Below are 57671 nucleotides of genomic sequence, written 5' to 3' on the forward strand. Positions count from 1 at the left end.
CCAACGAGGAGAACTTTACCGTTACGATGACGGTAAAGGTGAAGCCTGAAGGGGCAAAACGTCCGAAGCTGGTAGAACAGAACGTGACTTTTACGTATGATGAAATAAAATACACCAAATACTTAATTAGCTTTAAATAAATTATGGCGAAGAAAGAACCTGCTGTCAGCTTGATTGACACATTTTCGGAGTTTAAAGAACTGAAGAATATCGACCGCACTACGATGGTGAGCGTGTTGGAAGAATCGTTCCGTAGTGTAATAGCGAAGATGTTCGGTACAGACGAGAATTATGATGTAATCGTTAATCCGGATAAAGGAGATTTTGAGATATGGCGCAATCGGGAGGTTGTTGCAGACGAAGATTTTGCCAATCCGAACCGGCAGATTTCGCTGACCGAAGCCCGCAAGATAGATGCTTCGTATGAGGTGGGTGAAGAAGTGACGGATGAAGTGATTTTCGAGAAGTTCGGCCGGCGTGCCATTCTGAACCTTCGCCAGACGTTGGCTTCGAAGATATTGGAACTGGAAAAAGACTCCTTATATAATAAGTATATCGACCGGGTTGGAACCATTATTGCGGCTGAGGTGTATCAGATATGGAAGAAGGAAATCCTGTTGTTGGATGATGAGGGCAACGAACTGTTGCTTCCGAAGGCAGAACAGATTCCGAGTGATTTTTACCGGAAAGGCGAGACCGTGCGTGCGGTAGTGGCGCGTGTGGACAACAAGAACAATAATCCGAAGATTATCTTGAGCCGTACGGCGCCGGAGTTCTTGCAGCGTCTGTTCGAACAGGAAGTTCCTGAAATCAATGACGGTTTGATTACCATCAAGAAGATTGCCCGCATCCCCGGCGAACGCGCCAAGATTGCGGTTGAGTCGTATGATGACCGGATTGACCCTGTAGGCGCTTGTGTGGGAGTGAAGGGTTCGCGCATTCATGGCATTGTGCGTGAATTGCGGAATGAGAATATTGACGTTATTAACTATACATCGAATATCCAGTTGTTCATCCAGCGTGCATTGAGCCCGGCTACGGTTTCTTCGATTGTGATGCACGAAGAAGAAAAACGGGCGGAAGTGTACCTGAAGCCGGAAGAGGTTTCATTGGCTATCGGTAAGGGAGGCATGAATATCAAGTTGGCAAGTATGCTGACCGAATATACGATAGACGTATACCGTGAAGTGGATGAGAATGCGGTAGATGAAGATATTTATCTGGACGAGTTCAAGGATGAAATCGACGGATGGGTAATTGATGCCATCAAAGGCATCGGCATTGAAACGGCAAAAGGCGTGTTGAATGCTCCGCGTGAGATGTTGATTGAGAAAGCCGATTTGGAGGAAAATACGGTAGATGATGTATTGAGAATTTTGAAAGCCGAGTTCGAGGAAAGCGGAAGTGACAGTTGATTGATAGTGGATAACGCCAGAAACGGCATCATCACTATGAATGATTAACTGTTAATTATCAATTATTTTCGGACTCTATTAAAAACAGAAAGATTTATGACGATAAGACTGAACAAAGTAACAAGAAATTTGAATGTAGGGATTGCTACGGTGGTGGACTTTTTGCAAAAGCAAGGATATACTGTTGAAGCCAATCCGAATACGAAAATAACGGAAGAACAATATGCTGCACTTGTGAAAGAGTTTAGCAAAGACAAAGATTTGAAAATAGAGTCCGAAAAAATTTCTCAAGAACGGCAGAATAAGGAACATAACATGGCTTCCGTTTCGATAGAAGGCTTGCAGGCGAGAAAAAAGAAACCGGAAGAGATTGAGACCGTAGTTCCGGCAGATGTCATTCCGCAGCTTAAGCCTGTGGGAAAAATTGATTTGGATAGCTTGAATAAGAAGAAAGTAAAAGCGGCTTCAGCCGGACCGGTAGCGGAGAAGGCTGGAAAAACAGAACCGGAAGCGTTGGTTTCGGAAAACGTGGGAGAGAAAGATAATGTGTCTGCCCATGAAGAGTCTCATGTAGAAAAGCCGCAGGATATAGAACAGATAAATGAAAACCTTGAACGGCCTGAACCGGAACAAAAGGCAGAGGGCGTGAAACCTAATTTAATGGAAGAAAAAAAAGAAACTCCTGAAGTGCAGACGGCTGAAGAAACTACGGATGATGGAATATTTAAGATTCGCCCGACAGAGTTTAAATCGAAGATTAATGTAGTAGGTCAGATTGACTTGGCTATGCTTAACCAGTCTACCCGTCCGAAGAAGAAATCGAAAGAAGAAAGACGGAAAGAACGCGAAGAAAAGGACAAGTTGCGTTTGGAACAACGGAAGCAGATGAAAGACGCTATTATCAAGGAAATCCGGAAAACCGATGAAAAGGCGGAAAAGGGAAATGACGGGGATAATAGTGCGAAGAAAAAACGGAACCGCATCAATAATAAGGAACGTGTGGACATCAATGCTGCCGGAAGCGGTGTTGTCATGAAGAATGAGCGCCCGGGGAAGAATGCGTCCCAAGGTGGAGGCAAGCATAACAAAGACCGTTTTAAGAAATCTGTTGTGAAGCCGGAAGTGAATGATGAGGATGTGGCAAAGCAGGTAAAGGAAACGTTGGCACGTCTGACTAATAAGGGAAAGAACAAGGCGGCCAAGTATCGGAAAGAGAAACGCGAAACGATTCAGAACCGCCAGCTGGAGCAGGAAGAACTGGAACAGGAAGAAAGCAAAGTGCTGAAACTGACCGAGTTCGTTACAGCCAATGAGTTGGCAAGCATGATGAACGTATCGGTTACTCAGGTCATCTCGACTTGTATGAGTGTCGGGATTATGGTTTCTATCAACCAGCGTCTGGATGCTGAAACCATCAATCTGGTTGCAGAAGAATTCGGATTCAAGACAGAATATGTCAGCGCCGAAGTGGCTCAGGCTGTAGAGGAAGAAGCGGATGCGGAAGAAGATTTGCAGCCTCGTGCCCCGATTGTTACGGTGATGGGGCACGTAGACCATGGAAAGACATCGTTGTTGGACTATATCCGTAAGGCAAATGTCATTGCAGGCGAGGCTGGAGGAATTACGCAGCACATCGGAGCTTATAATGTGAAGTTGGAGGACGGCCGTCACATCACGTTCCTGGATACTCCGGGACACGAAGCGTTTACTGCCATGCGTGCCCGTGGTGCGAAAGTAACCGATGTGGTTATTGTCATTGTGGCTGCCGATGATAACGTGATGCCGCAAACGAAAGAAGCACTTAACCATGCGATGGCAGCCGGTGTCCCTATCGTATTTGCCATCAACAAAATAGATAAACCGAATGCCAATCCGGACAAGATTAAGGAGGAATTGGCTCAAATGAACTTCTTGGTAGAAGAATGGGGAGGCAAGTACCAGTCTCAGGATATTTCGGCAAAAAAAGGTACCGGCGTGAAAGAATTGCTGGAAAAGGTACTGTTGGAAGCCGAGATGCTGGATTTGAAAGCCAATCCGAACCGGAAAGCTACGGGATCCATTATTGAATCGTCTTTGGATAAAGGACGTGGTTATGTAGCTACCGTATTGGTATCAAACGGTACGTTGCATGTGGGCGATATTGTGCTTGCCGGTAAATATTACGGTAAGATAAAAGCCATGTTTAACGAACGTAACCAGCGTATGAAAGAGGCTGGCCCTTCGGAACCGGTTTTGATACTGGGATTGAACGGAGCACCAGCAGCGGGTGATACGTTCCATGTATTCGATACAGACCAGGAAGCTCGTGAAATAGCCAATAAGCGTGAACAGCTTCAGCGTGAACAAGGTTTGCGTACGCAAAAGATGCTTACATTGGATGAAGTGGGACGCCGTTTGGCATTGGGTGATTTCCACGAGTTGAATGTCATTGTGAAGGGTGATGTGGACGGTTCCGTTGAAGCCTTGAGCGATTCGTTGATTAAGTTGTCTACCGAACAGATTCAGGTGAATGTCATCCATAAGGGAGTAGGGCAGATTTCTGAGTCGGATGTATCGTTGGCGGCCGCTTCGGATGCCATTATCGTTGGCTTCCAGGTTCGTCCTTCGAGCAATGCCGCTAAGTTGGCAGAGCAAGAAGGTGTGGATATCCGCAAGTATTCGATTATCTATGATGCGATAGAAGAAGTGAAATCGGCAATGGAAGGCATGTTGGCTCCGACCATGAAAGAGCAGGTAACCGCCACCATTGAGGTACGTGAAGTATTCAACATCAGCAAGGTGGGTATGGTAGCCGGTGCGATGGTGAAGACCGGTAAAGTGAAACGTACCGATAAAGCGCGCTTGATTCGCGATGGTATCGTTATCTTTACAGGGGCAATCAATGCGTTGAAGCGCTTCAAGGACGATGTGAAAGAAGTAGGAACCAACTTCGAATGCGGTATCAGCCTGACCAATTGCAACGACTTGAAAGTCGGTGATGTCATCGAGACATTCGAAGAAGTGGAAGTGAAACAAACTTTATAATCAATGAATAATTAGCAATGAACAATGAATAACGAGTGGAAGGAATGCATCTTCGTTATTCATTGTTCATTGTTAGTTATTCATTATTAATTGTTAATTAGAAAGTGTCTCCGCTAGACTGGTTTATAGCAGGTATAATTGCTTTGGGAGTTGCCATAGGTTGTATAAAAGGAGCCATCCGGCAATTGGCTTCCATTGTGGGACTGCTTACAGGTTTGCTGGTAGCACGTGCCTTGTTTGTGGTTGTGGGGGACAGACTGGGTGAAGAGTTAGGTACTTCGGTTACGTTTGCCCGTATATTGGCATTTATTCTAATCGGCGTATTGGTGCCGGTTGTTTTTCTTTTTTTGTCTTCTGCGTTGACCCGTATCGTGAATGGATTGCAGCTGGGATGGGTCAATCGGCTCTTAGGCGCAGGATTGGGAGCTGTCAAGTATATGCTATTAGTGAGCATTGCCATCCATTGTCTGGAATTTATTGATTCTGAAGATAGCTTAATCACCTCAACCAATAAGCAACAATCTTTGTTATATATTCCGGTAAAGGATAGTGCAAGCTATTTTTATCCGGTCATAAAGGACGTTACGAAAAAATTAATCAATTGATATATGCAGTTAGAACCCAATAAATATGTAAAAGAATTAACCCAGGAAAAGTACAAGTACGGATTTACGACGGATGTTCAGACTGATATAATCGAAAAAGGGCTGAACGAAGATGTCGTGCGGTTGATTTCTGCCAAAAAGCAGGAGCCAGACTGGTTGCTTGACTTCCGATTGAAGGCATTCCGGTATTGGCAGACATTGGAAATGCCGACATGGGCGCACTTGACGATTCCTGAAATCGATTATCAGGCTATTTCGTATTATGCTGATCCGACAAAGAAGAAAGACGGTCCGAAAAGCCTGGAGGATGTAGACCCGGAACTATTGAAAACGTTTAATAAGTTGGGCATTCCCTTGGAAGAACAACTTGCCTTGAGTGGTATGGCTGTAGATGCAGTCATGGACTCTGTTTCGGTCAAGACAACATTTAAAGAGACCTTGATGGAGAAGGGCATTATTTTCTGCTCCATGAGCGAGGCTGTGCGTGAACATCCGGATTTGGTGAAGAAATACTTAGGTTCGGTAGTAGGCTATCGCGATAATTTCTTTGCCGCACTTAATTCGGCAGTGTTCAGTGACGGTTCGTTTGTCTATATTCCGAAAGGTGTACGTTGTCCGATGGAACTTTCGACTTATTTCCGTATCAATGCGGCAAATACGGGACAATTCGAGCGTACGCTAATCGTGGCGGATGATGACAGCTATGTGTCTTACTTGGAAGGTTGTACGGCTCCGATGCGTGACGAGAACCAACTTCATGCCGCGATTGTGGAGATTGTGGTAATGAATCGGGCTGAAGTCAAATATTCGACGGTACAGAACTGGTATCCGGGTGATGCTGAAGGTAAAGGAGGCGTGTATAACTTTGTGACCAAGCGGGGCAACTGTAAGGGAAGAGACAGCAAACTGTCGTGGACGCAGGTTGAAACCGGTTCGGCAATTACCTGGAAATATCCCAGTTGCATTTTGAGCGGAGACAACTCGACGGCTGAGTTTTATTCGGTTGCCGTCACAAACAATTTCCAGCAGGCGGATACGGGGACGAAGATGATTCATTTAGGAAAGAATACCCGTTCGACAATTGTAAGCAAGGGCATCAGTGCCGGACGGAGCCAGAATTCATACCGTGGATTGGTGCGTGTGTCAGAGAAGGCGGATAATGCCCGTAACTATAGCCAATGCGACTCTTTGCTGTTGGGAAGCCATTGCGGAGCGCATACATTCCCTTATATGGATATTCACAACGAGACTGCAGTGGTAGAGCATGAGGCGACAACCTCGAAAATATCGGAAGACCAGTTGTTTTATTGTAACCAGCGGGGCATCCCGACCGAAGACGCTGTAGGCTTGATTGTAAACGGTTATGCAAAAGAAGTATTGAATAAACTTCCGATGGAGTTTGCCGTAGAAGCTCAAAAACTGCTTTCGGTTTCGTTGGAGGGAAGCGTAGGATAATGAAGAATTAAGAATGAAGAATGATGAATTAAATATGCAATGAGGAATGGGGGATGAGGAATCTGTTGATTCTTCATTCTTCATTCTTCATTCTTAATTTATAAAGTTTATGTTAGAAATAAAAGATTTACATGCCTCGATTAATGGCAAAGAAATATTGAAGGGAATTAACCTGACGGTAAAGACGGGTGAGGTGCATGCGATTATGGGACCGAACGGTTCGGGAAAGAGTACGCTGAGTAATGTATTGGTAGGACATCCGGCATACGAGGTGACTCGAGGTTCGGTCATTTTCGACGGGAAAGACCTTTTGGCGATGAGTCCGGAAGACCGGAGTCATGAAGGATTGTTCTTATCGTTCCAGTATCCGGTAGAGATTCCGGGAGTGAGTATGGTGAATTTTATGCGTTCGGCTGTAAACGAACAACGTAAATATAAAGGACTTCCGGCACTGACTGCCAGCGAGTTCTTGAAACTGATGCGCCAGAAACGGGAAGTGGTAGAACTGGATAGCAAGCTGGCAAACCGTTCGGTGAACGAAGGATTCTCGGGTGGAGAAAAGAAGCGGAACGAAATCTTCCAGATGGCAATGCTGGAACCGAAGCTGAGTATTTTGGATGAAACGGATTCGGGACTGGATATTGATGCGTTGCGCATTGTAGCGGAAGGGGTGAACAAACTGAAAACCCCGAATACCAGTTGCATCGTCATTACCCATTACCAACGTTTGTTGGATTATATCAAGCCGGATATTGTACATGTATTATATAAAGGCAAGATTGTGAAGACAGCAGGTCCCGAACTGGCATTGGAACTGGAAGAAAAAGGTTATGATTGGATAAAGAAAGAATTGGGAGAGTGAATATGAAGGCAGAACAACAGTATATTGACCTTTTCACACAATGTGAGGCATTGATTTGCCGGCATAGTGCGGAAGGACTGAATGCGCCGAGGGCAAAAGCTTTTGCCGATTTTGAACGGCTGGGTTTTCCTACGCGTAAGCAGGAAAAATACAAATATACGGAGGTTGGGAAGTATTTTGCTCCGGATTTCGGATTGAATCTGAACCGCTTGGAGTTTCCGGTAAATCCGTATGAGGTATTCAAGTGTGATGTGCCCAATATGAGTACTTCCTTGTACTTTGTTATCAATGATTCGTTTGACAAGCATGACCATCCTTCTGCACAATTGCCGGAAGGTGTGCTTTTCGGAAGCCTGAAAGAGCTGGCTGTGCAGCATCCGGATTTGATAAAAAATCATTATGGAAAGCTTGCCGATACATCGAAAGACGGGCTTACGGCGTTCAATACGATGTTTGCTCAAGACGGTGTGTTGATGTATGTCCCCAAGAATGTAGTGATAGAAAAGCCCATTCAGTTGGTGAATATTCTGCGTGCGGATGTTGATACATTGTCGAACCGCCGTTTGCTGATTATTTTGGAAGAGGGTGCTCAAGCTAAGTTGTTGGTGTGTGACCATGCCATGGATAATGTGAATTTTCTTTCTACTCAGGTGACAGAAGTCTTTGTAGGGGAGAATGCTTACTTTGATTTGTATGAGTTGGAAGAAACACATAACAGTACCGTCCGTTTCAGTCAGTTGTTCGTAGAACAGCAGGCAGGAAGCAATGTCTTGTTGAACGGCATGACGCTGCATAACGGGACGACACGAAACACTACCGAAGTGCAGCTTGTGGGACGTGGGGCAGAGATAAGTCTGTGTGGCATGGCGATAGCCGATAAGAATGAACAGATAGATAACCATACGACAATAGACCACAAGGTACCTGACTGTACCAGCAATGAACTCTTTAAATATGTGCTCGATGACCAGGCGGTAGGTGCATTTGCCGGTAAGGTGTTGGTGCGTGAAGGTGCCCAGCATACTTCTTCCCAGCAGACGAACCGGAATATTTGTGCAACCCGTGAGGCCCGGATGTATACCCAGCCCCAGCTGGAAATCTATGCGGATGATGTGAAGTGTTCGCATGGAGCTACGGTAGGGCAGTTGGACGAAAACGCCTTGTTCTATATGCAGCAGCGAGGTATTCCGTTGAAAGAAGCCCGCTTGTTGCTGATGTTTGCTTTTGTCAACGAGGTAATTGATTACATCCGGATGGATGCTTTGAAAGACCGTCTGCACCGTTTGGTAGAAAAACGCTTCCGTGGCGAACTGAACAAGTGCCAAGGGTGTGCGATATGTAAATGAGTTTTTTGAGTTTTTAAGTTTGTAAGTTCTTAAGTTGACGTGATAGGGATTTAAAACTTAAAAACTCAAGGACCCAAGAACTCAAAAACTCAAGAACTTAATATGTACGATATTTCAAAAATCAGAGAAGATTTCCCGATTCTTTCACGAACGGTATATGGGAAGCCTCTTGTATATTTAGACAATGGAGCGACAACTCAAAAGCCACGTTGTGTGGTAGAGTCAATTACCGATGAGTATTATTCGGTAAATGCCAATGTGCATCGGGGGGTTCATTTCCTTTCACAACAAGCTACTAATCTGCACGAAGCTTCGCGCGAGACTGTGAGGAAATTCATCAATGCCCGCAGTACAAGCGAAATCGTTTTTACCCGGGGGACTACGGAGAGCATCAATCTGGTGGCCTCCACTTTTGCGGACAGCCAGATGCAGGCAGGCGATGAAGTGATTGTGTCGGTCATGGAGCATCATAGCAATATTGTTTCGTGGCAATTACAGGCAGCCCGTAAAGGAATTGTATTGAAAGTAATCCCGATGAACGACCGGGGAGAATTGTTGCTGGATGAATACGAGAAGCTTTTTTCTCCACGTACCCGTATCGTGTCGGTAACTCATGTATCCAATGTGTTGGGTACGGTTAATCCGGTAGATAAATTAATAGAGATAGCGCATGCCCACAATGTGCCGGTCTTGATTGACGGGGCGCAAAGCATTCCTCATTTGCCGGTAGATGTACAGAAGTTGGATGCCGATTTTTATGTATTCAGCGGACATAAGGTATACGGACCGACAGGCATCGGTGTATTGTACGGCAAAGAAACGTGGCTTGACAAGCTTCCTCCCTATCAGGGCGGGGGAGAAATGATTAAGAATGTAAGTTTTGAGAAAACAACATTTAATGAACTGCCCTTCAAATTCGAGGCGGGCACACCCGATTATATCGGCAGTACAGCCTTGGCTAAAGCATTGGATTATGTGTCTGCAATCGGTATGGAGAATATTGAGGCATACGAACATGAATTGACTTCCTATGCAATGGAACGCTTGAAAGCAATTCCGGGTATGCGTATCTTCGGCGAAGCAGAGCAAAAAGGAGCGGTTATTTCATTCTTAGTCGGAAACATTCATCATTTTGATATGGGAACCTTGCTCGACCGGTTGGGCATTGCCGTCCGTACCGGACATCATTGTGCCGAGCCGCTGATGCATCGGTTGGGGATAGAAGGTACGGTCCGTGCATCGTTTGCGCTTTACAATACGAAGGAAGAAATAGATACTTTGGTAGCCGGTATTGAACGGGTAGTGAAAATGTTTTGATAAGAGCCTGTTTAAATTTTGCTCAGGTTAATTTTGCGAATTGTTTTCGAGGATGTTTTTCTGATTTTATGAGGAGGATAGCGGGCTATCTGACGAATAAAATCGGGAAAACAGACCGGAAACAAACGCAAAAGAACCTGATAGAATATTACTTTATTGGAAAATTTAAACAGGCTCTAAATGAAGAATGAAGAATGAGGAGTCTTGTTAACGACCTCTTATTCTTCATTCTTTATTTTTTATTTACCAAAGTCTTCATACATCATCAGCAGGTGCGAAGCACTCCAACTGAAGTGTGAAGCTTGAAGCAGTTCGCCATTATGTGTGCCATAATTTTCATGAATCGGCGCATCACCGGTCAGCCCTTGGCAACGGTCGAATACTTGCATTGTATATTTATCTGCTAACTCTTTGTAACCATAATTGCGTAATCCACGAATGGCTTGATACGTCTGGTCAAGCCAGATAGGACCTCTCCAATATCCGTTCGGGTCACATTTGGGATTGTCTGCAGCAGCTGTCGGGAAAGGAATATACGTTGAGAACTTGGTTGTGTCGGTCAACAGCACCAGTGCTTTTTCCATTTGTTCCTTGCTGGCTATCTTTGTCCAAAAGGGTGTATATCCTTCACATGCAGGCTCTGCAATGAAGCTGCCGTCAGCGATGCGTTTGTCACAGAACCATCCTATCTTGTCGTTAAAGAAATAATCAGCAACTTTATCGCTGTAGTCCGGTCCGTCGAAACTGCTTCCGATGAGTCCGGCGAACTTTTTCAGCAATTTGCATTCGTATGCTAAATACGCATTGAGGTCGACGCTTTCCTGATCAAGACTCCATGCATCGCTTCCGTTTTTCAGCATCTTGGCATTGTCGAAACGAATCGCATTGTCCATGCCGCTTTCCCATCCGGCTGCTTCCAGTGTTCCGTCGGTTGAGCCGAATTCACACATGCCGTTACGGTTATGGTCACGTTTTTGATACCACCATTTATAATAAGCGAGCAGCTGCGGATACATTTCTTTTACAAATGCGGTGTCTTGGTTGTAAGTGAAGATTTCGTCCACAGCCCAGCATACCAAGGGTGGTTTGCTGTCGCGTGCATTGTTCTCGGCGGAGTTGGTATAGATACAGTCGATAATCATGCCGTCCGGCTGCTGGTAATCAAACATGGCACGGATGTTATTTTTTGCCAGTTCAGGCGCAAAGCGTGCCAATGCTGCCGAGAAACGCCAGCTGTCCCATGCCCAAAAGCCAATGAAATAAGGTACGGCATGGCTGGGGATAACTCCTTCATGCAGAAGGCCTTCACGATGTGTACGCCAGTTAGAGATGAGGGTGACGGCTGATTTTACAGCTACACGGTCGTATTCATGCTTCATGTCTTTGCGTAAAATCTTTTGCAGGTAAGTTTGCCAGCGGTCGTCGTTCTTTTGCAGCGCCGCTTCGGTATTTTGAAGTAGGGCGATGCTTTTCTGTGTACCTGATGCCAATTCTTCGTTTGTAAAATAGAAAGAGATGGCTACATTGGTTTGGCTGCATTGCGCATCGGTTTGTGCCGTATAATTTTTGCCGTCGCATGTCAAGGTTACTCCCGGCATGAATGTCAGTTGTACGATTTCACCGTTGGGGTGACGTGCCGTAATGGTCTGATCTTCCTGTTCCAACCGGATATTGTTGTTCCAGTCTTTTCCGGTAATGATGAACCCCTTATCGGCATTGCTGGTGATTTGCAGCAGTGCTGTCGAACTGTTTATGAAATTCATACGTTGTTCGATGGTGCCGGTTTCGGAAGAGGAAGCCATGTATACTTCACCCGGAAAATAAGAAGTGGAATCCGGTGAAAGGCCATCTGCCCCGTTTTGGAAGTCAACGCTGACTGCTGATTGTGCAAACCAGATACGGTTGTCGATGCTGAACGGCCCGCAGAATCCGTTTACCCATTTATCTGCTTGTGGAATCATGAATCCCATCCAAGAGCCGGCATCCGTAAAGCATCCGGCACGGCGGACAGTCGAGTCAGGGGTAAGCGTTATGTTTAAGATGTTGCCGAACTCATAACGGAGGTCGGTATGTGCCTCTTGTACCGTCGGGCTACAGGCGGCAAGCCCAGCGGTAAGGCAAGAGAACAATAGGGTTTTGATTGTTGTCGTATTCATGGTGCTTGTGTTTGTTAAAACCATACTTTATGTGCTAATTCAGCAGCATCATCTTTGTTGCCTAACGGCTGAAGGGTGAAGCTGTATGTCCAGTCATGTGGAGTGATGGTATATTCCGGATGTACTTCCGCTCCCCATGTATTGTCTCCGCCTACGCCCATTTGCAGGTGGTCAATGTTCAGCCATACCATGTCTTTCTTTTCAATGCTGCCTCCATGCCGGCGTTCGATGTTGAAGGGACGGTACATGATGTCCTCCATCGGGAAATTCCAAGCGCTTACGTTTAACGGTTCTTCGCCGGTTACCAGCAAGCCTTCGCCTGCGGCATTGCGCAAAGCTACCCAGCGCACGTCACATTTGTTTCCTGTTTCCTGGGCACGTACATAGGGATGGTATTGTTCCCATACGGTTGCGTTGTATAAACCGATTGCTGCTCCGGTTTTTCGGTCGGCATAGTTTTCTTGCGGTCCTCTTCCCAACCACGTCATTTGTTCGTATTCGCCGGGCAAGACCATACGCATGCCTAAGCGGGGCATTTCAGGCAGTTGTTTTTTGCCTGCTGTGAATTGCATGGTTACGCCTACGACTCCATTGGGACGGATGCGGTAAGTTACGGTCAAAGCTGATTCCTGCTCTTTCATGTCATACATTGCAGTTACGGTTGCCAGTTGCTTGTCTGCGCTTTCTTCCAGACGGATGTCTTTTAATGTTGCGTTTTGTCCGGCATGTTTCCATGTCTGGCAGCGTGCTTCTGTACCGTTCGCTACATCATTGTCGGTCAGTCCGCGCCAGAAATTGGCTTGCAGGCCTTCTTTTACCAGATTCTTTCCGTTGTATTCCAATGCAGTCATCTCGCCGCTCTTCGTGCTGAAGCTGATACGGAAGTTGGTGCCGTTCAGTGTCAGAGCTTCCGGCGTGCGTTCGCTTTGCAGCGTACCGTTGACTGTTTCCATTGCAGATGCAACATTGCTGACGGGCAGTTGCCATTGTTCCATAGCGGCTACGTGTCCGGCTGGAATTAACGGAGTGTCTTTGCGCGTAATGGCTTCCAGTTTCAAGAAATATTCCTTATTTCCTGCCGGAAGGGTTTGCATCGGCAGTTCCACTTCACCTTTGCTTCGGGCTGGAATATAGGGGAAGTCCATAGTCCCGCCTTGTACAGCCTTTCCGTCGGCTTCTATCGTCCAACGCAATTGATAATCAGACAAGTCGATGAAGTCGAACCAGTTATCTACTTCAATGCGGTTTGCCGTAAACGCAACCGGTTTGAAATGAACGTATTGGTATACCTTCTTCACTTCCCAGATATGCGGATGCAAGCTGCGGTCGGAAGCGACAAGTCCGTTGGAGCAGAAGTTCGAGTCATTGGGCACGCCTACGAATCCCATATCGCCTCCGTATGCCCAGATGTCATGTCCTTTTTCGTCTTTCTTGGCAAATGTCTGGTCCACCCAGTCCCAGATGAATCCTCCCTGCAGTTGGTCATACTTGTAAATCAAGTCCCAATAGTCTTGCAGGTTTCCGGTACTGTTTCCCATAGAGTGTGCATATTCACAAAGAATCAATGGACGTGCATCCCGTTGGTTCACGTGTTGGCGCAGACGCCAGATACGGGCATACATCGGGCAATAGATATCCGAAACGCTTTCGTAGCCGCCTCCTTCATATTGCACCGGACGGGTCGGGTCGGTCTGTTTCGTCCAATGGTAAATGGTCTCGAAGTTCTTTCCGTAGCCCGATTCATTGCCGAGCGACCAGGTGACGATGGCGGTATAGTTCCGGTCGCGTTGCACCATGCGGCTCATGCGTTGCATGAATGCACCTTCCCAGTCGGGATAGTTGGCAAGCGTTTCGTCTTTGTGGAACATCATGCCGTGGCTTTCCAGATTGGCTTCGTCCACGAGATAAAGTCCGTATTTGTCGCACAGGCTGTACCATTCATACCGGTTCGGATAGTGGCAGTTACGCACCGAATTGATGTTGAACTGCTTCATCAGCCGGATGTCTTCTACCATGCTTGCTACGTCAATGGTACGTCCGGTAAAGCGGTTGTGCTCGTGGCGGTTCACTCCTTTGAACAAGACAGGGACTCCGTTGATGAGCTGTTGTCCGTTTTTCATCTCTACCGTACGGAAACCGAACGGATGGGCGAACGATTCCAGTGTTTTCCCTTGGGTGTCCGAAGCTGTTACGACCAGTGTATAGAGGTTGGGAGTTTCGGCGTTCCAAGGCAAGACATTCGGAAACATTTTTTCAATGGTAAATAAGGTGTCTGTTTCATTGCTGACGGTTTTTGTTTCGGCTATCAGCTGTTTGCCGGCAGCGTCCAGTATCTTCACGTCTACGCGTTGTCCTTGGCGCGGTTCGTTCAAGATGACGTCAAGGTCAAAATCTCCGTCTTTGTAGCCGTTTACCAGTTCGGCGGTCATTCGGAAGTCTTTCACACGGCTTTGCGGACGTGCATACAGGTATACATCCCGTTCGATGCCGCTGTATTTCCAGTAGTCCTGTCCTTCCATGTAGGAGCCGTCGCTGTAACGGAATACCTTTACCGCCAGTTTGTTTTTCCCTTTTTTCAACAGGTTGGTCACGTTGAAGTGTGCCGGCAGGCGGCTGTCTTCGCTGTAACCAGCCAGTTCTCCGTTTACCCAGCAATAGAAAGCCGATTCCACTCCTTCGAAGTCCAGGAAAATGTCCATGCCGTCCCAACCTTCGGGTACGGTGAATTCATGTACGTATGCTCCGACCGGATTGTAATCAGTAGGTACGTATGGAGGATTGGGTGGGAAAGGATAGCGCGTATCGGTATAGATAGGTGCGTCGAAGCCTTGAAGTTCCCAGCTTCCGGGCACTTGGATGTCTTTCCATTTTTTTGTGTTATATCCGGGCTTTTGGAAATCTGCCGGGCAAGCATCGTTGTTTTTCGAGTACAAGAATTTCCATGTGCCGTTCAGCGAGATGCGGCGTTCGGTAGCCGGGTTTACGTTGAAACGTTGTTCGTCGGGCAAAGCCTGTTGTGCGAGTGCTGCTTGTTCGCTGATGAAAGGCAGGAAATGTGCCGTCATCGGTTCACGGTTGATTTCATTGATACGTGCGTCCTGCCAGGGCTGGCTATTGTCAGCCCAAGCAGTAGCACAGATAAATGTAAGAATGAATGCAGTATGTTTCATGGTAATTTTAGTTTTATAAAGAACAAAAGAATGTTACTAAGAACGGTACGCTGAAATCCGTTACAAATCCGTGGAAGATAGACACTACAGCAAACTGCTGCCCTGCACATTGGGTGATGATAGGCAGGGTGGTGTCTGCCGTGGTGGCTCCTCCGGCGGATATGGGAGCCAGGTTGCCAAACCAGCGGACCAATAAGGGTGCGCACAACAGCGTGATAATTTCACGCAGGATATTCGACAGTAAGGCAATGGTGCCCAGTTCCGCTCCCTTGTATTCGGTAATGAAGATGCTTGATAGCGAATAGTAGCCGAAACCGGCTCCTACAGCCATACAGTCGGCTGCGCTCCGGTGCGGAAGCAACAGGCTGACCAATGCGGCTGCCGATACGGTTCCCAGTATCGTCATTATCGGAAGGAATATCAGCCTCGGATTCAAACTCCGGAAGTTTTTCAGTGTCTGAGGGTCGTTGCCGATGCTTAATCCCACGCTGAACATCAGGGCACACAACGTGTAAAAGCTGATGTCGGTCTTTGCGATGTCGAATGGAATGACGTGGAACAGTCCGCACACACATCCCAAGGCAAAAAACCCTACGATAATCAGACTGCCTTTCATGCCCGTCCTCCTTTCCTTTTATATAATAGGTACCACAAAGCCCAAGCGCAGATGCAGCTTCCGAGGATGGCTGCCAGGGTAATGACGAACGCTTCCAATCCGATGGTAGCAAGCCCTTCGATAATCTGGCGGTTGCCTCCTACTTCCACACCCAGCAGGAACAACAATATCCAGATAAGTGCGGTGATGACGTTGTGTATCCAGGTAAAACGGCTTTTGCGCAGCAGGAATCCGATGCACATGCCTCCCAACATGAGTCCGATAACTGTAAACATAATATGGATTAATAGTTATACATAAGGAAAAAATTGTCAGGATGCCCATTAGGAGCAGTCTGTTTATAAATTTGTTGAAGATTATCAGTTCTCCATTCTAATAACGGGCGAAAACTTCTAGTTGACATAAACTCTCTCCCATCAGGAGCTGTAAATGTCACATTGATGCCAAAAATAAAGTTATTTTTGATACCAAATGGTGTACCTGATCCATCTTTACTGCCATATAAATAAATAGCAGGCGGAACTTCTCTTGTATCGTTATTATTTAAATTCTTAAAATGAACTTTAAAGACAGGTGCTATACGTGCATATATATCATTGTAAATATGTTCACCTTGTGCACTATAATTCATACCTCCGCTAATAGAATTTTGATTTTCTTTATCTGTATATGAATCAGAAAATGTTCCAATTAAAGTTTCATAGTCACGTTTTAAATTTGTAATTTTATTAGATAAGTCAGGGTTAATGACTATATGGTAAATAGGAGTAGTGCCTCCATATGTCATAAATGTTGGACTACCAGATGTAAAAACTTCTTTCTTCCTTCCTAATGTGTTAAATTGAATTGTAGGTTGTTCTTCTACTCCCCATACACCTAAATTACCAACTTTATCTTTGTCTATACTAATAGCTATAGGAGAAAATCCTCCACCCACTATAGTTGTAATATCGCCTTTTAGTGTTACACTACCTTGTGTTGCAAATTTTAATTTATATTCTTCACCTTTTTTTTCTGAAGAAAATACTTTCTGTAAGAAATTTGCTCCAAGTTTTATTATGCTTCCAATATCAACGGATTTACTGTCTCTTTCGGAAATAGAAGAAGATAAAGTACGGGTGCTAGGAAAATTTTCCCATGCAACTTTAGATGATTCATCAGACAAATATTTTTCTGCGTCTTTCCCAGTGCCTTTTAAAACTCCGGATTGTTTGTCTGCACCTATAGTTATTATAGATCCTTCTGAACTTGAATTATAATTGCCTGATATTTCAATGTTAGATTCAATAATACCACATGGTTCAATATATAGAGTAGCATCTTCAAAATTTGGGTCGTAAGCTAAATCAACTTCAAAGCAGTTCCATCCTTTAGTAAAAGCTTTAGAAGGATTAATTGTAATATTACTACAATAGATATCTTGTATTTTATCAGATGCATTAATGGCTTTTGCATAGAGTCCTGTAAAAGCTAATAGATTTTGAGGCTTATCTATATGTACATGCCATAATCCTGTCGTCTGATTAAAATTTTCTTCTAAATAATAGAAGACTTTGAGTGTGCCACGATATATATTATAGAAAAAAAGATAGTTAAGTCCTTTTTCTTGGTTATTCATAGAATGTGCAATAAGATTCCACCCATCTTCTTTTTTTATATCCATGCTAAACTCATTTGGAACTGTTTTAGAAGAAATTTCAGGATTCCAAGGTGTATAAGCTGGTTCACCAGAAGGCAGTGTAATCTCTTGTACTGTTTCCCATGATGTGTCCAATTCACTATTAGAACGGCTCTCTGTTTTACTCAATGGATATGTTATTTGATACTCCCTATTGATATTTGATTCTTTTTGTATATCTGTTGTTTCTATTTCATTGTTGCAACTACAAAAGAATAGTAGGGTGCAAAATATTGTAGTTAGTGGTTTCATGCGTAAATATTTTTAATGTTAAATATTGAAAACAGCAGGAGCAATAGTGGCTAGCATTTTATGCGATCCTGCTGTTCATTTGTTGTTTAGTTTTTAATTTACATCATTATTGCTTTGGCTTTCCATTAATGGTATGGGTAAGAATTGGTCTTCACTGATGTTGAAATTACTTCTATCATCAGTTTTCATGGCTTCTTCCAGTTTGCCCCAACGGCGCAAATCATAGAAACGATAGCACTCCATTGAAAACTCTACTAAACGTTCGTGCTCGATTTGTGCTTTTACAGCTTCGTATGAGTTGCCTTCCATGGGTGGTAATTTGCCATGCACGCTTCTGATTTCATTGATTAAGTTAATGGCTTCAGTACGTCCGGCTTCTGTCCCTTGTTCGTTAAGGGCTTCAGCTTTCATCAGCATGACATTGGCATACCGCATTAAGGGTACATTGGTATAGACTGATGATTGGGCAAATTCTTCATACGTAGACGGCATTAGTTTTTTGAAGCAATAAGCCGTTTTAGAGCCGCTGGGGAAACAATCTGCATAGTTGTATTCTCCGAAGATGGAATTATCAGCTGCATAATATGCATCGTCAAATATCATCGAAGCGTAAGCACGGGCATCATATTGCGTATTGTTGTTGGCAATTTTTCCTTCTTTCAAGAATTCATTGTACATCATTGGACTGACTCTGATTTCATCCCAACCTCCCATGGAAGGAGCTGCTACCCAATAGTGCATAACGTGTTTGTGGTAAGCTCCATCGGAAGTAATATTGGTGAATTGCAGTTCAAATATAGATTCTTGGCAGTTCTTGTTCGTTCCATTAAACATGCTTTCAAAATCAGGCTCTAATGCTGCATGTTTTACATTATTGAATGCGGCAATGGCTTGACTTAAATAGGTGTCTTTCTTGTCTGTCTCTTCGTATGCACGAGTTAAGTACGACCAGCCTAAGTAAGCGTATGCTACGTCTTTTGTTACACGTCCTGTTTCAGTTGAAGGACGAGTCTCAGGAAGCAGATTTGCGGCTTTTTCAAGTTCGGTGCAAATGAAGTCCCAGCAATCAATACGCGGACTGATGGCTTTGTGTACTTGTTCTTCACTGGTTAGGTATTCGTCTCGGATAATGATGTCTTCCCAATTCAAAATGAGTTTGAAGTGATAATAAGCTCTTAAGAAAACGGCTTCTCCCATTAAATGGTTATAGTCTTCATCACTCATTTTTTCTCCGGAAGTTTGTACTTTATCGATACCGAAAATCACGTTGTTTGCATAGTTGATACCGTTGTAGTTATTCATCCAGTATTCCTTGGTCGTGGCATTTTCGTTGGTGTATGTATACTCATATAGGTCTTTCATGTCCGGATAGTTGTTGATGTCATCGCCTATAGCTACATCGTCACCACGGAAAGTTTCTACCGGATATTTGTGTTCGGCAAAACCGTAATTAGAAGTACGGTTTTCCAATTGGCCATATACAGCGGAAAGTCCGGCTTCAACGTCTGACTTGTCTCTCCAGTAAATTTCGGTGGAGAAATCAGGCGATTCAACTGTCAGAAAGTCATCGCATCCAGCAAATGCAAATGTCAATGCTAATGATGCCATATATAATATCTTTTTCATCTTGTATGCTGTTTTATAAATGATTAGAATGTTACTTGTAAACCTACTACATAGGAACGTGTGAACGGATAAACGAACGAATCTACACCTGTATTCAAGATGGAAGATGAGAATTCCGGATCGTTGCCTGAATAGTTAGTGATGGTAAACAGGTTCTCTCCGCTTACATACAGACGGCATCTTTCGATGTATAGCTTTTTCATCCAGTCAGTTGGGAAAGTATATCCCAATTGCAGTTGGCGCATACGGACGAAGTTTCCGTTTTCCAAATAACGGGTTGACTCGCGTGTGTTGTTGTTCGGGTCTCCTAATACGGCTCTCGGCATATCTGTATTTGTGTTATCCGGGGTCCATGCATCCAAGGTCGTTGTCAATTGGTTTGCTCCTGCATCCATGCCTTCTGTATAAATGCGGTTGGCATTGTATAGCTTGTGTCCCCAAGCGCTTCCCAATTGGAAAGAAAGGTCGAAGCCTTTATATGAACCGCTGAATGAGAGGTTCGCTTCTACTTTGGGAATACCGGAACCGCTGTAGACTTTATCTTTTGCATCGAGTACGCCGTCACCGTTTATGTCTTTGAAACGGATATCACCGCCTTTTGCATTGGGTTGAATGCCTGCCCATTCTTTATTTCCGTTAGCATCCGTAATCCAAGTACCATGTTCCTTATTATAAGCTTCAGCTTCTGCATCACTTTGGAATAAACCGTCTGTTTGATACAAGAAGAAGGCGCCTACTGGATAGCCTTCCAGTGTTTGGGTGGCAAAGTGTCCGGCATCTTTAAGTGCTGATCCGTATAAAACTTGGTTCGGGTCTGCCTTAATCATTTCGTTGCTGATAGTAGACAGGTTGAATCCGATGTTATAGTCGAATCCGCCAACATTGTTTGCGTAATTTAATTCCAATTCGAATCCGCTATTGCGCATCTTGCCTACATTTACAGTCGGGTTATAAATACCAGCTGAGGGTGGCATAACCTTTTCTATCAAAAGATCGGTAGTCGTATTGTAGTAATAGTTGATTGTACCGGTCAGATGATTGCTGAAAAGACCAAAGTCGAAACCGATGTTTTTTGTATCTGTCGTTTCCCAACGGAGGTCATCATTGACTAAGTATAGGTTTGACATACCCGGCCAAGGCATACCTCCTTGTATGTAACTCATCCATTGCGTGTTGTCTTGTGTCATGGTGGGGGCGTAATAATAGCCTAAAGCATTCTCATTACCTAAGCGTCCCCAGCTTGCACGGAATTTCAAGTTGCTGATGATTGTGTTCTTGGGGAAGAAATCTTCTTCACTGATTCTCCAACCGACTGCTACCGAAGGGAATACACCCCAACGGTTGTTTTTGCCGAATTTAGACGAACCGTCTGCACGTACAGTGGCTTGCAAAAGATAACGGTCGTTAAAAGAGTAATTTAAACGTCCGAAGAAAGATGCACGGTTGTAGTTGTAGAATGTACCGCTACCGCTGAATGTTCCTCCAATACCGGCATTGATAGTAGGATTGTGCGGATCGAAGAATCCAGCAGGTTCATCATTAGAGTTCTTTCCTTCTACACCGACAGAACTTTCATCGTTTCGGTAAGCAATGATAGAGCTACCTACCATGGCTGTAACCGAGTGTTTATCAAAATCTTTCATGAAAGTCAATACATTCTCAAATGTATGAGAATAGAAATAAGAGTTGCTTTCTGAATTTGATGGGAACTTAACCGCTCCTTGAATGTTGGATGTATAGGCTTCTGTATGTGATCTTGTGACTGAATAATAACCGTTGTATTGATAGGTTGTTTTAAATGTCAGCCAAGGTGCTAAATGGATTCCTAAACCTATGTTACCGGTAATATCATAACCATTTGTTTTTTCTTGATTGAAATGTTGGTCTGCCATGATATTATTGTAAGTAGGGAATGTATAAGTTTGGTTTCCTACCGTCATTTGTGTAAGGCCATAGCCCGATGGTTGGTTTTCATCATATACAGGCACCAAAGGAGTGATAGAGTACATCTGTCTCAAAGAATATTGAGGCTGTTGGTTTTGTGTAGCCTTGAAATTCAATGTAGCGTCAAAATCGAAAATGTATTTAGACATATTTACTTTCAGACGGGCATTGTCTTGTACGTATTCATTGCCTAAGAAAATACCTTCTTCATCAGCGTGACCGTATGACAAAGAGTAGCTTGCGTTTTCAGATCCTCCGGTTACATTGACATAATAGTTTTGAGACATAGCGTTGCGCAAAGCTTGGTCTTGCCAGTCTGTGTTATATCCGGTGGGGTTTTTCAGACTTCCGTCAGAATTTTTAATGATGTAATTAGGCAAAGCTTCTCCAGCATTTTCATACATCATATCTGTTACTTTCAACCAACCGTCAGCATCCAACATTTCATTTGTTTTAGCAGCACTATTGAAAGTCAGGTAAGTGTTGAATGTGACTTTTGTTTCTCCTTTCTTACCGTTTTTGGTCGTTACCAAGATTACACCATTGGCAGCCACAGAACCATAGATAGCAGCTGCGGCACCGTCTTTCAAGATTTCCATGGATTCGATATCTTGCGGGTTGATAGCGTTGATGTCGCCCGGATAACCGTCAATGATATAAAGCGGTTCATTATCACCCATTGTCTTGATACCACGGATTTTTACAGAAATGCCTGCGCCTGCGTTACCTCCCGATTTCAATACGCTTACACCGGCAACTTTGCCTTGTAAGGCTTCGGTAGGGCTGGTAGTGGCACGTTTCAGCAATTCATCTGATTTAACCGATGAAATCGCTCCGGTCATGTCGCTCTTCTTCATCGTACCGTAACCGATAACGACTACTTCGTCCAGTATTTCGGTGTCTTCTGCCAAAGTCACATTAAACGAAGTCTGGTTGTTGATTGGAATTTCCTGGGTTTTGAACCCGACATAAGAGATTACCAACGTGCCCGTAGGCGATACATTTAAGGTAAAGTTACCGTCTATGTCTGTAATGACACCGTTGGTTGTTCCTTTTTCCAGTACGCTTGCTCCGATAACGGTCATGCCTGAGCCGTCGAGTACTGTACCTTTCACTTGAATGGTCTGCGCGAATCCCGCTGCCGGGAGCAGTAAAGCCAGCAAGAATATCCATTGCCATGCTTTCAAATGATTCCTTTCTTTCATTGTGTTTTTGGTTTATATTAAGGTTTAAATTGTGCCTTGTGTTTTTTTGTTTGGCTGGACAAATATACAAATCGTGCATGTAAGGAATAATTTTTACTGGCTATAAAGTGTCTACAAATCTGGAATTTGACTGATATTTATATCTACATAATATTTCATAATATGTTGATAATTAACCTATACAAGACTTATTCTGTATCTACAAATCTATATTTCATTTATATTTCGGTCAGGTGAGGAAGATAAAGGTTGCGGCAGAGATTCATTCATATTCAATAATCTCTTATTGGATGTAGAGACGATGTGCACATCGTTTTCGGGACATGCAGGAGCAAAATCCAAGAAACAGTTCCTGGCAACCCCTTTTCCAGGTAATATCATTGCAAGACGCAGCCGGTTGCGGAAGCCGGCGGATATAGGTGCGGCGGCAAGCGCATATAGCTGCATCCGCTGTAAGATTATTAATCTTCAGGCTGCAAGATTATTAATCTTACAAGCGGAAGATTATTAATCTTACACCAGACGAAGCTATCTGCGTTGAAGCAAGAAGATAATAACGGTAACCTTTTAACTAATCTGAGTATGGTTTATACCATGCATGGTTGGGTCATGTGGCATATACAACATACACGAATCTGTATTGTGCAGGATATAAGGGAAGAATCAGATGCTTTGGATGTATTGGATTAAATCGTCTTCTCCGGAAAGCCCTAATGACTTGCGCAGGCGGTAGCGGTTCATGTTGATGGTCTTGGGCGTGTTGCCGGTCAGCATGGCGATTTCTTTGGTCGAAAGGTTTACACGCAGCAGGCTGGCAAGGTGTTTTTCGCCTTGTGTCAGGTTGGGATGCCGTTCCGTCAGGTGTGCCAGAAACTCCTGGCTTTTCTCATCGATGGTTTGCAGAGTCGTGCTGTTGGCTTTGTTTGTAGTCTGGTATTGTTTGATAAACGCGTTTAGTTTCTTCAGGTGGGCAATCAGTTCCGAGTGTTCCATGCGGTAGCTTTGGCGCACTTGTTCCTGGATTTTGTCGAGCAGTTCGTTGCGGCTTTGCAGGAATACGGCAAAGTTCATGGTCTCTTGCTTGTTGGTTTCCAAAGCCTGTTGCGCGTTTTCCAAATCCGCTTTTTGTTGTTGCATTTTCAGTTTGGCTATTTCATGTTCCGATTGTTCGATGCGGTATTGGGCGTTGAGCAATTGCAGCTTTTTCTTACGCTTGTAACGCTGGAATAACAAGGTGCCGATTACGGTAAGCAGGACAATGATGACGAGGAACGTGATGAAGTTTCGCTGGAGCGTGGCTATTTCGTATTCCTGTTGTTTCTGCCTTTCCTTTTGCTGGAGGGCGGACATTTTTTCCTGTGCGATGCGTTGCTCTACCGAGCGCAGCTTGTTGGTGTTCTGTATCTCTTTGCTCAGTTCGGTGAGGGCGGCTTGTTTTTGGTAAGCCATTTGATAGTTCCCGATGGCGTTGTAGGCTTGTGCGGCATATTCGTAATTGTCACACATCAGCCCTTTGGCGCCTACTTCGGATGCAATCCGGTAGGCGGTCTTTAAGGCATCTATCGCTTGGGAGTATTTGCCTGCATATATGTAGAGTTTTCCCAGGTTGTTATAGTTCTCGCTTAGCGACCATTTGGCATTCAGGTTTTTGTTGATGACAATGGCTTCGTTTATCCATTTCAGTTGTTCTTTGATATTCCCTTTGTAGAGGCACAGGTTGTTCAGATTGGCGGCAATGCGTTTCAGGTCGTGCGAAGAACGGTTGAGTTCCAGGGCTTTTTTCAGGAACCGGTCGGCTTGCTGGTATTCATTGATGTAGGTGTGGATGATGCCCCGGTTGTTGTAGCATAAGGCAAGGTTGAGCGAGTCTTGCTCGGTCTGGAACAATGCGATGGCATCGTTGCTCAGGTCGATGGCTTTGCTATAGTCGCCCAGGTTGCAGTATCCCAGGCTCATTAGGTTGTAGATGTTTCCTCTTAGTTTGATTTCTTTGGAAGGAAGCTTAGACTCCGCTTCGTATAATGCCTGAATGCAATTGTCGAAATTCCCTAAAAGTTTCTCGGCTTGGGCATAGACGTAGAGTGCTTGAGCCTGTCCTAATGCGGAATGGATAGAATCCTGCGCGCCTAAAGTGTAGTAGACGGCAAGTTGCGGATTGGTATACAGCTCTTGTTCGGCTTTCTCCAATAACGAAATTTGGCGTTCTTTGCCGGAAGAGGCGGAAAGGGATGCCGGCAATAATAGGAAGATGCCGAATAGGAAGTAAACGTGAATCTGCGTTTTTAAGTATCTATTTAATAAGGTGTCATGTTTCATAGCGGAAGGTATTTTCGCAAAGTTAGTAAATTTAGTTGAAGTTGCCAACTATAGGATGAGCTGATAATCGATAATCCCCACCCACTTGCCGAACTTGAAGCCCGCTTCCTTGAAATGGGACACTTGGGTAAAGCCTAACCGTTCGTGAAAAAGGCAGCTGGCTTGGTTGTCTTCGGTGATGCAGGCGATGAGCGAATGGACTTCGGAGCGTCGGCATTCGTCAATCAGTTGGCGCATCAGTTGTGTTCCGATGCCTTTCCGCTCTTGTCCCGGTGCCAGATAGACCGTTGTTTCCAATGTCCGGCTGTAAGCGTCTTTCTCTTTCCAAGGGTGTGCATAGCAATAACCGGCGATTTTCCCTTCTTCTTCGCATACGAAATACGGATGGCAGGCGGATAGGGTGGCAATCCGTTTACGCATCTCTTCTTCACCGATAGGACGGATGTCGAAAGTGGCAGTACTGTGCGCGATATAATGATTGTAAATGTCCGCTAAAGCGTGGGCGTCTTGAAGTTCAACTTTCCGAATCATTTCTTTTTGGCATTTTGTTGCAAAGATAATTCTTTTTGTTTACTTTTGTTCTGAGAATGAATGAAACTTATGCATACCGTTCGCGACATACTGCTTTTGTTTGTTTTGCTTTCCCTCTTTTCGTGCGGACAGAGGAAGCCTTCCGTTGTGCCTAATCAGGAGATGGCAGAGCGTTTGCTGAAGGAGGCAGACAGCCTGATGCGTGCCGATTCGGCTTTCTGGTATATGCCGGTCGACCGGGAAAATCCGCGTGTATGCCGGCATGACTCGCTTGTCCGGCAAAAGCTGGATGACGCGCTGCTGATGTGCCCTTCGCTAAAGAAAGCTTACCTGAGCAAATACATCTACCTGCTTCGGAGCCGGAAGATGGAAGAATTATTGCCGCTCTTGCGGAAGATGGAAACAAATGTACCCGATTCGATAGCGGCGGATATGTGGCATTTGAAAGCGGCATTGGAAGACCGTGCCGGGTATCGGGATACAGCAAGGCACGACTTCCTGAAAGCTGATACGCTTTATGCACTTGCGTTGAGAAAGACGATGAAAGAGAAAGCCGATACGGTTCAATACGCGATGTTGCGCCTGATGAAGGCATTGAACCTTTCCGTGTTTTATGACGATTTCAATCTGATACGCAATGAAATCAGGCTGTATAACGGGGTGCACCAAACACCTCTTGGCAATGCGGAACTGCTGAGCGCCTTCACCGGCAAGGAGGTGTATTATGATTATTTGTTTGAATGAATGCTTCCAGATAAGTAGCTGCTCATAATAAACTTATATGATTACGCCGGATTGCAAATCCGGCGTGACAAGGTTCTTAATTGTTAATTATTAATTGTTAATTATTAATTATTAATTGTCAATTGTCCGGTTGTCCACTCCCCACATCATTTTTTCGCGCAGGGTATTGAAGAACGTATGGTTGCACCGTTTGACGATGCGCACGAAATAGTCGGCACGAGTGATGCGCAGGCGGGTTCCTTCGCGGCAGGTCTCGCTTCGTCCGTCTACCGAAATCAGGAAGTTATGGTTCCGGCTTTCGATGTCGAGCGTGATTTCCCATTCGTCGCGTATCACGATGGGGCGGATGTTGAGGCTGTGCGGAGCTACGGCGGTGAGGCTGATGGTGCCGCTTTGGGGCACAAGGATAGGCCCTCCTACGCTTAACGAGTAACCTGTAGAGCCGGTGGGAGTGGCTACTATCAACCCGTCTGCCTGATAGGTGCAGAGCAACTCATTGTTAATGTAGGCGCGGATGGTAATCATCGATGAGCTGTCCTGCTTTAAGACCGCTATCTCATTCAGGGCAAACGGATAGCCTTTCAGTACATGATTCTCGGTGGAGAGGTGCAGCACCCGGCGGGGTTCGGCGAGGTATTTCCCTTCGTAGATTTCATCGAAGGCTTCTTCCATCTGGTTGGGGGAGACATCGGCAAGGAATCCCAGCCGTCCGGTATTGATGCCCAAGATGGGAATCTCTTTTTTTCCTACACGGCTTGCCGCACGCAAGAACGTTCCGTCGCCTCCGATGCTAAGCACCATGTCGGCATCGAACGTGTTTCCCTGAAAAACCTTCAAGCCTTTCAGGTTGGCTTCCGTGTGTTGCTTCAGGAAGTCGTAGAAATCGTTGCTGATGCATATCTCGGCTTTTTTGCGGCGCAAGATGTCAAGCAGATGGGTGACGTGCGCCGATTTATGTTCTTGGTATGTATTCCCGAAAAGGGCAAATCTGAGGATTCGTTGCATATCTTGTAGCTTTTTATCAATCTTTATTCGGTAAAGAGAGCAGGTTGTTCGCAAATTCTGCTAACTTTGCATTTTGTTGGACGCAAAGATAATAAAATTAAATACAACCAAGAAAAAACAAACTGGAAAGAGTATGATGAGTATGACATTGCTGGCGGCAGCGCAGACCGTTGCCGATACGTTGGCAGGAGCCAATCCGGTATTGACTCCTGTAGCTTCGGGAGAACCGGAAATGAATTTGTGGGACATGGCGTGCAAGGGCGGATGGATTATGATTGTACTGGCAATTATGTCGGTCATTGCCTTTTATGTATTTTTCGAACGTGCCTTCGCTATCCGTAAGGCAGGAAAAGAGGACCCGTTGTTTATGGACCGCATCCGGGATTATATCAAGACGGGTGAAATCAAATCGGCTATCAACTATTGCCGGATGGTGAATACGCCTTCGGCACGGATGATTGAGAAAGGCATTACCCGCATGGGGCGTCCGGTATCGGATGTGCAGGCGGCTATCGAGAATACCGGAAACATCGAGGTGGCTAAGCTGGAGAACGGTCTGGCGATTATCGCTACGGTATCGAGCGGTGCGCCGATGCTGGGCTTTCTGGGGACGGTGACCGGTATGGTGCGTGCTTTTTGGAACATGGCAAATGCCGGCAATAACATTGACATTACCTTGCTTTCGGGCGGTATCTACGAGGCGATGATTACTACGGTAGGCGGTTTGGTGGTCGGCATTGCGGCGATGTTTGCTTACAACCACTTGGTTTATCGGGTGGATAAGGTGGTGAGCCAGATGGAAGCCCGTACGATGGCATTTATGGACTTGATAAACGAACCCGACGAAAAACGATAAGCGTATGGCGTTGAAAAGAAGACAGAAAATATCGCCCAGCTTCAGCATGTCGTCGATGACCGACCTCATCTTCCTGTTGCTGATATTTTTTATGATTACTTCTACGATGGTCTCGCCCAATGCCATCAAGGTGTTGCTTCCCCAAGGCTCGGAACAGACTTCGGCAAAGCCGATGGTGCGGGTGATTATCGACAAGGATCTGAATTATTACGGTGCGTTCGGAAATGATGACGAGATGCCTTTATCGCTGGATGAGGTGCCTTCGTTTTTGCAGGAATGTGCCGCAAGGGAACCGGAAATGTATGTGGCGCTATATGCCGATGAGTCCATCCCTTACCGGGAAATTGTGCGGGTATTGAACATCGCGAATGAAAACCATTACAAGATGGTGCTCGCTACGCGGAGGCCGGATAAAGAATGAATTAGAGTAAACAAGGTAACAAGTTGACAAGGCAACAAGGTTTGAATAGTTTTACTAAGGTATTTGAAACCCTGTTAACTCGTTAACTTGTCAGCTTAAAAAACAGAATTGTGAAACGAAGCAAGATAATCGGAATAATAGGAACCGTGGTGTTGCATGTGGCAGTGCTCGTGTTCTTGTTCCTGTATGTGCTTGTCCTTCCGGCGAAGCAAGAAGAAGGCGGTGTGCCTGTGATGTTGGGAGACAACGCTACGGGACAAGGCGATGCCGACCCTTATACGTTGACCGAAGTGGATTTGCTTCCTCAGCCTGAAGCATCGGAACCGGACGTGCCTGCGCCTGACGGCGGGGAGGAACAGCCGTTGATTACCCAAGCCGATGAACCGTCTTTGCAGGTGAAGAAGGAAGAACCCCGGAAAGAGCAGAAACGGGAAGAGGCGGTGAAGGAAGAGAAAACGGCGGAACATCCAAAGCCCAGGGAAAAGACCGAAGCCGAGAAACGTGCCGAAGCGGAACGGGCTGCGGCACAAACGGCATCGAGCAAGATAGCCGGAGCTTTCGGCAAAGGGGCTAAAATGGGTAGCACCGGCAAGAGTGAAGGTGAAGGAAATCAAGGCAGCCCCACTGGAAACGGAAGTGAAGGGAAGGCATCGGGCGTGGGAGCATCGGGCGTATTCGACCTGAACGGACGTTCGCTGGGTCCCGGAGGTTTGCCTTTGCCGGTATATAATGTGCAAGATGAAGGGCGTGTGGTTGTTACCATTGTGGTAGACCCGTCGGGCAGGGTAATCAGCACGCAGATAAACAAGCGCACCAATACGGTGAACCCGGCATTGAGACGTGCGGCGGAGGAGGCGGCACGCCGGGCAAGGTTCAACCAAGTGGACGGTGTGAATAACCAGTCTGGGACAATAACGTATTACTTTAAATTAAAATAACTCTATGAAATCGATTTGTATCTTTTTAGCTACGGGCTTTGAAGAAGTGGAAGCCCTGTTCCCGCTTGATATTCTGCGTCGGGGCGGTTTGAGTGTAAAGACTGTATCTGTAACGGGTGAACCGGCTGTAACCGGTGCGCACGGTGTTCCTGTCACGGCAGATTGCCTGATAGAAGACTTGAAGGAAGAAGACATCGAAATGATAGTCTTGCCGGGCGGGCTTCCCGGTGCGACCAATCTGGATGCACATGCCGGGCTGGATGTGCTGGTGCGTAGCTTTGCCGATGCGCAGAAGCCGCTTGCCGCTATCTGTGCGGCTCCGCTGGTATACGGAAGACGCGGCTTGCTGAAAGGCAAGAAGGCTACTTGCTATCCGGGCTTCGATAAATACCTGGAAGGTGCGGAATATACCGGCAATATGGTGGAAGTTGCCGATAACTTTATCTTAGGTAAGGGACCGGCTGCCGCTTCTGCATTTGGTTTTGCTATCCTTGAAAAGTTTGCCGGAGCCGGTAAGGTAGCTGAAGTGAAGAACGGAATGCTTTTCGCCGAGTGAAAAAATATGTAGTGATAGTCGCCGGAGGCAAAGGCTTGCGTATGGGAGGCGATATCCCCAAGCAGTTCCTTCCGGTTAAAGGGAAACCCGTATTGATGCGTACATTGGAAGCTTTCCATGCATACGATGCGGCTATCCGCTTGATTGTCGTGTTGCCGGCAGACCAGCAAGCGTATTGGAAGCAGTTATGCCAGAAGTATGGCTTTACGCTTCCGCACCGGATAGCCGATGGGGGAGAAACCCGTTTCCATTCGGTTAAGAATGGGTTGGCATTGGTGGAAGAAGATGCATTGGTCGGGGTACACGATGGAGTGCGCCCTTTTGTCTCGCCGGATGTGATTGCGGAATGCTACCGGAGCGCGGAAGAGAAAGGGGCGGCAATTCCGGTCGTGGATATCGTGGAAACCGTTCGCCGGATATCGGAAGACGGAGGGAGCGAAACGGTTCCGCGCGACCGGTATAAGTTGGTGCAAACTCCACAGGTATTCCGTGCTTCGCTATTGAAACAAGCATACGCCCAGCCTTATGTACCTGCCTTCACCGATGACGCTTCGGTGGTAGAGGCACTCGGTCATCGGGTGGAATTAGTGAGAGGCAACCGCGAGAACATCAAGTTGACCACTCCGTTTGATTTGAAATTGGCGGAAATGTTGTGTTGAATTAAATTGGAACACAGAGGCACAAAGACACAGAGATTTTAATTACAGAGAAGGAGATAAATTGTAATCTTCACGAATGAAGATAAATAAAATATGAATGTCCTCATTTTACCAAATTGGCTGTAGGGGCGTATCGCATACGCCCGAAAACGTCCACGTGGATAAGTTGGTGCATCCGGGCGTATGCGATACGCCCCTACATTAGCTGTTTGCGGATATTCAATAAATAAAAAACTCTGTGTCTCCGTGTCTCTGTGTTCAATTAATAAAACTATGTCCGATTTATCATTACGTGATATAAAGTATTTACAAGGAGTAGGCCCCCAGCGGGCTGCCGTTTTGGAGAAGGAACTGAACATCCGTTCCTTCAAGGACTTGTTGTATTATTTCCCTTATAAATACGTAGACCGCAGCCGGCTTTATTACATTCATGAGATAGACGGGAATATGCCTTACATCCAGTTGCGCGGGCAGATATTGAGCTTTGAAACCTTTGGCGAGGGAAGGCAACGCCGGCTGGTCGGGCATTTCTCGGACGGTACAGGAGTCGTTGACTTGGTTTGGTTTCAAGGCTTGAAATTTGTTGAGGGCAAATACAAAGCGCACGAACCTTACATTGTTTTCGGTAAGCCGACGGTATTCAACGGACGCATAAACATCGCTCATCCCGATATTGACCCTGCCGATGAACTGGTCCTTTCGAATATGGGGCTTCAGCCGTATTACAATACAACGGAGAAAATGAAGCGGAGCAACCTGAACTCGCATGCGGTTGAGAAGTTGATGAAGAATCTTTTTGCCGCCCTCCAGCGGGAGGTAATCGAAGAGACGCTTAGCCCGCAACTGATAGAACAGCACCGCCTGATGCCGCTTTCCGATGCATTGCATAATATTCATTTTCCTCAAAACCCCGATTTGCTGCGGCGTGCGCAATACCGCCTAAAGTTTGAGGAACTTTTTTACGTGCAGTTGAATATCTTGCGTTACACGCTGGAACGCCGGAACAAGTTCCGCGGACTTGTGTTCGGTACAGTGGGTGAAATCTTCCATACATTTTATGAGCAGAACCTTCCCTTCCAGCTTACCGGAGCGCAGAAGCGGGTCATCAAGGAAATGCGCCGTGACATGAAAAGCGGCAGGCAGATGAACCGTCTGCTTCAAGGCGATGTAGGAAGCGGAAAGACGCTTGTGGCACTGATGACCATGCTCATCGCTTTAGACAACGGCTATCAGGCGTGTATGATGGCACCGACCGAAATCCTTGCCAACCAGCATTATGAGACCATTACCCGTTTCCTTGCCGGGATGCCTGTCCGTGTAGAACTGCTGACAGGAAATGTGAAAGGCAAGAAGCGGGAAACAATCTTGCGCGATTTGGTGACGGGCGAGGTGCAGATACTCATCGGCACGCATGCCGTTATCGAAGATACCGTAAATTTCTCTTCGCTCGGATTGGTGGTGATTGACGAACAGCATCGGTTCGGTGTCGCCCAGCGTGCCAAGCTTTGGAAGAAAAACACGTGTCCGCCTCATGTGTTGGTAATGACTGCCACGCCTATCCCCCGTACGCTTGCCATGACTTTGTATGGTGATTTGGACGTCTCGGTTATCGATGAACTGCCTCCGGGACGCAAGCCGATACAGACGATTCATCAGTTTGACAACCGGCGTGCTCTGTTATACGCTTTTATCCGTAAGCAACTCCAGGAGGGCAGGCAGGCATACATTGTCTATCCCCTGATTCAGGAAAGCGAGAAGATGGACATCAAGAACCTGGAAGACGGATATCTGCACGTGTGCGAAGCTTTTCCCGAATACAAGGTGAGCAAGGTGCACGGCAAGATGAAGGCTGCGGAGAAAGATGCGGAGATGCAGCGTTTTGTCGAGAATGAAACGCAGATACTTGTGGCGACTACGGTCATCGAAGTCGGGGTAAATGTGCCCAATGCTTCGGTCATGGTCATTGAGAATGCCGAACGCTTTGGCTTGTCGCAGCTTCATCAATTAAGAGGAAGGGTAGGGCGTGGCGCCGACCAGTCGTATTGCATCCTTGTGACCGGATATAAGCTGACAGAAGATACCCGCAAGCGCATTCAAATCATGGTAGACACAAACGACGGTTTCGAGATAGCCGAAGCCGACCTGAAGCTCCGCGGTCCCGGAGATTTGGAAGGGACGCAACAGAGCGGTGTGGCATTCGATTTGAAGATTGCCGACATTGCCCGTGACGGACAGCTTCTTCAATACGTCCGTGAAATCGCGGAACATTTGCTTGAGGCAGATCCGCAAGGTACACGTCCCGAGAATGCTGTCGTCTGGCAACAATTAAAGGAGTTGAGGAAGAAAAACGTGAACTGGGCTGTGATTTCGTAAAAGATGTATGACACCCCCAAGGAGTTATAATCGTCTTTACATGATGGCATCCGCAAAATGTACAAATTAATGCCGCGAGAAGTATAGGCCAATAAGAAGCTGTTTTGAATTTATCGTGCGCTGATTTGGGATGAGTTTTTGAGGCATTTTCGCTTCTGTGATGAGGAAGATAGCGGGCTATCTGACGAAGAACAGGAGCGGAAAGGACCAAAAAATCGCCCAAAGCACACACGAAAACGGATACATCAAGCCAAGAAAAACTTTTTGGAGAAATTCAAAACAGCTTCTAAAAAAACGCATGCGCCCGTATGGCTTCATACAAGCGTATGCGTTGTCTGATATGAACGCCCGCATCAGCCGATACGAGCGTTCGTGTTTTTTAATCCAACTTCAATACTGCCAGGAACGCTTTTTGCGGAACCTCTACCGTACCGATTTGCTTCATGCGCTTCTTGCCCCGCTTCTGCTTTTCAAGCAATTTACGCTTACGGCTCACATCGCCTCCATAACATTTTGCCGTTACATCCTTACGCACGGCTTTAATGGTTTCGCGGGCAATAATCTTGGCTCCGATAGCAGCCTGAATCGCAATCTCAAACTGCTGGCGGGGAATCAGTTCTTTCAGCTTTTCGCACATACGGCGTCCCAAATCGTATGCATTGTCTACATGAGTAAGGGTAGAAAGCGCATCCACCGGCTCTCCGTTTAACAGGATATCCAGCTTCACCAATTTCGATGGGCGGAAACCGGCGGTATGATAATCGAAAGAAGCGTATCCTTTTGAAAGGCTCTTCAACTTGTCGTAGAAGTCGATAACGATTTCGCCCAAAGGCATTTTATAATGCAATTCCACCCGATTCCCTGATATATAGTCCTGACGTACCAGTTCTCCCCGCTTCCCAAGGCAAAGCGTCATAATCGGACCGATATAATCAGTCGTAGTAATGATCGATGCATCAATGTAAGGCTCTTCAATATGGTCTATCAGTGTCGGGTCGGGCATGCCGCCGGGATTGTGCACTTCCTGCACGCCTCCCTGCTTGTCGTACACCATATAAGAAACGTTCGGCACGGTGGTGATGACATTCATGTTGAACTCACGGTCCAAACGCTCCTGCACGATTTCCATGTGGAGCAAGCCTAAAAAGCCACACCGGAAACCAAAGCCCAACGCCAAGGATGATTCGGGCTGGAAAGTCAGCGAAGCGTCATTCAACTGAAGCTTTTCCAACGAAGAACGCAAATTCTCATAATCTTCCGCCTCAATGGGATAAACGCCGGCAAAGACCATCGGCTTGACTTCCTCAAACCCTTCGATGGCTTTTTCGCAAGGACGTTCGATATGCGTAATCGTATCGCCGACTTTTACTTCACGCGATGTCTTGATGCCCGAAATGATATAACCTACATCGCCGGTCCGCAATTCTTTGCGGGGCACCAGGTCCATTTTCAATACGCCCACTTCATCCGCGTCGTATTCTTTTCCGGTATTGAAGAACTTCACCTTGTCTCCTGTGCGGATAACGCCGTTTTCTACTTTGAAATAGGCAATAATGCCACGGAACGAATTAAATACCGAATCGAATATCAAAGCCTGAAGCGGTGCATTTTCATCTCCTGTCGGGCAAGGGATACGCTCTACTACAGCCTTCAGAATCTCTTCTACCCCCATGCCGGTTTTCCCTGACGCACGGATAATCTCTTCGCGCTTGCATCCCAGCAGGTCGATAATTTCATCTTCCACTTCGTCAGGCATGGCACTGTCCATGTCGCATTTATTCATTACCGGAATGATTTCCAAGTCGTGCTCCAATGCCATATAAAGATTCGAGATAGTCTGAGCCTGTACGCCCTGTGAGGCATCTACGACCAATAAAGCTCCCTCACATGCAGCGATAGAGCGAGACACTTCATACGAAAAGTCTACATGCCCCGGAGTGTCAATCAGGTTGAGAATATATTTTTCTCCGTTGTACATATATTCCATTTGAATGGCATGGCTCTTAATGGTAATGCCCCGTTCCCGTTCCAAATCCATGTCATCAAGCATCTGCCCTTCCGTAATTTTAATCGTTTGGGTATATTCCAGCAGGCGGTCGGCAAGCGTAGACTTCCCATGGTCGATATGGGCGATGATGCAGAAATTTCGGATATTCTTCATATAGTTTTCTTAATTACAGCGTTTGGGATGCAAAGATAACGAAAAAAGTAAAAGTGACCAAATTTGAAGTTCACCACAGATTACACAGATTAAATCAACTATCACGATGAACCATTCATATCACATTGATAGATTTAATCTGTGTCATCTGTGGTGAGAAAATTAATTTCTCTCTTTCGCCACGATGAGATGCAGCCGCCGGTAAACGTATGAGAAAGCGGGAACCAGGAAAAGGCAGGCGAAAAGCCATGCCATCGGGTCGCCGAAACACACGCCTAAGAAACCGAACATCGGGACTATGATGAGGCTCACCAAGACACGGGCAACCATTTCGGACACTCCAGAGAACATTGCCAATTTGGTATAGCCAGCCCCTTGGATGCTATAGCGAAGCACACTCAGCAATCCAAGCAAGGGAAAGAAAGAGACATTGATGTGAACAAAAAGAGCGGTATCTTTAATAATTTCCGTCTCGCTGGGATCGATAAACAAAAGAGCAATCTTGTCTGCCCATCCCCAAATGATGACATTCACCGCTACGATATAAACCATCATCATGACTACCGCCGACTTGATGCCTTGCCAGATGCGGTCGGGTTTCCCGGCACCGTAATTCTGTCCGCTATACGTAGCCATCGCCATGCCCAAGCTGTCGAGGGCGCACAGGAAAACCATCTTGATGCGCATAGCAGCCGTAAATGCAGCTACACATGCCGTACCCAATGCGTTGTTGGCACTTTGAAGCATGATGCTGCCAATGGCGGTAATGGAGAACTGAAGCCCCATCGGTACGCCAATGGACAAGAGCTGCTTCGCCAGTTCCGGACGGTAACGCCGGTCGGATGCCGTAGTGCGGAGTATCTCAAACTTGCGGTTCATATATATGTAGCACAATACGGCAGAGATGCCTTGCGAAACAACCGTGGCGATGGACGCCCCGGCTACTCCCCATCCCAATACCAAAATGCAGAACAAGTCGAGGAATATATTGAGCACTGTAGAAAGAAGCAAGAACCAGAACGGGGTCTTGCTATCCCCTAATGCCCGGATAATGCTTGACAGAAGATTGTAGAAAAACGTACAGGGTATGCCTATGAACGTGATGAGCAAATACTGGTACGCTCCTTCGAAAATGTTTTCAGGCGTCTGCATGCTTTGCAGGATGAAGGCACAAAGCAAGCTTGTAATGACGGTTATCACGACCGACATGACTCCTGCTATCTTCAGGCTGACCGAAACATAACGGCGCATCGTGACATAATCGCGCGCACCGAACTTCTGTGCTACGGGAATAGCAAAGCCTCCGCAACATCCGTTACAGAATCCCAATATCAGAAACACGACGGAAGTGCTCGCCCCTACTGCCGCCAAGGCGTTAATGCCCAAAAACTTGCCGACAATAGCCGCATCCACCAATGAATAGGTCTGCTGTAATAAGTTTCCTAATAAAAGGGGCAAGGTGAAATTGAATATCAACGGTAAGGAAGCCCCCGAAGTCATCTCTTTTGATTGTGCCATATTACTCCAACTAAAATCGGGCGCAAAATTAGCGGAAAGCGGATTACCGTGTTCTTTTAGAAGGAGAATAATCGGGCTTCCCCTTGAAAATCTTGCGCTAAATCAAGTCTTAGGGACTAAGGACATGCACGTTGTCTTTGTGTATGTTAAAAGACACAAAGCGTTACAATTGTTACAAATGACAAATACAAAAATCGGATTTTAACAAGGAGGTTCCAAAGAGAAAGTTAGAAGCTGTTTTGAATTTCTCCAAAAAGTTTTTCTTGGGTTGATGTATCCGTTTTCGTGTGTGCTTTGGGCGATTTTTTGGTCCTTTTCGCTCCTGTTCTTTGTCAGATAGCCCGCTATCTTCCTCATCACAGAAGCGAAAATGCCTCAAAAACTCATCCCAAATCATCGCACGATAAATTCAAAACAGCTTCTATATATAATATAATTTATTAATAGCACTATTCTCCTTTTCGGCTTTTACTAATTGTCAATTGTCATTTGTAACAATTGTAACGCTTTGGTATCCGATGCCCCTATGAGGATGTGCCGCCTCAAGCGGATCTTCACTTATGTGAGTTTCCCTTCGGATATATATGCGTGTGCCGAAGCAGATAGTTGCGTGTGCCGATGCAGGCATCTGAAGCTTATCATGTCGCTTTGAACAAAGAAAAAGTCGCATTTCGCAGGGTAGATGTCGCTTGAACAGAAATAGATGTCGCTTGCTGTTAACCGTTTTTCGAAACCATTCCATAATTTTGCCTATAAGAATAGGAAAAGGAAAAAATTGCAATTTCAGAGACATTTTTGCACGATAAAAGCAAATAGTGTTTCCATTGAATGAACAGTTTTCAATAGGTATTTGATTCATAATTCCGGGTTTCGGTTTATGCCTTAGGCCGGAATTATTTTGTAGAAACTTAAATTTGAAATCCATGAATATGCAACATCAAAAAGTAACAATGGCCGAAAAGATTGGCTATAGTCTGGGAGATTGCTCCGCCAATCTCGTCTTTCAGATGATGATGATTTACCAGACGAAGTTCTATACCGATATTTTCGGTTTGGAAGGGGCCGTAGCCGGTACGGTCATGCTGGTAGCACGAATTGTCGACGCTTTTGTCGACCCCACGGTAGGAGTGTTGTCCGACCGGACACAAACCCGTTTCGGCAAATACCGCCCATGGGTATTGTGGACAGCCCTGCCGTTTATGGTATTTTATGTATTGGCATTCTACAATCCTGGCATCGAAGACAAAGCTCTGGTAGCCCTTTACGCCACGATTTCCTATACTTTATTAATGGTGATGTATTCTTTCAACAACACCCCTTACTCCTCGTTAGGCGGAGTTATGACAGGCGATGCCAAAGAGCGGGTCAGCATTACGTCCGTCCGCTTCATAGCAGCTACTTTGGCGCAGTTCGTGGTGCAGGGGCTGACATTGCCGTTGGTTAGTAAATTTTCAGAAGGAAGTGACAAAGCGCACGGATGGCTTTATACGATTACGCTGTTTGCCTGCATAGGCTTTCTGTTTCTGCTCATTACCTTCTTTACCTCCCGTGAGCGGATTTCACCGCCCGCCGGACAGAAGATAGACGTGAAGAACGATATCCGTCACGTATTGGGCAGCATTCCCTGGCGTTCCATGTTCATTCTGACCTTGTTCCTTTTCACCACATTGGCCATGTGGGGGAGTGCCATGAATTACTATTTTGAGAATTATGTGGACAATCAAGCCCTGTATGCCTTTCTGGAGAAATTGGGATTGGTAATCCATGAACCGTCAGGAGGTATCGGATATACCTTGTTGAATGCCTTCGGATTAATCGTAAACAGCCCCGACAAAGCTTATGAAGTGGGATTCGGTGTATTTAACATGGTGGGAGCCATCGTGCAATTCATCGGAGTGGCTGTACTGGCCGGATACTTGGCCAACCAGTTCGGCAAGAAAAGAGTGTTTGTGGTCTGCCTGTCCTTAACAGCCCTATTTACAGCCCTGTTTTATTTCCCCGGAACATGCGATGTCGAGTCTATGTTTGTACTGAACATTCTGAAAAGTCTGGCTTATGCTCCTACCGTTCCCTTGCTTTGGGCCATGATGGCCGATGTGGCAGATCATTTCGAATACATATACTACCGACGCGCCACAGGCTTTGTTTTTGCCGGAGTGGTTTTCGCCCTGAAAGCCGGATTAGGTATGGGAGGAGCCGTATTGGGATTCCTCTTGTCAGGCTTCGGCTATGTCTCGGGAGTCTCGGCGGTACAGAGCAGTCAGGCGGTACATGGTATTGTGCTTTCAGCCAGCCTCATCCCTGCCTGTCTTTTCCTGGTAGGCGTAATAGCGTTAACCTTCTACCCGATAACCAAGCAGTATAACGAACGGATGCAGGCAGAACTGGATGCAAGAAGAAAATCCTAATGCCGCTTCCTGCAAATTTACCGAGTTTCAATTAAAAAAATCGTATCTATGAACAGCAAATGTATTTTACTTTTTCTATCCATGATCCTTTGTCTCGCTTGCAAACCGGAAAAGGAAAGCACGGAGTCGTTGAAACATGCGGTGGCCGATGAGTTTCTGATGGGTGTGGCGCTCAATGTCCGCCAATCATCGGGCATGGATGCACGTGCAACCGCTCTTGTAAAACAGCATTTTAATTCCATTGTAGCGGAGAACTGCATGAAATGTGAAGAACTTCAACCGGAAGAAGGAAAATTCCGCTTTGAACAGGCCGATGAGTTTGTCCGCTGGGGGCAAGAGAATGGCATGACAATCATCGGGCATTGCCTGATATGGCACTCGCAACTTCCAGCTTGGTTTTGCGTGGATAGCGAAGGAAAGAATGTATCGCCCGAAGTGCTAAAACAACGGATGAAATCGCATATACAGACCGTTGTGTCACGTTACCGGGGACAAGTTTTCGGTTGGGATGTAGTGAACGAAGCCTTGATGGAAGATGGCACATACCGCCCCAGCAAATTCTACGAGATTTTGGGAGAAGAATTCATCCCGCTTGCCTTTCAGTATGCTCACGAAGCCGATCCCGATGCCGAACTCTACTACAATGACTACAACATGCACACCGAAGGTAAACGAAAAGCAGTAAGCCGGTTGGTCCGCACGTTGAAAGAACGGGGTTTGCGCATAGATGCCGTGGGTATGCAAGGACACATGGGAATGGATTATCCCACCCTGAAAGATATGGAAGCCAGCATGCAGGCATTTGCCGATGAGGGAGTAAAGGTCATGATAACCGAATGGGACATGAGTGCCCTGCCTACGGTGGCACAAACAGCCAATCTGGCAGATACCGTTACCTTCAACCGGACACTCGACCCTTATCCTGAAGGATTACCCGATTCCGTAGCCTGTATGTGGAACGAACGGATGAAACAGTTCTTCGACTTGTTCCGCCGTCGTTCGGACATTGTTTCGCGTGTCTGTGTATGGGGCGTGACCGATGGCGATTCATGGAAAAACGATTTCCCGGTGAAAGGACGGCGTGACTACCCTCTGCTGTTCGACCGCAACTATCAGCCCAAGCCTTTTGTCCAACAACTGATTACAACCGACTCAACTCAATAAAACAGAAAATTATTTATCTTAATTAGCTTATGAAAAAATACATTCTGACCGTATGTTGCCTGCTGGGTGTACTGGCAGGTATACAGGCACAAGACAAACTTTATCCAAACACTTTCGGACTAAACCGGGTAAAGCTGTTGGAAGGGCCTTTCAAACAGGCTTGCGACTTGAACGTAAAGACACTCAAACAATACGACACCGACCGTCTGCTGGCTCCCTATCTCAAAGAAGCCGGACTGCCTTCTAAAGCCGAAGGTTTTTCGAACTGGGAAGGATTGGACGGCCATGTGGGAGGCCATTACCTGTCGGCCCTTGCCATTCATTATGCCGCTACAGGCGATGCCGAATGCCGCCAACGGATGGACTACATGGTAAGCGAACTGAAGCGTTGCCAAGAAGCACACGGCAACGGATACATCGGAGGAGTACCCGACGGAGAACGGCTTTGGAAAGAAATACAGCAAGGCAATGTCGGCTTGATATGGAAATACTGGGTACCCTGGTATAACTTGCACAAGACATACGCCGGGTTACGCGATGCTTGGGCTTACGGAGGCAATGAAGAGGCCCGGCAAATGTTTCTCGACTTATGTGATTGGGGATTGACCGTCATTGCTCCCCTCAGTGACGAACAGATGGAACAAATGCTGGAAAATGAATTCGGCGGTATGGATGAAGTATATGCAGACGCCTACGAAATGACGGGTGATGTGAAATACCTGGATGCAGCCAAACGTTTTTCCCACCACTGGTTATTAGACAGCATGGCGGCAGGCATCGACAATCTGGATAACAAACATGCCAACACGCAGGTTCCCAAAGTAGTAGGGTACCAACGTATTGCAGAACTAAGCGCCCGCTCCGGACACACCGAGGATGCGGCTCTTTATAGAAAGGCGTCCGAATTCTTTTGGCAGACCGTGGTCGAGACCCGTTCGCTGGCATTAGGAGGGAACAGCCGCCGTGAGCATTTCGCCCCGGCTGAAGATTGCCTGAGTTATGTGTACGACCGGGAAGGTCCTGAGTCATGCAACACCAACAACATGCTCAAACTGACCGAAGGGTTATTTCGTCTGAACCCTGAAGCCCGTTATGCCGATTATTACGAACGGGCTGTGCTGAATCATATACTCTCTACCCAACATCCCGAACATGGGGGATATGTCTATTTTACACCGGCACGTCCTGCACACTATCGCGTATATTCAGCCCCCAACAGTGCCATGTGGTGTTGCGTAGGTACCGGTATGGAGAACCACGGGAAGTACGGTGAGCTTATTTATACCCATACGGAAAACGAACTCTACGTGAATCTTTTCATCGCTTCGGAACTGGATTGGGCAGAACGGGGCGTCCGGATTATTCAGGAAACGAAATTCCCAGATGAAGAAAGTGTCCGTCTGACCATTCGTACGGAAAAGCCGATGAAGTTCAAGTTACTGATTCGTCATCCCCATTGGTGTCGGACCGGAGCCATGCAAGCCGTATTGAACGGACAGGACTATGCGGCCGCTTCGGTTTCTTCCTCATACATAGAAATAGAACGCATCTGGAAAGACGGTGACAAGGTTCAGTTGGAACTGCCTATGTCTGTATCTGTAGAAGAACTGCCCAATGTGCCCCAATATATCGCTATCTTGCGTGGTCCGGTATTATTAGGTGCACGAATGGGTACCGAAGGATTGGATGGCTTGGTGGCTGGAGACGACCGTTGGGGACATATCGCCCACGGTCCGTTAGTATCCCTGTTCAACACCCCGGTCCTGGTAGGCAAGCGGGACGAAATCATCGCCAAATTGGAACAGATGCAACCCGTATCCGGCAAACCTCTCTGCTATACGGTACCCGGATTGTTCGAAGAGAAATATGCTTCTTTGGTATTGGAACCTTTTTTCCGTCTGCACGATTGCCGTTATATGATGTACTGGCTTTCCATGACTCCCGAGGAATATGCCGATTACCGTCAGACCGTGGAAGAAACCGAACAACGCAAACTTCTGCTCGACCGACGCACAGTGGATGCAGTAGCTCCCGGCGAGCAACAACCCGAAGCCGACCACTTGATGAAACAGGAAAATTCCTCTACCGGATATTTTGAGAACGAAGCATGGCGCGATGCCCGCGACGGAGGTTATTTTGAATACACACTGAATACGGACGGTTTGAAAGAGCTAACCCTTCTGGTACGCTACTGGGGAAATGAAACAACTGATCCAGCTCGGGCTTTCGACATTCTGGTAGATGGCGAAGTGCTGGTCGAAGAGAATATTTCCGGCCGGTGGAACCGTCAAGAGCACGTAGACGTGGAATACCCGCTTCCGGCAACGATGACAGACGGCAAAGAAACCATTACCGTCACTTTCCGTAGCCGTACCGGTACAGTGGCAGGTGGCATATTTAATGTCCGGATACTTAAAAAATGAATTTATTAATCATCAACATTTTCATTATGAAAAAAGAAGCAAGATATTTAGTTCCTTGGGATTATATGGCAGATCCTGCCGTACATGTATTTAACGGACGTGTTTATATTTATCCTTCCCACGATAGGGAAAGCGGCATTCCGGAGAATGATAACGGCGACCATTTCGACATGAACGATTACCATGTATTCTCCACGGACGATGTGATGCATGGCGAAGTTGTCGACCACGGTGTGGTATTGCGGGTGGCCGACATTCCGTGGGCAGGACGTCAGCTATGGGATTGCGACGTGGTATGCAAAGGAGACAAATACTATATGTACTTTCCGTTGAAAGACCGGAATGACATCTTCCGTATCGGCGTGGCGGTATCCGATCGCCCCGAAGGACCTTTTATTCCTCAGCCCGATCCCATGCGGGGAAGCTATAGCATCGACCCTGCCGTATTGGATGACGGTGACGGATGCTTTTATATGTATTTCGGTGGTTTATGGGGAGGGCAGCTCCAACGCTATCGGGACAATAAGGCTTTGGAAAGTGCCATTCTGCCCGAAGGAAACGAACCGGCATTGACAGCACGTGTAGCCCGACTTTCCGAGGACATGTTACAGTTTGCCGAAGCCCCCCGTCCGGTAGTCATTCTGGATGCAGAAGGCCAGCCGCTACGGGCTGGCGATACCGAACGTCGTTTCTTCGAGGCTTCATGGGTACATAAGTACAAGGGCAAATACTATTTTTCGTATTCTACCGGTGATACCCATCTGTTGTGTTACGCCATTGGCGACAATCCCTATGGTCCCTTCACCTATCAGGGAGTCATCTTGCCTCCTGTAGTGGGCTGGACCACGCATCATGCCATTGTATCCTACCATGGCAAGTGGTATCTATTCCATCACGACTGTGTCCCCTCCGGAGGAAAGACATGGCTTCGCAGCCTGAAAGTCTGTGAATTGGAATATGACGAGGAGGGACGAATCATCACGTGTCAATAACAATAAATTATGAATAGGATGAAACAAATAACGGTTTTCTTATGGATGCTTTTGGCATCTTCTTTTCTCTTGTATGCGCAAACAAATAGCGGAGAAAATCGTATAAACTTGACTACGGTGGACGGGCAGACCGAATGTCAAATCATTTTCTATGCCCCCGACATTGTACGGATATTGAAATATCCGGCATCAATCACAAACCGTCCGGAGAAACAGAGTCTTTCCGTGACACTCCAGCCGGAGGCTACTGAGGTGTTGCGTCACGAAGGAAACAATCTGCTGACCTTGAAAAGTTCGGCTCTTACTTTAACGATAAACAAACGGGACGGTAGCATAGCTTTCACTAATGTACGGGGTAAACGTCTGTTGCGTGAGACATCTTCCCAATTTACCTGCCGGCAAGAAGGAGCAGACCAAGGCAGCTATATAGTACGTCAAGGATTCCGTCTCGATAAGGAAGAGCCTATTTATGGGCTGGGCATCCTGCAAAACGGTAAAATGTCGCAACGGGGTGAAGACCGTGTACTGGTACAAGGCAATGTGGAAGATGCGGTTCCTTTCTTCCAGTCGGTCAAAGGATATGGCCTCTTTTGGGATAACTATTCGCCGACCCGTTTTGCCGACAAACCAGAGGAAACCTTCTTCGAATCCGAAGTGGGTGACTGTATAGACTACTATTTCATGGTAGGCGAACAGGCAGATGATGTCGTTGCAGCCATGCGCCGGCTGACGGGAAGCGTACCGATGCTTCCTCTATGGACATACGGTTTTTGGCAAAGCCGCGAACGATACCGCTCACAAGAAGAACTGTTGGAAGTAGTGCGTCGTCATCGCGAACTGGGTGTACCTTTGGACGGTATTATCCAAGACTGGCAGTATTGGGGCAACAACTACTTATGGAACGCCATGGAATTCATGAATTCTGAATTCAATGAGCCCCAACAGATGGTAGATGAGGTACACCGGCAACATGCCCACCTGATTATCTCCATCTGGTCTTCTTTCGGACCGCAGACCAAACCTTATCGTGACTTGGCAGAAAAAGGATTGCTTTTCAACTTTTCTACCTGGCCGCAAAGCGGCATCAGCGAGCAATGGCCGCCCCGCATGGACTATCCTTCGGGAGTCCGTGTCTATGATGCTTACAGCCCAGTGGCACGCGACATCTACTGGAAGCACCTGACCCGCTTGTACGACTTCGGTCTGGATGGCTGGTGGATGGATTCTACGGAACCCGACCATCTTGACTTCAAACCCGAGGATATGGAAACACCTACTGCGCTCGGTTCTTTCCGCCGGGTGCGTAATGCCTACCCTCTAATGAGTGTAAACGGTGTGTACGACCATCAACGTGCAGTTTCGTCGGATAAGCGTGTATTCATCCTGACCCGTTCGGCTTTTGCCGGCCAGCAACGTACCGGTGCCAATACATGGTCGGGCGATGTGAATTCTTCTTGGGAAACACTTCGTTGCCAGATTCCGGCCGGACTGAACTTCACGCTGACAGGTAACCCCAATTTCAATACCGACATCGGTGGATTTTTCTCCGGAGGTTACAATCGGACTTATGCCGACGGTAGTGCAACCCGCAATCCGCTTTTCCAGGAACTGTATGTACGTTGGATGCAATTCGGGCTGTTCAATCCCATGATGCGTTCGCACGGTACGGATATGAAACGGGAGATTTACTACTTCGGACAATCGGGTGAGCCCGTTTATGATGCCATTGAGCAAGCCATCCGCATGCGCTATTCCCTGTTGCCCTACATTTACTCCACTTCCTGGCAAGTGACTTCCCGGCATTCCAGCTTTATGCGCGCGTTAGTAATGGACTTTCCGGAAGACCGCAAGGGATGGAACTGCAACGACCAATTCCTCTTCGGTTCTTCGCTACTGGTTGCTCCGGTATTGGAAGCACAGTATACACCGGAGAAAATCATCAGCACGGACGAAATGGAAGGTTGGAACCAAAGTTCTTCAGCCCAAGCCTCCGAAACAGATCCGTTCAATCTTCATGTCGATTTTACAGCACCCCGCCGTTCGGAAGTATATCTTCCTGCCGGCACGCAATGGTATGACTTTTGGACGAATGCCCGTTTCAAAGGAGGACAAACCATTGAAAAAGAAACCACTTTGGCTACTATTCCCCTGTATGTACGTGCAGGCAGTATCCTGCCTTTGGGACCCGACGTGCAATATGCTACGGAAAAGCCTTGGGATGACCTCGAAATACGTGTCTACCCCGGTGCTGATGGCGAGTTCACACTCTACGAGGATGAATTTGACAATTACAATTACGAAAAGGGAGCATATACCACCATTCCTTTCCGTTGGGACGACCGTACTCGTACGTTGACCATAGGCGAACGGAAGGGAAATTATCCGGGCATGCTGCAACAACGCCGTTTCCGCGTCGCTCTTGTACAGGCCGGACAAGCAGTTATGGATATGCGCGAAGTTGCTTATGAAGGAGGAGAAGTAACCCTGAAGTGGTAAAAGTTTTCCGCACCATGACTTTCAACATTCGAATACTCACCATTTAATAACAAGTAGAAAGATGAAAAAAATATGCAGCCTGTTTGCCGCAACACTTTTCTCTGTGGCATTAGCGGCACAGAACCCCATCATTCAAACCCTGTATACCCCAGATCCGGCACCTTATGTACATGGTGACACCGTCTATCTTTTTGTCGACCACGACGAAGACGATGCGCTTTATTTCAAAATGAAAGACTGGCTGCTCTACAGTACCACCGACATGGTGAACTGGACCTACCGGGGCACTCCTCTCTCTACCGAAACGTTTCAATGGGCCAGACAGGGTGACAATGCCTGGGCGGCACAAGCTGTGGAGCGAAACGGAAAATGGTATTGGTATGTATGCGCCGAAGATACCACCATGCATTTGCACGGCCTTGGCGTGGCGGTAGCCGACCGGCCCGAAGGACCTTATAAAGATGCGCTGGGTAAGCCACTTGTACCCGGCGCCTGGGGTTTTATTGACCCGTCTGTATTCATTGACGATGACGGACAATCCTATCTCTTTTGGGGGAACAACGGGTTGTGGTATGCCAAATTGAACGATGACATGATTTCCTTGGGTAGCGAAATCATGCCGGTAAAAGGACTGGAAGACCCGGAAGCGTTCGGTCCGCTCGTGATGAAGATGGATTACCAACTCGGTAAGGAGAAACTGAAAACAGGTTACGAAGAAGGTCCTTGGGTGACTAAACGCAATGGGCTTTACTATCTGGTTTATGCAGCCGGAGGAGTTCCCGAACATCTGGCATATTCCACTTCACGTAGTATCAACGGTCCATGGAAATATGAGGGACGCATCATGGACGAAGCGGAAAACAGCTTTACCATTCACGCCGGAAGTATTGAGTTCAAAGGACGTAATTTCATGTTCTACCACAACGGAACGGCAGTCAACGGCGGAGGTTTCCGACGCTCTACGGCCATTGAGGAGTTCAGCTATACGGCCGATGGCAAAATCCCCTTCATTCCCTTTACCCGGGAAGGAGTCCGTACCCCGGTGAGCCACTTAAATCCTTATGAACGGGTAGAGGCAGAAACCATGGCTGACAGTTACGGACTGAAAACCGACCGTCGCACAGGAGGTAATCATCACTATGTAACTTCCATTCACAACGGCGACTGGATGCGGTTACGCTCCGTAGACTTCGGCAAGGAGGGAGCCAAGCGCTTATTGGCTTCCGTCATGAAAGTGCAGGATACCGGAGCAACGATAGAATTCCATGCAGCCGGTCAAATATTAGCTGTGGTACCGGTATGCCGGGCTGGAGAATTAACCGTTGAAATTCAACAACAACTGACCGGTGTGCACGATCTGTTTATCTTGTTCCGGGGAGGGGACGGTGAATTGTTCGATTTCGACTGGTGGCAAGTGGAATGATTCCGATGCGCATAAATCAGAAACATCAACAAAACAAGTAAAATCAAATCATCATGTATTCAACAAGCGTTTTTCGTATTCTGGGGTTGTGCCTGTTAGCCATCCTGTCAGTGCCCATTGCAGCGCAGTATCGCTATCGCAACCCGATTATCAATGCCGATGTACCCGACATGTCAGTATGCCGTGCTGGCGACTATTTCTATATGGTCTCCACCACCATGCACCTCATGCCGGGTGCTCCCATCATGCGGTCGGCTGACATGCAGCAGTGGGAGACTATCAGCTATGTGTTCCCTCGCATCGAGGATGGTCCCCGTTATGACCTGTTAGGCGATAGCACTGCCTACGGACAAGGGCAGTGGGCTTCGTCCATCCGCTATCATCAAGGGAAATTTTATGTCTGGTTCAGTGCCAACGGCGCACCGGGACGCGGATTTATCTATACAGCTACCGACCCTGCCGGGCCATGGACTCTATTAAGCCGTCCCCGTCATTTTCACGACGGTTCTTTGTTCTTCGATGATGACGGACGTGTGTATCTGTTTCATGGGACAGGACATCTGACCGAACTTAATGCAGACCTGAGTGATGCCTTGCCCGGTGGCATAGATTGTCAGATTTTCGAGCGTGATGCTGACGAACAAGGTTTATTGGAGGGCAGTTCTGTCATCAAGCACAATGGCAAGTACTATTTGCTGATGATTTCTATGGACTGGAGCATACCGGGACGTCTGCGTCGGGAAGTATGCTACCGAGCCGACTCCATCACCGGTCCTTATGAAAAACGAATCATTCTCGAAACCGAGTTCGGAGGCTATGGAGGCGTGGGACAAGGTTGCATAGTGGAAGGTTCCAAGGGCGAATGGTACGGGCTGATTTTCCAAGACCGTGGCGGCATAGGACGCGTACCTTGCCTGATGCCTTGTGTCTGGACAGAAGACGGATGGCCCATGTTGGGTGATGCTCAAGGGAAAATACCGGATGATCCCTCCTTGCCTTATGCTCCGTTGGATGGCATTTGCGGGTCGGATGATTTCGATTCTTCGAAGCTTTCCCTCTACTGGCAGTGGAACCACAACCCGGTGGATGAGGCTTGGAGTCTTTGCGAACGTCCCGGCTGCCTGCGGTTGCATACCTCACGTGTGGTAGAACACCTGTTTCTGGCTCCCAACACCCTGACACAACGTATGAGCGGTCCTACTTGTACCGGAACTGTCTGCTTGGATGTAACCCACATGAAAGACGGAGATGTTACCGGACTGGCTGCTTTCAACGGCGATAGCGGTGTGCTTTCCATTCTAAAAAACGGCAAGGACCTACAGCTGGTAATGAGTGAACAAAAAGCTATCTTTAGCGAACCGGCTCATGGCATTGCGCACGTCCAGACCGTCGAACATGCTGTCATTCCCCTTTCTCAATCACGCGTTTACTTACGCTTAGCCGGTGATTTCCGTCCCGGTCAGGATTGGGCTTCTTTCTCTTACAGCCTCGATGGGGTAGCATGGAGTTCTATCGGACAACCGGTAAAGATGCAATTCGACTATACCCGCATGTTTATGGGAAGTAAATTCGCCATCTTCAACTATGCTACGAAAGAAACCGGAGGCTATGTGGATGTAGAAAACTTCGATTATTCAGAATAACCGTTACTTATTAATAATCAGTCAAATAAAGTGTGATGTGTCGCATTGGGCAAAGAAAAAGTCACCTGAAACAGGTATGAAGTCACATCAAAAGAAATAATGATGCACATTTCAATAAGACCTACTGGGGGACTTTTTCTACTTTTGTCTAGCGAGATCAATCAGCTATTGCGAATATAATTATTAATAGTGATAAATAAATTAAGTACCATGAGAAGAAACAAAAGCAACGACCGTAAAATTGCCGGACTCTTATCTTTCTGTGTGGGGGTCGGCTGCCTATTGACAGCTTGTTCGCCGAAACAGAGCCTTCCGTCAATAGCTCCCTCTACGGCTATATTCGACCAATTCACCTATACCGGTGAAGACGAATTCTATCAAACCAATCCTTTACCGGACAGCAACTACTTCTACAATCCGATTCTTGCCGGATGGTATTCCGATCCTTCCATCTGTACCAACGGACAAGGAGATTACTTTTTGGTAACATCGACTTTTACCTATTATCCCGGTGTACCTTTGTTCCACAGTCGCGACCTTATCAACTGGAAACAGGTGGGGCATGTGCTCGACCGTCCGTCCCAATTGGTCAATATGGAGGGACAAGATGTAAGTGGAGGTATCTTTGCTCCGGCCATCAGCTACAATCCGCACAACCAGACTTATTATATGGTAACTACCAATGTAGGAGCGGGGAATTTCTTCGTTAAGACCAAAGACCCGTTCGGTTCGTGGTCCGATCCCATCATGTTGCCCGAAGTAGGCGGCATCGACCCTTCGTTCTTTTTCGATGAAGACGGGCGTGCTTATATCGTCAACAACGATGACGCTCCCAACAACAAGCCAGAATATGACGGTCATCGTACCATTCGTGTACAGGAATTTGACCCGGAAACCGACCGCACCATAGGCCCTCGCAAGATATTGGTCAATAAAGGGGCACATCCTGAAGACAATCCGATTTGGATTGAAGGACCACACCTCTATAAAATCAAGGGAAAATACTATCTGATGTCGGCTGAAGGAGGTACCGGTGATTATCACTCGGAAGTGATTTTCCGGGCCGACTCCCCCATGGGTCCCTTCGTACCGTGGAAAGGCAACCCCATCTTAACCCAACGTCATCTGAGCAATCAACGCACCAATCCGATTACCTGTGCTGGTCATGCCGACCTTATCCAAGGACCGGCGGGCGACTGGTGGGCTGTATTTCTGGCTTGCCGCCCCATCAATCATTTGTTTGAAAACTTGGGTCGTGAAACCTTCCTGCTGCCTGTCCGTTGGAGTGAAGACGGCTTCCCTTATCTGACGCAAGGTGATGAAGTGATTCCCCAATTGGTCAAATGCAACCATGCGCAACGGAATGACAGTACGTATTTGTCGGGCAATTTTGAAATAGTGGACAACTTTGATACAGACCGGCTTGATCTGACATGGATGACCCTGCGGGCACCTGTAACCGATCTTTCGCTGACCCAATATCCCGGCTACCTTATGCTTCCGTGTGGCGAGTCTTCCGCAGCCGAGAAGAAAACTCCTTCTCTTGTCTGTCGCCGGATGCAACATCATAAGTTTACTTGCACCACCCGCATGTTGTTCCATCCTTCCAATGAACAGGAAGCAGCCGGACTGTTGCTCTTTAAAAACGAGACCCATTACTATTTCATGGGAGTCAACCGTCACGACAACGGGCTTTACATATCCTTATGGCAAACCGGAGAAGAAGGCAACAGGCTTTTGGCAGAACAGCCTCTGGTCGACCAGACGCAAGCCATTGACTTAAAAGTAGTTTCCACAGGTATGGTCTATGACTTCTATTATGCGGAAACCGAAGGACAATGGAAATCGTTATGTAAGCAAGTAGATGCCCGCTATCTCTCCACAGCTCAGGCCGGAGGATTCACAGGCAGCACAATTGGCTTATATGCAGTTAAACAGAAATAAAAAATAATTATTATTCATTCTTAAATTTAATCGTGTATGAAAACGAAGCTATTGCTTTTGTTAGCCAGCTTTCTTTGGACCGGCATCGCATGGGGACAAAGTCAGCAAGTCAATGGGAAGGTCCTTTCTTCCATTGACAATGAACCAATTATTGGTGCATCCGTTGTAGTGAAAGGAAGTTCGAAAGGTACGATTACCGATCTTGATGGCACATTCCAAATTATGGTTGATGCCGATGCCACATTGGTGATTTCTTATATAGGGTATGTCAAACAGGAAATTCCGCTTAACGGAAAAACATCGTTGTCTGTTATTTTGAAAGAAGACACAGAGATGCTGGATGACGTAATCGTAATCGGTTACGGTAGCATGAAGAAAAGCGACCTCTCTGGGTCAGTAGCTTCTGTAGACAGAGAAAGCTTCATGAAAAAGAATCCCATTAATGTGGCGCAAGGCTTACAAGGAGCTGCCGCAGGTGTAATCGTGACTGGAACAAGTGGAAAGCCTGGTGCAGTGCCTACGGTTCGTGTACGTGGCGTAGCTACCATTAATGGTACTGCAGATCCGCTTTACGTTGTGGACGGAGTACAGGTTGGTACAGATGTCTCTTATTTGAATCCTTCTGATATCGAATCCATGGAAGTGCTGAAAGATGCGTCAGCCACAGCTATTTATGGTTCTGCCGGCGCAAACGGTGTTATCATGATTACGACCAAACAAGGAAGTAAAGGGCGTACTCAATTAGACATATCCGCGAATTGGGGTATACAACAAGCTGCAAATTCATTGGATGTACTGGATGCAGATGGCTTTTCACAAGCCTTGCGTATTGCCCGTAGTGCGGATGGTGGAACACCGAGTGGAAAGATATTCAATGCAGAATATGACGGGCGACGGAAGTCAATAGATTGGCAGGATGAAATGTCACGTATTGCCCTTACCCAGCAGTATAACATCTCCGCATCCGGAGGAAATGAAAATACCCAGTCTTTGATATCAGTCAGTTATTTGGATCAAGACGGTGTTGTAGTCAATTCCAATTATGAACGTATCACGGCCCGTGCCAATGTTACGCACAAGATAAAAGATTTCATTACAATGGGAGGTGATGTCAATTATGTACATGAACGTTCCTACGGTACCGATGGTATGAGTGTCAGCACATCCGGATTGACCTCTACGAATCTACGTTATGCAGCAGCTTTGGTTCCCACCATGGATTATATTGATGATGCGACAGGAGCATACGTAAGTCCGAATATAGTAAATCCCGATGGTACTTTTGGAACTTATCCGCAAGGTGCAGCAGGTAGCCAGGAACATATAAATAAAGACAATGTTTACGCTTTGCAGCAGCAGATAGGAAGCTATACACGTGTAAATCGCGTACGTGCCAATGCCTATCTTGACATTAAACTGTTTAAAGGACTTTCTTTTAGAACGATAGGCTCTTATAGCCATTATGCCAGAGACTATGGCGAATATGGAATACCACACGTGCGCTACAACCAAGTGAATGGAGAATGGAAAGAACTTCGGGGTGTAGGCAATACAGAAGACCGGGATGTATTCATTCTTAATCCGGCAGAGAGCACGAATATGTCTCTTGAAAGTTATTTCACCTATCATTGGAACAATGACAACCACGACCTTACCCTTATGGCCGGTAATACGGTTTCAAAAGGCTTTGGCTCTCATACCTATGTCAGGGCTTACGATTTCCCGACAGACAACATCCGTGATATTTCTCTGACCAATGATCAGACCAGCCGTTGGGCCGATGGCGGATTGGATTTGGAAACACGTGCCATATCATACTATGGACGTGCTACATATAACCTGAAAGGAAGATATATCTTTACTGCAACGGTACGGTATGATGGTTCTTCCAACTTTGGTACAGGCAAACGATGGGATACATTCCCTTCCGCCGCTGTAGCTTGGCGCATTTCGGAAGAAGCTTTCCTGAAAAATAATCCTGTGATAACCAACCTGAAATTGCGTGCAGGCTGGGGACAGACAGGTAATTCAGGCGGTCCTACCAATTTAGCGATTCTCCAACTTAGTACAACTCCTACCTATCTGTTCAATACTCCAGGCGGCGCATCCGGCACATATACTGTCGGTAATGGTATGGCAGCGACCAATGCCATAGACAGCGATTTGCATTGGGAAACCAATGAACAATTCAACGTAGGTATAGACTTAGGCTTGTTCAAAGGACTGAACATCACCATGGACTACTTTGTACGTACGGCAAAGGATTTGCTCATCGAACGTTCTCTTCGTCCCTCATCTGGTTATACATCAGTGTACACGAACTATGGGAAAATCCGTAACAATGGTTTCGAGTTTACTGTTGACTATAAGAAAAACGTGAACCGCGACTTCTCTTTCGGCGTGACTCTCACAGGTTCCACATTAAAGAACAAAATTGTTAAAATGGGAGCGGACATGACAGGACAAGGAGAGACCGTAGGGACTGATATGGGCTGGGAAAACTCCAGTATATGCCGTGAAGGTTATGCTGTAGGCTCTTACTACGGTTATGTAGTGGACGGTATTTTTACAAACCGCTCAGATATCGACGCATTGAATGCGCAGGCACAGGCCAATGGTTATGACGCTTATCAATATACCGGAACAGACGTAGGTGACTATAAATACAGAGACTTGAACGGTGACGGACATATTGATGCATCGGATATGACTATTCTTGGGAACGGTTTTCCTAAATTAAATTACGGACTGAATCTGTCGGCACAGTATAAGAACTTTGATTTCTCCATTTATTTTTACGGGGTGTTAGGCTCAGATATCCTTTCATACTCAGCCATGACCTTATCCACTATGTATAATTCGGATGGTGCAATTAATAACATTCTAAAAGATCGTTTTGCCAATGCATGGTCAGAAGCCAATCCGCATGGAACGGAAACGCGTCTTACGTATATGGATCCTAACTGGAACCGTCGGGTTTCTTCTGCTTGGGTAAAAAGCGGAGATTTCTTGAAAATCAACAACCTGCAAATCGGTTATAACGTCCCGGAGAAAATATTGAGACATGCCAAAATAGATGCAGCCCGCGTATACTTCTCCATTCAGAATCTTTGCACGATTTCAGGATATAACAAATACGGAGACCCTGAGGTAGGAAGTACAGAAAACTTACTTTACAACGGACTTGACGTTGGCCGTTATCCCTATCCGCGCATATATACATTGGGACTGAATGTTAAATTTTAGATTGATGACATAACTATAATTCATAAAGACCATGAAAAGATTAATGAAATATATGAAAGTTTGCGCCGGCCTTCTTCTTATGGCAGGTACCAGTGCGTGTAATCATGATGATTTTCTCACCGTCGACTATTACGATATCATAGATGGTGATATGATGTTCACGTCTATTGAAAATGCTGAATCCGGATTAATCGGTTGCTACGATATGTTTTATCCGAATAGCGATTATTGCGGGGATTGGGGACTGAAACCACAAATAATGTTAGGAGATCACCCTACATTAGATACCCAGGCAACGGCATGGGACCGCAACTACTGTATCCAAGCGTGGACCGCTGATGATAATGATATAAGTAATGGCTGGAATCATGCATATCATGCCATTTCTCGTTGTAATACTTTTATTAAAGGACTAAAAGAAGCCGATTTCGAGGAAAGTGATAAAGTAATGATGATGGCGGAAGCACGTGCCATACGCGCATGGTTCTATATGTTCCTCACCCAGTCATGGGGACGTGTTCCGATGCTTGACGAGGAGGATACTTATGCAACCGCTCCCAATAAGCCCCGCGCAGAGAACGAAGCAGCCATGTGGGACTTTATTATAGCAGACCTTCAGTATGCTGCCGACAACCTGACTTGGGCACCGCGCAATAACGAGGCGGGACGTGTCACGAAAGGAATGGCTACAGCCTATTTGGCCGAAGCCTATATGTGGAAAGCCTATAAACATAGTGCCGATTATGCCACATACGATACATTTGCAACTCCTGATGAATCAGTAGAAACTTCTTCCTATCTGATAGCAGAAGAATTATTGAAATCAATCATCGACAGTGGGCAGTATGAACTGAATCCCTCATTCACTACATTATGGGATCCGGGAGCAGTCTGGACAAAAGAAGCTCTTTGGGAAGTCGTTTACCAGCGTTATGATAATGGCGGCGCATGGGGCGGACAATTTAATTATGACTGTAAACTATTGAACTTTTATTGTGCCTGTCCTGATTTAGGAGGCTGGGGCACGCTCTATCTATCATGGGAATGGTGGATGAGCTATGAAGACGGAGACCGTCGCAGAGACGCTTCCGGCATTACAGCGCCTGTGACAGACTTGATTCAGGAAAAAGGAGAAGTCGGACATATCCGGCAATTATCCGATGGCACTTATGTGTCTACTCATCCCTACTTGCAGCAAGACATTACACATTCCACCTATAAAAGAGATGCAGAAGGCGAAAAAGCTCCGGCTATTTGGTCTTTGAAATGGTGGCGTACGACCCGTGCGGACTGGGGACAACATTACATTTCTCCGCTACAGATATACTACAAACGTTATGCAAATGTACTGTTGGATTATGCCGAATGCCGTTTCCGTAACCATGGAGCAGATGATGCGACAGGATGGGAATACATCGCACAAATCCGCGACCGTGCTTTTGGAAACAGGGAAGTCGGACGTAAGGCTGAACTTACCGCCATTTACTTGCCCTACTATCAAGAACAGTTTAACAATTATTACACAGACAGACCTGCCCCAACTGAATATCCTATTCCTTTCCAAGAAGAAGCTGTAACAGTACCTGATGCACGTACTTACTACACCCAGGTGAAAAATGAAACAGGAATGAACTCACCTGTATGGTTGGTAGCTTTGACAATGGAACGCCGCAAGGAATTCAATGCAGAATTCTGTCTGAAATTTGATTTGCAACGTTCCGGAGTGTTTGAAGATTATATCAATCACGTATATCCTAAGAATGTAGGTTATCCCGATTCTGATCCAGCAGCATTGAATGACTATCATTATTACCGTTCGTGGGATCACAACAACCGCCGGTTATTGTTCCCTATTCCAAACAACGAAATATTGAAGAATGATGCCATTTCAACTGAGGATCAAAATGCCGGATATTAATGGGGAAACTATTAAATAAAACTTCCGGTTCCCAGCCCTCTTCGAAGAAAAGCGGGAACCGGTTGGCCTTCGTTCTGTCCGCCGCACATTACAGGACTGTACTTCATTATACTCAGATTATTTAAAAGGTCATTGTTATTATCTTCTCGCTTCAACGCGGATAGCTTCGTCTGGTGTAAGATTATTAATCTTCCGCTTGTAAGATTATTAATCTTGCAGCCTGAAGATTATTAATCTTACAGCGGATAAAGCTATATGATTGATTTTACCAAATACTTTCCTGCGATTATTGATGAGTTTGCCATCGTTGGCAGGGAAGTTGAGATTAAAAAGAAAGACAAAAAAAGTTTTGGTAAAGTCGAATCCGCTTTCTTGAAAGATAATACAGAGGTATATGACATCTCCTTTCAGGCGGAAAAATCCATCAAAATAAAAATAGAAGTTGATACTCAACTACCTTTAAAGTTTAGAACGGAGCAGAAACTGCTTTTACAGCCTCATTCTTTTATGACGCGTTGTTTCATTCTTCCGGATTTGTTTGCCGGAAAAATGCACGCATTGGTATACAGGGCATGGAAAAACAGAGTGAAAGGGCGTGATTGGTACGATTTCGAATGGTATGTCCGTCATAACGTACCACTTGATTTTAGCCATCTTGCCGAACGTGCACTCCAATTCAACAATGAAGTAATCACTCGCGATGTATTCATATCCCAATTAAAGGATAGACTGACTTCTGCAAACATCAATCAAGTAAAGGCCGATGTTCTTCCTTTTGTCAGGAATCCCAAAGAACTTGACATCTGGTCGACCGATTACTTTGTACAACTGGCGGATATGATTAAGTTTGAATAGCGGATTTATTGGAGTGGCTATCCTTAGTGTCATGCTCTTTCAACAGTTTTTCCCGATACTCCATCGGAGACATCCCGAATTGTTCCTTGAATGCGGTAGAGAAACCGCTCAGCGAAGTGAAACCGACCAGATCGGCTACTTCGGAAATGGCATACCGCTTTTCACCCAACAAGTCAGCAGCTTGTTGCAACCGGATGTTACGGATAAAGTCGCGCGTGGAAAGTCCGGTCAATTTCTTCAGTTTACGCCCCAGGTGCGAACGGTTATAGCCTACTTCGACCGCAATCTGCTCTACACTGATGTCCGGCTCACTCAAATGAGATTTGATAATCCGAATGGCACGTTCCACTAACCGGTCATCAGGAGCCTGCAGGTTGGGCTTTTCCTCGTCTTCCGCCCCCTGTAAGGCA

At 46.4% G+C, this 57671-nt stretch carries 39 protein-coding genes and 1 pseudogene (2 of these 40 only partly in view); 26 read left to right on the forward strand and 14 right to left on the reverse strand.

Features of this window, described 5'->3' with window-relative positions; translation table 11 throughout:
* The 8 genes from rimP to BACSA_RS13960 form a co-directional block, all read left to right on the forward strand.
* Window positions 1–140, forward strand: the 3' end of a protein-coding gene (gene rimP / locus BACSA_RS13925; RefSeq protein WP_013618676.1) for a ribosome assembly cofactor RimP. 328 nt of this gene lie to the left of the window's left edge; the window shows 140 of its 468 coding nt (coding positions 329–468); the start codon falls outside the window, past its left edge; the stop codon is at window positions 138–140.
* 3 nt (window positions 141–143) lie between these two features.
* Complete coding sequence (gene nusA, locus BACSA_RS13930; protein WP_013618677.1) at window positions 144–1415, forward strand: transcription termination factor NusA; 1272 nt, start codon at window positions 144–146, stop codon at window positions 1413–1415.
* A gap of 96 nt (window positions 1416–1511) precedes the next feature.
* Window positions 1512–4439: a translation initiation factor IF-2 gene (infB, locus tag BACSA_RS13935; protein WP_013618678.1), complete on the forward strand. Its 2928-nt coding sequence runs from the start codon at window positions 1512–1514 to the stop codon at window positions 4437–4439.
* A 104-nt stretch (window positions 4440–4543) separates the two neighbouring features.
* Window positions 4544–5044 (forward strand): CvpA family protein, encoded by a 501-nt coding sequence (locus tag BACSA_RS13940; RefSeq protein ID WP_013618679.1) that lies wholly within the window; start codon window positions 4544–4546, stop codon window positions 5042–5044.
* A 3-nt stretch (window positions 5045–5047) separates the two neighbouring features.
* A complete protein-coding gene (gene sufB, locus BACSA_RS13945) occupies window positions 5048–6499 on the forward strand; it encodes a Fe-S cluster assembly protein SufB (RefSeq protein WP_013618680.1) in 1452 nt (483 codons plus the stop codon).
* Between the two features lie 109 nt (window positions 6500–6608).
* Window positions 6609–7361 (forward strand): Fe-S cluster assembly ATPase SufC, encoded by a 753-nt coding sequence (gene sufC / locus BACSA_RS13950; protein ID WP_013618681.1) that lies wholly within the window; start codon window positions 6609–6611, stop codon window positions 7359–7361.
* A 2-nt stretch (window positions 7362–7363) separates the two neighbouring features.
* Window positions 7364–8707, forward strand: coding sequence for a Fe-S cluster assembly protein SufD (gene sufD, locus BACSA_RS13955; RefSeq protein WP_013618682.1), 1344 nt, complete (start codon window positions 7364–7366; stop codon window positions 8705–8707).
* Window positions 8708–8809: 102 nt separating this feature from the next.
* Window positions 8810–10024, forward strand: coding sequence for an aminotransferase class V-fold PLP-dependent enzyme (locus BACSA_RS13960; protein ID WP_013618683.1), 1215 nt, complete (start codon window positions 8810–8812; stop codon window positions 10022–10024).
* 239 nt (window positions 10025–10263) lie between these two features.
* On the opposite strand, the gene BACSA_RS13970 is transcribed toward BACSA_RS13960, so the two are convergent.
* The 9 genes from BACSA_RS13970 to BACSA_RS14015 all read right to left on the reverse strand — a co-directional run bounded on the left by BACSA_RS13970 (window position 10264) and on the right by BACSA_RS14015 (window position 25518).
* Window positions 10264–12180 carry an MGH1-like glycoside hydrolase domain-containing protein gene (locus BACSA_RS13970; RefSeq protein WP_013618684.1) on the reverse strand — a complete coding sequence of 639 codons (1917 nt, stop codon included), beginning with the start codon at window positions 12178–12180 and terminating at the stop codon, window positions 10264–10266.
* Window positions 12181–12194: 14 nt separating this feature from the next.
* Window positions 12195–15350: a glycoside hydrolase family 2 TIM barrel-domain containing protein gene (locus BACSA_RS13975; protein WP_013618685.1), complete on the reverse strand. Its 3156-nt coding sequence runs from the start codon at window positions 15348–15350 to the stop codon at window positions 12195–12197.
* A 13-nt stretch (window positions 15351–15363) separates the two neighbouring features.
* Window positions 15364–15966, reverse strand: a complete 603-nt coding sequence (locus BACSA_RS13980) for a lysine exporter LysO family protein (RefSeq protein WP_013618686.1) — start codon at window positions 15964–15966, stop codon at window positions 15364–15366.
* Window positions 15963–16241, reverse strand: coding sequence for a LysO family transporter (locus tag BACSA_RS13985; protein ID WP_013618687.1), 279 nt, complete (start codon window positions 16239–16241; stop codon window positions 15963–15965). The genes BACSA_RS13980 and BACSA_RS13985 overlap by 4 nt, the downstream gene beginning before the upstream one ends.
* A gap of 8 nt (window positions 16242–16249) precedes the next feature.
* On the reverse strand, window positions 16250–17896 hold the full coding sequence (locus tag BACSA_RS13990) for a hypothetical protein (RefSeq protein ID WP_013618688.1): 1647 nt from the start codon (window positions 17894–17896) through the stop codon (window positions 16250–16252).
* Window positions 17897–17989: 93 nt separating this feature from the next.
* Window positions 17990–19522 carry a RagB/SusD family nutrient uptake outer membrane protein gene (locus BACSA_RS13995; RefSeq protein WP_013618689.1) on the reverse strand — a complete coding sequence of 511 codons (1533 nt, stop codon included), beginning with the start codon at window positions 19520–19522 and terminating at the stop codon, window positions 17990–17992.
* A 23-nt stretch (window positions 19523–19545) separates the two neighbouring features.
* Complete coding sequence (locus BACSA_RS14000; RefSeq protein ID WP_013618690.1) at window positions 19546–22671, reverse strand: SusC/RagA family TonB-linked outer membrane protein; 3126 nt, start codon at window positions 22669–22671, stop codon at window positions 19546–19548.
* Between the two features lie 663 nt (window positions 22672–23334).
* On the reverse strand, window positions 23335–24987 hold the full coding sequence (locus BACSA_RS14010) for a tetratricopeptide repeat protein (protein ID WP_013618692.1): 1653 nt from the start codon (window positions 24985–24987) through the stop codon (window positions 23335–23337).
* A 48-nt stretch (window positions 24988–25035) separates the two neighbouring features.
* The gene (locus tag BACSA_RS14015) at window positions 25036–25518 is read right to left on the reverse strand and encodes a GNAT family N-acetyltransferase (protein WP_013618693.1); all 483 of its coding nucleotides are present in this window, start codon (window positions 25516–25518) and stop codon (window positions 25036–25038) included.
* A 60-nt stretch (window positions 25519–25578) separates the two neighbouring features.
* Here BACSA_RS14015 and BACSA_RS14020 point away from each other — a divergent pair, with 60 nt between their 5' ends.
* A complete protein-coding gene (locus BACSA_RS14020; RefSeq protein WP_013618694.1) occupies window positions 25579–26262 on the forward strand; it encodes a hypothetical protein in 684 nt (227 codons plus the stop codon).
* A 111-nt stretch (window positions 26263–26373) separates the two neighbouring features.
* On the opposite strand, the gene BACSA_RS14025 is transcribed toward BACSA_RS14020, so the two are convergent.
* Window positions 26374–27267, reverse strand: a complete 894-nt coding sequence (locus tag BACSA_RS14025) for an NAD kinase (protein WP_013618695.1) — start codon at window positions 27265–27267, stop codon at window positions 26374–26376.
* Window positions 27268–27400: 133 nt separating this feature from the next.
* Between BACSA_RS14025 and BACSA_RS14030 the strand changes: the two genes are divergently transcribed.
* The 6 genes from BACSA_RS14030 to recG all read left to right on the forward strand — a co-directional run bounded on the left by BACSA_RS14030 (window position 27401) and on the right by recG (window position 33070).
* Window positions 27401–28123, forward strand: a complete 723-nt coding sequence (locus tag BACSA_RS14030; protein WP_013618696.1) for a MotA/TolQ/ExbB proton channel family protein — start codon at window positions 27401–27403, stop codon at window positions 28121–28123.
* A 4-nt stretch (window positions 28124–28127) separates the two neighbouring features.
* Complete coding sequence (locus tag BACSA_RS14035; protein WP_013618697.1) at window positions 28128–28544, forward strand: ExbD/TolR family protein; 417 nt, start codon at window positions 28128–28130, stop codon at window positions 28542–28544.
* A 110-nt stretch (window positions 28545–28654) separates the two neighbouring features.
* Window positions 28655–29482, forward strand: coding sequence for a cell envelope integrity protein TolA (locus BACSA_RS14040; RefSeq protein WP_013618698.1), 828 nt, complete (start codon window positions 28655–28657; stop codon window positions 29480–29482).
* A 4-nt stretch (window positions 29483–29486) separates the two neighbouring features.
* Window positions 29487–30038, forward strand: a complete 552-nt coding sequence (locus BACSA_RS14045) for a DJ-1 family glyoxalase III (protein WP_013618699.1) — start codon at window positions 29487–29489, stop codon at window positions 30036–30038.
* The gene (locus tag BACSA_RS14050) at window positions 30035–30697 is read left to right on the forward strand and encodes a 2-C-methyl-D-erythritol 4-phosphate cytidylyltransferase (RefSeq protein ID WP_041584054.1); all 663 of its coding nucleotides are present in this window, start codon (window positions 30035–30037) and stop codon (window positions 30695–30697) included. Before BACSA_RS14045 ends, BACSA_RS14050 begins: the two co-directional genes overlap by 4 nt.
* Before the next feature lie 273 nt (window positions 30698–30970).
* The gene (gene recG, locus BACSA_RS14055; RefSeq protein WP_013618701.1) at window positions 30971–33070 is read left to right on the forward strand and encodes an ATP-dependent DNA helicase RecG; all 2100 of its coding nucleotides are present in this window, start codon (window positions 30971–30973) and stop codon (window positions 33068–33070) included.
* Window positions 33071–33449: 379 nt separating this feature from the next.
* Here the strand turns inward: recG and lepA are convergent, their stop codons facing one another.
* The 3 genes from lepA to BACSA_RS20275 form a co-directional block, all read right to left on the reverse strand.
* Window positions 33450–35231, reverse strand: a complete 1782-nt coding sequence (gene lepA, locus BACSA_RS14060) for a translation elongation factor 4 (RefSeq protein ID WP_013618702.1) — start codon at window positions 35229–35231, stop codon at window positions 33450–33452.
* 162 nt (window positions 35232–35393) lie between these two features.
* Window positions 35394–36749 (reverse strand): MATE family efflux transporter, encoded by a 1356-nt coding sequence (locus BACSA_RS14065; protein WP_013618703.1) that lies wholly within the window; start codon window positions 36747–36749, stop codon window positions 35394–35396.
* A gap of 172 nt (window positions 36750–36921) precedes the next feature.
* Window positions 36922–37146: a hypothetical protein gene (locus BACSA_RS20275; protein ID WP_169311459.1), complete on the reverse strand. Its 225-nt coding sequence runs from the start codon at window positions 37144–37146 to the stop codon at window positions 36922–36924.
* A gap of 526 nt (window positions 37147–37672) precedes the next feature.
* On the opposite strand from BACSA_RS20275, the gene BACSA_RS14075 reads away from it, so the two are divergent.
* The 11 genes and pseudogenes from BACSA_RS14075 to BACSA_RS14125 all read left to right on the forward strand — a co-directional run.
* The gene (locus BACSA_RS14075; RefSeq protein ID WP_013618704.1) at window positions 37673–39157 is read left to right on the forward strand and encodes an MFS transporter; all 1485 of its coding nucleotides are present in this window, start codon (window positions 37673–37675) and stop codon (window positions 39155–39157) included.
* A 48-nt stretch (window positions 39158–39205) separates the two neighbouring features.
* Entirely contained in the window at window positions 39206–40321 is a 1116-nt protein-coding gene (locus BACSA_RS14080) for an endo-1,4-beta-xylanase (protein ID WP_013618705.1), read from the forward strand.
* Window positions 40322–40350: 29 nt separating this feature from the next.
* Window positions 40351–42744, forward strand: a complete 2394-nt coding sequence (locus tag BACSA_RS14085) for a glycoside hydrolase family 127 protein (protein WP_013618706.1) — start codon at window positions 40351–40353, stop codon at window positions 42742–42744.
* 26 nt (window positions 42745–42770) lie between these two features.
* A complete protein-coding gene (locus tag BACSA_RS14090) occupies window positions 42771–43736 on the forward strand; it encodes a glycoside hydrolase family 43 protein (RefSeq protein ID WP_041584428.1) in 966 nt (321 codons plus the stop codon).
* 18 nt (window positions 43737–43754) lie between these two features.
* Entirely contained in the window at window positions 43755–46232 is a 2478-nt protein-coding gene (locus BACSA_RS14095) for a glycoside hydrolase family 31 protein (RefSeq protein WP_013618708.1), read from the forward strand.
* A gap of 61 nt (window positions 46233–46293) precedes the next feature.
* Window positions 46294–47655 (forward strand): glycoside hydrolase family 43 protein, encoded by a 1362-nt coding sequence (locus tag BACSA_RS14100; protein ID WP_013618709.1) that lies wholly within the window; start codon window positions 46294–46296, stop codon window positions 47653–47655.
* A 53-nt stretch (window positions 47656–47708) separates the two neighbouring features.
* Window positions 47709–49298: a glycoside hydrolase family 43 protein gene (locus tag BACSA_RS14105; protein ID WP_013618710.1), complete on the forward strand. Its 1590-nt coding sequence runs from the start codon at window positions 47709–47711 to the stop codon at window positions 49296–49298.
* 210 nt (window positions 49299–49508) lie between these two features.
* On the forward strand, window positions 49509–51242 hold the full coding sequence (locus BACSA_RS14110) for a glycoside hydrolase family 43 protein (protein WP_013618711.1): 1734 nt from the start codon (window positions 49509–49511) through the stop codon (window positions 51240–51242).
* Window positions 51243–51278: 36 nt separating this feature from the next.
* On the forward strand, window positions 51279–54488 hold the full coding sequence (locus BACSA_RS14115) for a SusC/RagA family TonB-linked outer membrane protein (RefSeq protein ID WP_013618712.1): 3210 nt from the start codon (window positions 51279–51281) through the stop codon (window positions 54486–54488).
* 31 nt (window positions 54489–54519) lie between these two features.
* Window positions 54520–56406: a RagB/SusD family nutrient uptake outer membrane protein gene (locus BACSA_RS14120; protein WP_013618713.1), complete on the forward strand. Its 1887-nt coding sequence runs from the start codon at window positions 54520–54522 to the stop codon at window positions 56404–56406.
* 261 nt (window positions 56407–56667) lie between these two features.
* A pseudogene (locus tag BACSA_RS14125) lies at window positions 56668–57261 on the forward strand (nucleotidyl transferase AbiEii/AbiGii toxin family protein); the annotation flags it as partial.
* Here BACSA_RS14125 and BACSA_RS14130 read toward each other — a convergent pair.
* A protein-coding gene (locus BACSA_RS14130) for a hybrid sensor histidine kinase/response regulator transcription factor (protein ID WP_013618715.1) crosses the window boundary here: on the reverse strand, window positions 57248–57671 show its 3' portion. Its footprint extends 3677 nt past the window's final position; the window shows 424 of its 4101 coding nt (coding positions 3678–4101); the start codon falls outside the window, past its right edge — the gene reads right to left on this strand; its stop codon occupies window positions 57248–57250. The pseudogene BACSA_RS14125 and the gene BACSA_RS14130 overlap by 14 nt on opposite strands.

The organism is Phocaeicola salanitronis DSM 18170 (assembly GCF_000190575.1).
Classification (GTDB): Bacteria; Bacteroidota; Bacteroidia; order Bacteroidales; family Bacteroidaceae; genus Phocaeicola; species Phocaeicola salanitronis.

Excerpts from the sequence above, each read along its gene's own strand:
- BACSA_RS14030 (WP_013618696.1), top strand. The coding sequence starts at position 27,401 with ATGATGAGTATGACATTGCTGGCGGCAGCGCAGACCGTTGCCGATACG.
- BACSA_RS14035 (WP_013618697.1), top strand. The coding sequence starts at position 28,128 with ATGGCGTTGAAAAGAAGACAGAAAATATCGCCCAGCTTCAGCATGTCG.
- BACSA_RS13985 (WP_013618687.1), bottom strand. The coding sequence starts at position 16,241 with ATGTTTACAGTTATCGGACTCATGTTGGGAGGCATGTGCATCGGATTC.
- recG (WP_013618701.1), top strand. The coding sequence starts at position 30,971 with ATGTCCGATTTATCATTACGTGATATAAAGTATTTACAAGGAGTAGGC.
- BACSA_RS14095 (WP_013618708.1), top strand. The coding sequence starts at position 43,755 with ATGAAACAAATAACGGTTTTCTTATGGATGCTTTTGGCATCTTCTTTT.
- BACSA_RS20275 (WP_169311459.1), bottom strand. The coding sequence starts at position 37,146 with ATGATTTGGGATGAGTTTTTGAGGCATTTTCGCTTCTGTGATGAGGAA.
- lepA (WP_013618702.1), bottom strand. The coding sequence starts at position 35,231 with ATGAAGAATATCCGAAATTTCTGCATCATCGCCCATATCGACCATGGG.
- BACSA_RS13970 (WP_013618684.1), bottom strand. The coding sequence starts at position 12,180 with ATGAATACGACAACAATCAAAACCCTATTGTTCTCTTGCCTTACCGCT.
- BACSA_RS13995 (WP_013618689.1), bottom strand. The coding sequence starts at position 19,522 with ATGAAAAAGATATTATATATGGCATCATTAGCATTGACATTTGCATTT.
- nusA (WP_013618677.1), top strand. The coding sequence starts at position 144 with ATGGCGAAGAAAGAACCTGCTGTCAGCTTGATTGACACATTTTCGGAG.
- BACSA_RS14025 (WP_013618695.1), bottom strand. The coding sequence starts at position 27,267 with ATGCAACGAATCCTCAGATTTGCCCTTTTCGGGAATACATACCAAGAA.
- BACSA_RS14080 (WP_013618705.1), top strand. The coding sequence starts at position 39,206 with ATGAACAGCAAATGTATTTTACTTTTTCTATCCATGATCCTTTGTCTC.
- BACSA_RS14015 (WP_013618693.1), bottom strand. The coding sequence starts at position 25,518 with ATGATTCGGAAAGTTGAACTTCAAGACGCCCACGCTTTAGCGGACATT.
- BACSA_RS13975 (WP_013618685.1), bottom strand. The coding sequence starts at position 15,350 with ATGAAACATACTGCATTCATTCTTACATTTATCTGTGCTACTGCTTGG.
- BACSA_RS14020 (WP_013618694.1), top strand. The coding sequence starts at position 25,579 with ATGAAACTTATGCATACCGTTCGCGACATACTGCTTTTGTTTGTTTTG.
- sufD (WP_013618682.1), top strand. The coding sequence starts at position 7,364 with ATGAAGGCAGAACAACAGTATATTGACCTTTTCACACAATGTGAGGCA.
- BACSA_RS14075 (WP_013618704.1), top strand. The coding sequence starts at position 37,673 with ATGAATATGCAACATCAAAAAGTAACAATGGCCGAAAAGATTGGCTAT.
- BACSA_RS13960 (WP_013618683.1), top strand. The coding sequence starts at position 8,810 with ATGTACGATATTTCAAAAATCAGAGAAGATTTCCCGATTCTTTCACGA.
- BACSA_RS13990 (WP_013618688.1), bottom strand. The coding sequence starts at position 17,896 with ATGAAACCACTAACTACAATATTTTGCACCCTACTATTCTTTTGTAGT.
- BACSA_RS14110 (WP_013618711.1), top strand. The coding sequence starts at position 49,509 with ATGAGAAGAAACAAAAGCAACGACCGTAAAATTGCCGGACTCTTATCT.
- BACSA_RS14115 (WP_013618712.1), top strand. The coding sequence starts at position 51,279 with ATGAAAACGAAGCTATTGCTTTTGTTAGCCAGCTTTCTTTGGACCGGC.
- sufC (WP_013618681.1), top strand. The coding sequence starts at position 6,609 with ATGTTAGAAATAAAAGATTTACATGCCTCGATTAATGGCAAAGAAATA.
- BACSA_RS14045 (WP_013618699.1), top strand. The coding sequence starts at position 29,487 with ATGAAATCGATTTGTATCTTTTTAGCTACGGGCTTTGAAGAAGTGGAA.
- BACSA_RS14105 (WP_013618710.1), top strand. The coding sequence starts at position 47,709 with ATGTATTCAACAAGCGTTTTTCGTATTCTGGGGTTGTGCCTGTTAGCC.
- BACSA_RS13980 (WP_013618686.1), bottom strand. The coding sequence starts at position 15,966 with ATGAAAGGCAGTCTGATTATCGTAGGGTTTTTTGCCTTGGGATGTGTG.
- BACSA_RS14100 (WP_013618709.1), top strand. The coding sequence starts at position 46,294 with ATGAAAAAAATATGCAGCCTGTTTGCCGCAACACTTTTCTCTGTGGCA.
- BACSA_RS14000 (WP_013618690.1), bottom strand. The coding sequence starts at position 22,671 with ATGAAAGAAAGGAATCATTTGAAAGCATGGCAATGGATATTCTTGCTG.
- sufB (WP_013618680.1), top strand. The coding sequence starts at position 5,048 with ATGCAGTTAGAACCCAATAAATATGTAAAAGAATTAACCCAGGAAAAG.
- BACSA_RS14010 (WP_013618692.1), bottom strand. The coding sequence starts at position 24,987 with ATGAAACATGACACCTTATTAAATAGATACTTAAAAACGCAGATTCAC.
- infB (WP_013618678.1), top strand. The coding sequence starts at position 1,512 with ATGACGATAAGACTGAACAAAGTAACAAGAAATTTGAATGTAGGGATT.
- BACSA_RS14120 (WP_013618713.1), top strand. The coding sequence starts at position 54,520 with ATGAAAAGATTAATGAAATATATGAAAGTTTGCGCCGGCCTTCTTCTT.
- BACSA_RS14090 (WP_041584428.1), top strand. The coding sequence starts at position 42,771 with ATGAAAAAAGAAGCAAGATATTTAGTTCCTTGGGATTATATGGCAGAT.
- BACSA_RS14085 (WP_013618706.1), top strand. The coding sequence starts at position 40,351 with ATGAAAAAATACATTCTGACCGTATGTTGCCTGCTGGGTGTACTGGCA.
- BACSA_RS14065 (WP_013618703.1), bottom strand. The coding sequence starts at position 36,749 with ATGGCACAATCAAAAGAGATGACTTCGGGGGCTTCCTTACCGTTGATA.